A 57259-nucleotide genomic window follows, 5' to 3' on the forward strand; every position below is an offset into this window, starting at 1 on the left:
ACCGTCCCCAGCACGAAGGTGAAGGAGCACAGCGCAATCAGGATGCCGATCTCCGCGGGCGTCAGCCCCCTGGAGGAATAGGCGCGGTAGCGCACCACGCCGCCCGAGACGACGGACGCGCCGACATTGTGGGAAAGGGCATAGGTGGTGAAGGAGCAGATGGTGATGAAAAGCCAGTTCACCTTCCGGCCGAGATGCATGAGCGCGATGCGGTCATATCCGGCCAGCGCCGCATAGGCGAGCAGGGTCGAAACGCCGCACAATATCCAGTTTCGCGTCGAAATCGCCGCCAGGCTTTCACCGAGTTCCTCAAGGGAAAGCCCACGCAATTCCTTGTAGAGAAGCCATGCCGAAACCGCTATGGTCACCGCGCCGACGACGGGCCAGAAATATTTCTTCAAGGTCATCCGATTTTGCCGTTCCCCTTCCTGTCCCCCTGGAGCCGAACCGATCGCAGTAAAGCCGCGGCTCGCCTCCTCACTCTAGGGGCCAAGCCCTTGGCCGATCAACCTTTGCGGACCACATTTGCCGTTTTCCTTGCCGGTTTTCTCACCCTTGCCCCTGCCTTTTCCCCTGGGGCAAAAGCGCAGGACCGCGCAGGCGTCTTCGATTTCTACGTGCTTTCCCTTTCCTGGTCGCCGACCTTCTGCAGCATCGACGGCAGCGGCCGCAACGAGCAGCAATGCGGCGGTGCGGCGGATCACGGTTTCATCGTGCACGGGCTCTGGCCGCAATTCGAAAGGGGCTATCCGGAGTTCTGCCAAAACGGCGAGCCTGGCCGCGTGCCGCGATCGGTGGGCGAGCGGATGTTCGACATCATGCCCTCGATGGGATTGATCGGCCATCAATGGCGCAAGCACGGGCGCTGCACGGGGCTTACCCAGCGCGATTATTTCGCCAGGGTTCGCGAAGCCTTCGAAAGAATCACGCTGCCCTCCGATCTCGCGCGGGGAGAAACGGCAAGGACGCTCTCTTCCGAGGAGATCGAGCGGAAATTCATGGAAGCCAATCCCGGCCTGACGCGCCGGGGCATCGCGGCAAGCTGCGAAAGGCGACAGCTCAAGGAAATCCGCATCTGCCTCACCAAGGACCTCCGCTTCCGCGATTGCGCCGAAGTCGATCGCAACGGCTGCAATGCGAGCCGCATCACCTTGCCAACCATTCGCTGAATGCCTGAATCAGAAGGAAGGATCATGAGACTTCTCTATTCGCCCGCCTCCCCCTATTCCGCCAAGGTTCGCATGGCAGCCCGCCATCTCGGGCTCAAGATTACCGAGGTGAAGACCGATACCAATGCCAACCCGCCGGAACTCGTCCACAACAATCCGCTCGGCAAGATCCCGGTGCTGATCCGTGACGGCGAACCGCCGGTCTATGACAGCGTCGCCATCATGCACCATCTCGACCGGCTTTCGGGCGGAAAGCTCTACCCGAGGAAGGACGAGAAGAGGACCGACGTGGAAGTGCTGGAAGCGCTCTGCGACGGCATCATGGATTGTCTGCTGGCGATCGTCTACGAGCGGCGCTACCGCCCGGAGGACAGGATCCACCAGCCCTGGATCGACAAGCAGTGGGAAAAGGTGATGCGGGGCCTCGACTACCTGGAGAACAACCTGCCGAAGACGGGCAAGAAGCTGAACGGCGGGCACTTCGCGCTGGCTGCGCTGATCGGCTACCTGGACCTGCGCTTCGCCGGACAATGGGCGGAAGGGCGCCCGGCGCTCGCCGCATGGCCGGATGTCTTCACGAAGCGCTTCGCCGAGTATCCGGCCATGCGCGCGGCAGCCTGAACTCACCAAACGGGCACAAAAAAAGCCGGGATCGAGATCCCGGCTTCTTAGTTTGGTCTTGGGAGGCTTAGAACTTGACGCCGATACCGACCTTGACGCTGTGGTCGTCGAAGCCGCGGGAAACGCGGCCGCTGTCAAGATTGTAATCCTTGGAGCCGAAATCCGTGTAGCGGTATTCGACGCGGGCAGTGATGTTGCTGGTGACGAAGGCTTCGACACCGGCACCGACCGTGTAACCGACCGAGGTCTTGTCGTCGGACGAGGTAGCGTCCTTCAGCTCGTTGTTCTGGAAGGCCACACCGGCCGTACCATAGAGCAGGAACGGGTTCATGTCGTAACCGACGCGACCGCGAACAGAGCCGCCCCACGTGGATTCGGCGTCAACCGCGCCACCGAGGATCGTCTGGTCCTGCTTGGAATAGCCGACATCGCCTTCGATACCGTAGACGATCTGGCCGTTCTGCCAGTTGTAACCACCAAAGGCACCACCGCCGGCACCATCGGCGTCATAGTCGCCGCTGCCGAAACGGCCCCAGTCGTAGTTGCCGTAAGCACCGATATAGGCGCCTGCCCAGTTGGACACGGGTGCCGGCTCTTCAACCGCAACCGGAGCTTCCGGAATCTGGTCTACCGCATCAGCCGCGTTGGCAACGGAAAGAGCCGCGAAGCTGACAGTCGAGGCCATAAGGGTTGCGATGAAAATACGCATTCAATTTCTCCTTTTATGCTTCGCCAGGAAGCATTTCGACAAACACGGTCGAAAGCCATTTGTTCCCGGTCCGCTGAGGAGGAAGATGGTCGTGAAATGAGGAAATGGAAGAGCCGAAATGTGAATTGATTGTGGCGGCCAGACGGCTAAATTTTGATGTTGCTTTGCGGCAACATGTATTTCATTAACCTTGCGCAAAGATTAACTGAAATATACATCCGTTTACATCCCTTAACACACCTTAACTTTCAAGTAAATCTCGCCATCGGCATCACCGGCCCTTTCGAGCAACGCTCTTCATTCGCCGGCTCTTCACTTATATATGGAGAAGAACGGCAGTTGCGCCGGGAAAGAGGAAACGTTTTGAGCTTTGAACGATTGAAGACGGCCCTTGTGACCGGAGCGGCGAGGCGGATCGGCGCGTCGATCTGCCAGGATCTCGCCCGGAATGGATTTGCGGTGGCCATCCACGCCAACGGCTCCATCGAGGACGCGGAAAAGCTGGCGGCGGATCTCAGGCAAGAAGGCCATGCGGCGGCGGCCATCCGCGCCGACCTCGCTGAAACTGCGGAAGCCTCCACGCTCGTGAAAAAGGCGGCCGAAGCGCTCGGCCGGCCGGTCGGCCTTCTGGTGAACAACGCCTCAGTCTTCCGCAACGACAGCGGCCAGCAATTCGACCCGGAGACCTTCGATACGCATTTCGCGATCCATGTGCGCGCGCCCTCCATATTGTCGGCCGCCTTCTTCCGGCAATTGCCGGCGGAAGCGGAGGGCCTGATCGTCAACATCATCGACCAGCGGGTCTGGGCGCTCAATCCGCGCTTCCATTCCTACACCCTTTCGAAAGCGGCGCTCTGGACGGCGACGCAGACGCTCGCCCAGAGCTTCGCCCCGAGGGTGCGCGTCAACGCGATCGGTCCCGGCCCGACATTCAAGAGCGAAAGACAGGATGGCGACGCTTTCAAAAGGCAGACGGAAGGCCTACTTCTGAAGCGTGGACCCGAGCCGCAGGAGTTCGGCCGGACGATCCGCTTTCTCTTTGACACGCCCTCGATCACGGGCCAAATGATTGCCCTCGACGGTGGCCAACATCTGGCGTGGGAGACGCCGGACGTGGCGGAGATCATGGAATGAACGGTACGAAGCTGCCTGACGGCGGCGTTATCTACGACGAATCGGAAGAGGACGACGACGAGATCCTGGCGCCGGAATCGGTGAGCGAGGGATCCGCCGCGATCGACTGGAACGAGGCCCTCAAGAACGAGAGCGGCCTCAACGGCGCCGAGCTCATCGCCGAATTCGTCAAGCACCTGCCGAACGCGCCGGGCGTCTACCGCATGTTCAACGAGGCGGGCGACGTGCTCTATGTCGGCAAGGCCCGCAGCCTCAAGAAGCGTGTCGGCAACTACGCGCAGGGCCGCGTGCATTCCAACCGCATCGCGCGGATGGTGCGCGAAACGACGCATATGGAATTCGTCACGACCCGGACGGAGACCGAAGCGCTGCTGCTCGAGGCGAACCTCATCAAGCGCCTGCGCCCGCGCTTCAACGTGCTGCTGCGCGACGACAAGTCCTTTCCCTATATCCTCATCACCGGCGACCACCGTGCGCCTGCGATCTTCAAGCATCGCGGCGCGCGTGCGCGAAAGGGCGATTATTTCGGCCCCTTCGCATCCGCAGCCGCCGTCGGCCGCACCATCAATTCGCTGCAGCGGGCCTTTCTGCTGCGCACCTGCACCGACAGCGTCTTCGAGACGCGCACCCGCCCCTGTCTGCTCTACCAGATCAAGCGCTGTTCCGGCCCCTGCACGCATGAGGTCAGCGACGAGGGCTATGCGGAGCTGGTGCGCGAGGCCAAGGATTTCCTTTCAGGCAAGAGCCAGAACGTGAAATCGGCGATCGCCATGCAGATGGCGGAGGCTTCCGAGGACCTGGATTTCGAGCGCGCCGCCGTCTATCGCGACCGGCTCGCGGCATTGAGCCATGTGCAGAGCCACCAGGGCATCAACCCGGCAAGCGTGGAGGAAGCGGACGTCTTCGCGATCCATCACGAGGGCGGGCTCTCCTGCATCCAGGTCTTCTTCTTCCGCACCGGCCAGAACTGGGGCAACCGCGCCTATTTCCCGAAGGCCGATCCGCAGCTTTCGGGTGCGGAAGTGCTCAACGCCTTCCTTGCCCAGTTCTACGACGACAAGCCGGTGCCTCGGCAGATCCTGCTTTCCGAAACCGTGGAGGAACAGGAGCTGCTCGCCACGGCGCTTTCCGAAAAGGCCGGCCACAGGGTGTCGATCTCCGTGCCCCAGCGGGGCGAGAAGAAGGACCTCACCGGCCATGTGCTGGCGAACGCCCGCGAGGCGCATGGCCGCAAGCTTGCGGAGACCGCCTCGCAGGCGCGGCTGCTGCAGGGCTTTGCCGAGACCTTCGGCCTGCCCTACATGCCGCGCCGGATCGAGATCTACGACAACTCGCATATCATGGGCACCAATGCCGTCGGCGGCATGGTGGTGGCGGGGCCGGAAGGCTTCGTGAAGAACCAGTACCGGAAGTTCAACATCAAATCGACCGACATCACCCCTGGAGACGACTTCGGCATGATGCGCGAGGTGATGACCCGCCGGTTCAGCCGCCTCATCAAGGAAGAAGGCCTGCCCGACCGGAGCACGGCCGCCGCCGAGAGCGAAGAGGCGGCTGACGTCGCCTTCCCCGCCTGGCCGGACGTGATCCTGATCGACGGCGGCCAGGGGCAGATGACGGCGGTTCGCGCCATTCTCGACGAACTCGGCATCCGCGACGTGGTGACCGCGATCGGCGTGGCGAAGGGCGTCGACCGCGATGCCGGCCGCGAGCGCTTCTTCATGGAGAGCCGCAGCGATTTCTCCCTGCCGCCGCGCGATCCGGTGCTCTATTTCGTGCAGCGCCTGCGAGACGAGGCGCACCGATTCGCCATCGGCTCGCACCGGGCTCGACGCAAGAAGGAAATGATTAAGAACCCGCTGGACGAGATTTCCGGCATCGGGCCGGGCCGCAAGCGCAAGCTCCTGCAGCACTTCGGCACGGCGAAGGCCGTCTCGCGTGCCGGGCTTTCGGACCTGATGGCGGTGGAAGGCATTTCAGAGGCGGTCGCGAAACAGATTTACAATCACTTTCATGAGAACCGTGCCGGCTGATTGGGGCCTTGGTCCGGGATATCAGGCGCGGCTGTTCGTCCTCCTCCGGAAAAGACGGTTGACGCTAGGCCCGCAAGGCATCAACTAGGCAGTGCAAGAACGAATAAGGTCTTCCATGGCTTCCCGCGCATACAACATCCCGAATCTCCTCACCTATGCGCGGATTGTGGCCGTGCCCATCATCGTGCTCTGCTTCTTTGTCGAAGGACGGCTGCAGAGTTCCGATTTCGCCCGCTGGGCAGGGTTCTGGATCTTCGTCGTCGCTTCGATCACAGATTATCTCGATGGCTATCTCGCCCGCATCTGGAACCAGACCTCCAATATCGGCCGCATGCTCGACCCGATCGCCGACAAGCTGCTGGTCGCTGCCGTGCTCCTGCTGCTTGCCGCCGATCAGACGATCGCCGGGTGGTCGCTTTGGGCGGCGATCACCATTCTCTGCCGCGAAATCCTGGTTTCGGGCCTGCGTGAATATCTGGCCGCCCTCAAGGTTTCGGTGCCGGTGACCCGCATCGCCAAGTGGAAGACCGCCATCCAGATGATAGCCATCGCCTTCCTGCTCGCCGGTCCTGCGGGCGACAAGATCATGCCCTATATTACCGAGCTCGGCATCGTGCTCCTGTGGGTCGCAGCACTTCTGACCTTCTACACCGGGTACGATTATTTCCGGGCCGGGCTGAAGCATCTGGTGGAAGAGGAATGAACACCAAACTCGTCTATTTCGCCTGGGTACGCGAACGGATCGGCAAGGGAGAAGAGGATATCGAGCTTCCTGCCGATGTCGTCACCGTGCGCGATTTGCTGAATCATTTGAAGACGCTGGGCGATGAATATGAGAACGCGCTTCAATTTCCCGAGGTGATCCGGGTGGCGATCGATCAGGAGCATGTGGAACACTCGGAAAAGATCGCCGGAGCGCGGGAAATCGGCATTTTCCCGCCGATGACGGGTGGATGATGAGGATGGTGGAGCAAGCCTCATGCTCCGTCATTCCTGTGCTTGTCACAGGAATCCAGCGCGCCCAAGTCCTTGGGCGCAAGAGACTCGTTGAGAAGAGATTCATTCACGGCACGGACGCGCCGTGGCTGGATTCCTGTGACAAGCACAGGAATGACGGACTATCCTGGGATGCCGCCGCGGGGAAAAGCGAGGTACGCTCATGAGCCCCGCCATCCGCGTTCAATCGCAAGATTTCGACCTGCAGGCCGAGATCGATGCGCTGACAGCGGGGCGCAGGGATATAGGCGCCGTCGTCACCTTTACCGGGCTTTGCCGCGACGAACAGGGCGCGCTTTCGGCGCTCGAACTCGAGCATTATCCCGGCATGGCGGAGGCGGAAATGCTTCGCATCGGCAAGCTCGCCATCGAACGCTTTTCGCTTCTCGGCCTCACGGCTGTCCACCGCTACGGCAAGATACGGCCGGGCGAGAACATCGTGCTCGTCATCGCTGCCGCGCCGCACCGGCAGGCAGCCTTCGATGGCGCGAACTTCATGATGGATTTCCTGAAAACCTCCGCGCCCTTTTGGAAGAAGGAGCATGGAGCCGATGGCTCGCAAGGCGATTGGGTCTCGGCCAAGGATGCCGACGACGCGGCGCGCGAGAAGTGGAAATAATCAAGGCATCGCCCTCTCCCGCCGGCTCGTCACCAGCACGAGGACGAGCATGGACACGATCACCAGATCGCGCCAGAGGATCGGGCCGTAGCCGCTCCATAGCGTTTCGGCAAAGCCGATGACTGCGGCACCGGCTGCGGATCGCAACGGGTGCGAATGGCCTCCCGCTGCGGCGATCAGCACCACCTTCAGCCCGAAAAGCAGCCCGGCGCCGAAATCCATCGTGCCGTAATAGGAGGTCGCCAATATCCCGCAGGCGGAGGCATAAAGCGCTGCAGCAGCATAGGACATGAGAAAGACGCCGTCCGCATTGGTGCCGGTGAGTTCCGCCGCCAAGGGATCGTCCGCCACGGCGCGCCACTTTCTTCCCCATGCCCCGTGGCTCAGCACCAGATGACCAGCCGCGATCATCGCCAGCATGGCGGCGACGTTGATGACCTGCAGCACGGTCAGGCTGACCGGGAACCCGGTGCCCGACCAGAAGACGATAGGCTTGTTGAGAAGTGGCGGCAGCCAGAGTTCGCGGGTCTCGGCGGCAAGGCGCGCACCTTCCATGAGCACCAGCAGCACGCCGAGCGAGGCCACGATCATGGCGTTCGGGGAAACCCTTGCCAGAGGCCGCATCACCAAACGCCCGACAACCACCCCCGCACCGGCACCGCCGGCAAGCGCCCCCGCGGCCCCGAGAGCAAGAGCGGCAGGCAGCACCAGCCACAGCCTGTTCCAGCCGAAATGGGTGAAGAGCAGGTAGAGGTGACCGGAAAAGGCGAAGATTGCCCCATAGGTGATATCCGCCCGCTTCGTCACCGCAAAGGCGATGGCATAGCCGAAGGCCAGCGCCGCATAGAGAGCCGCCAGCGGAAAACCGTTCGCCACCTGCTGCAGGAAATAGGCCACGCGCATCTCCCGGAACCGCCATGATTATAACTGGCAAAACATCATTTGCCAGTTATAATCATCGCATGAGCTTTTCCTGGACCCCGCATCGTTTTGCCGGCGGCGCGCTGGCGCTCGATGTCGCCAACAGCGTCATCCTCCGCGTCGATCCTGCCCGCAGCGTCGACCGTTTCGCCATGCCGGAACAGCTGGACGCATTCGGGGATGCGGCAAACCGGTTCTCCGCCGAGCGGGCTCTATTCGGGGAACTCGCACCGGTGGAGCCGGACAACAGAACGGGATTTCTGGCGCTGCGCGAAGCGATCGACCGCTATTTCCGAGCTCGCGCCCTGGGCCAGGATCACGACGGCCTGCTTGCGGACTTCCTGGAAAAGGCCGCCGCCATGTTGCGCAAGGCGAGCGGGTCGGCGGCGCTCGAAGCCGCCACGGCCCGTTCCGCGCTTCGGCTTCTCGCGGACGGCGAAATCGAACGCCTGAAGATCTGCGGCAACTGCGGATGGCTGTTCATCGACCGGAGCCGCAACCGCAGCCGCGCCTGGTGCGACATGGCGGTCTGCGGCAATCGCGCCAAGGCGAGCCGCCACTACCATCGACGGAAGAAGGAGGCCGAACCATGATGGGACGGCTTCTTGTGCTCGGTTTCGCGATGATCGCACTCGTCTCCTGCCAGCGCGAGGCCGACGAGAAACTGGCCGAACTTTCCGGCCGGATATTCGTCTTCAACTATCGCGTCGCAACCGCGACCTATCTGATTACGCTGAGAACCACGGCTCCCCTGCCCGAAGGCGGTCATGCGGAAGCGCAATTCGAAAATCCGATGGGCGGCGATCCGCTTGTCGCGCGGGAAAAATTCTTCCCCGCCATGAACAAGATCGTGCTGACCAGCCCGAACCTGCAATGCGTGAAGAAGGACCGTCCCTACAGGGTGACGATCAGGCTGCTTGGGCCGGACGAACAGACAATCCAGACGATCGAGACCAGCGTGACCTCGGATGTGGACCAGAGCGTATTGCCCGCAAAACCGCTCGTCGTCGGGCCGCTCTATACGCCGAACCCGGAGGTCTTCAAGGCAGACGGTAGCGCCGATTATGCGCCGGGCGGGGATTGCGCGGCTCCACCCTCCCCTTGAGGGGGAGGGTCGGCACATCGTGCCGGGGTGGGGTGATCTGTTTCAAGGTGTGGATGTAGGCGGCGGGCTGTTTTCCAACAAAAGCCGGGCTTTCGCCCGGCTTTCTTTGCATTAGCATTCCCTTTCGGAAATTCAGTCAACGCAGCGGGATGTTCGACATAACGTCACCCCACCCCGAACCTGCGGTTCGACCCTCCCCCTCAAAGGGAGGGTGAAATCAGCCGACGATTTCGGTGTCGGAGAACCAGTACTTGATTTCCTGGGCAGCGGTTTCCGGGGCATCCGAGCCGTGAACCGAGTGTTCGCCGATCGAAAGGGCGAAGGTCTTGCGGATGGTGCCTTCGGCGGCCTGGGCCGGGTTGGTGGCGCCCATGATCTCGCGGTTCTTGAGGATGGCGTTTTCGCCTTCCAGGACCTGAACGATGGTCGGGCCGGAGGTCATGCCTTCGACGAGCTCGCCGAAGAAGGGACGATCCTTGTGAACGGCGTAGAAGCCTTCGGCTTCGCGCTTGCTCATCCAGACGCGCTTGGAGGCGATGACCCGCAGGCCGTTGTCCTCGAATACCTTGGTGATGGCGCCGGTCAGGTTGCGCTTGGTGGCATCCGGCTTGATCATCGAAAACGTGCGTTCAATCGCCATGGGTCAATCCTTGTTTTCCAGAGAAAGTGGGCGGTGTTTACCCGCCCCTTTCACTGGAAACAAGGGGGTTTCGGCAATTTCACGCAGCCGTCACACGGCGTCCCATACCTTCGTAGAGGTCGAGGCAGCGCTCGAACCACTGGCCGACAGGATCGCTTTCGGCAAGAATTTCTCCGCCGGTGGTGATGCGCATCCACTGCAGCGCACCGAAGAGAATGTAATCGGCAAAGAGCGGGCCTTCCCCGCCGAGGAAGTTTTGGTATCTCAAGGTTTGCCGCACCGGGTCCAGCTTCGGAGCGAAAGCCGCAATGCTCGCCTCCCGCTCCGCCCTGATCTCTTCCAGCGTCCGCCCGAGCGCCGCCTCGCGGGTCTTGCGGAAATAGGTGCGGTCGTCATCGTTCAGCATGTCGTGGATGTCCGCAACGGCGATATTGACGATGGCCGGATGGATGATGGTCTGGGAAAAGCGCTCCACGAAGCGGGACAGCGCCTTGCCGCCCTCGCCGCCGAACAGCGTCGGACGGTCGGGATAGGTGTCTTCCAGATAAAGCGCGATATCGAAACTGTCGCGGATCAGGAGATTGCCGTCCCTGAGGATCGGCACCGTTTTCGAGAAGCCGTCCTCGAGCTTGGGGATCTCGGTGAAGGGCGTCGGTTTTTCGATGAACTCCAAGCCTTTGTGCGCCAGCGCCAGCACCACCTTCCAGCAATGAGGCGAGAAGGGACGGCTCTCGTCCCGGCCGCAAAGGGTATAAAGGACACGGGTCATGGGCGGGCTCCTTTCGAAATCATCGGGAGATATTGAAAACAAACAAAGACGGAAATCCAATCAGGAAATTTCATGAATGGCATTCCTCCCCGGCCTGATTGAGTCCGCACCATGATATCAGCTATCTTGACCCGCAAACCATATGGAAGGGAGTGAGGAACGATGGCCGAGAGAACATCCGCGAAGTCGGCGAAGACCGAGAAGCCGGTCCTTCTTTCAGGCGGCAACCCCCAGATTCCCAAAGGGTATGGCGACGAACCGATTCAGGCCTATATCGCGGCCATGCCGGGCTGGAAAAGCGATCTCGGACGCCGGATCGACGAGATCATCGTGCGCACCGTTCCCGGTGCGCGCAAGGCGGTCAAATGGAACTCGCCCTTCTATGGCATGGAGGACGATCTCTGGTTCCTCAGTCTTCATTGCTTCACCAAATACGTGAAGGTGACCTTTTTCCGCGGCGCGTCGCTGAACCCCACCCCGGCCGGTACATCCAAATATCCGGACGTGCGCTATCTCGACATCTATGAGGGCAAGTTCGACGAAGACCAGTTCGCCGACTGGGTGAAGCAGGCCAGTCAATTGCCGGGCGAGAAAATGTGAGCGTCCCCACCCATGACCGAGGAGGTGTCATAACCATGACGACGAGCAAGAGCGCCGCCGGGGAGGAAACAGCAGTCTCCCCTTCCGACCTGATCGATGCGAGAATTCGGGACATGGGCGACTGGCGCGGCGAGATGCTTGCGCGGCTCCGAAAGCTCATCAAGCAGGCCGATCCGGGCGTGGTCGAGGAGGTGAAATGGAGGAAGCCGTCGAACATGCTCGGAGTTCCCGTATGGGAGCATGACGGGATCATCTGCACCGGCGAGACCTACAAGGACAAGGTGAAGCTGACCTTCGCCCAGGGCGCTTCGCTGGAAGACCCTTCCGGCCTCTTCAACTCCAGCCTCGATGGCGGCACCCGGCGCGCCATCGATTTCCACGAGGATGACGGGATTGACGAAGAAGCCTTCAAGGCGCTCGTTCGCACCGCCGTGGCGCTGAACATGGAAAAGCGGGCTGCTCGCCCCGCCCGCTCTCAGAAAAGACCGAAGGACATCTAAGGAATGCACCGCCATTTCCAGATGCTCGCCGACTATAACCGCTGGGCCAACCGCAGCGTCTATGAGGCCTGCGCAGGCCTGACGGAGGAGGAATACCGGGCAAACAAGGGCGCCTTCTTCGGTTCGGCGTGTCGCACCCTCAATCATCTGCTGGTGGCCGATCGCATCTGGCTCCGGCGGATGACCGGCGAAGGCCCGGCCCCCACGGCGCTGGATACCATCCTCTTCGAGGATTTTTCCGAGCTTCGAACGGCGCGCGTCGCCGAGGACGAGCGGATGATCGCCTTTATAGACAGCCTGACGGACGAGAAGCTCGCCGGACCCTTCTCCTATACGTCGCTCACCAATCCGGCGCCGTTCACCCAGCCGCTCGGACCCGTGCTTTCCCATGTCTTCAACCATCAGACCCACCACCGCGGGCAGGTGCACATGATCCTGACCGCGCTCGGCCGGCCGTCGCTGGTGCTCGACCTCGTCTATTTCCTGCGTGGAGAGGGAAAGCGCTGGATGTAAAGGCCGAACGCCCATCTTGCCTTGTCGGTAAACTTCCGCCAAAACGCCCGCCATGATTACCATCACCGACCTTTCGGCCCGCATCGCCGGGCGCCTTCTCCTCGACAATGCCAGCGTGACGCTTCCGGCGGGCACGAAGGCCGGGCTCGTGGGGCGCAACGGCGCAGGCAAATCCACGCTCTTCAAGATCATTACCGGCGACCTCGGCGCGGAAACAGGTTCGGTTTCCATTCCGAAGAACGCGCGCATCGGCCAGGTGGCGCAGGAGGCGCCGGGCACGGAAGAGTCGCTGATCGAGATCGTGCTTTCAGCCGACAAGGAACGCGCCGCCCTTCTTGCCGAATCCGAAACCGCGACCGATCCGCACCGGATTGCGGAAATCCAGATGCGCCTGGTGGACATCGACGCACATTCGGCAGAGGCGCGGGCCGCAAGCATCCTCGCCGGCCTCGGCTTCGACCAGGAAGCCCAACAGCGCCCGGCCTCGTCGTTTTCCGGCGGCTGGCGCATGCGCGTCGCGCTGGCATCGGTGCTCTTCGCCGAGCCGGATCTCCTGCTGCTCGACGAGCCGACGAACTATCTCGACCTCGAAGGCACGCTCTGGCTGGAAGACTATGTGCGGCGCTATCCGCATACGGTCATCATCATCAGCCATGACCGCGATCTCCTGAACAATGCCGTCAACTCGATCGTCCATCTCGATCAGAAGAAGCTCACCTTCTATCGCGGCGGCTACGACCAGTTCGAACGGCAGAAGGCAGAGGCCGACGAGTTGCAGACGAAGGCCAAGGCGAAGAACGAAGCCGCGCGAAAACATCTGCAGAGCTTCATCGACCGCTTCAAGGCGAAGGCTTCCAAGGCGCGCCAGGCGCAGAGCCGCGTCAAGGCGCTCGAACGCATGGGCACGGTCGCCGCGGTGATCGAAAATCATGTGCAGCCGATCACCTTCCCGGAACCGGAAAAGCAGCCCGCATCTCCGATCGTGGCGATTCAGGGCGGCGCCGTCGGGTACGAACCCGGCAAGCCGATCCTCAAGAACATCAGCCTTCGTATCGACAATGACGACCGCATCGCGCTGCTCGGCTCCAACGGCAACGGCAAATCGACCTTCGCGAAATTCATCTCCGGCCGGCTTTCGCCCGACGGCGGCGATATCAAACTCGCACCGAGCCTGAAGATCGGATTTTTCGCCCAGCACCAACTCGACGATCTCGTTCCCAACGATTCGCCGGTCGAGCATGTGCGCCGCCTGATGCCGGCCGCACCCGAGGCCAAGGTCCGCGCCCGCGTGGCGCAGATGGGACTTGCGACGGAAAAGATGTCGACGGCCGCCAAGGATCTCTCCGGTGGCGAGAAAGCCCGCCTGCTGATGGGGCTTGCCGCATTCCACGCACCGAACCTCCTCATTCTCGACGAGCCGACCAACCATCTGGATATCGACAGCCGCCGGGCGCTCATCGAAGCGCTCAACGACTATGATGGCGCCGTCATCCTCATTTCGCATGACCGCCATCTCATCGAGGCGACGGTCGATCGCCTCTGGCTGGTCAACAACGGCACGGTTTCGAATTTCGAGGGCGATCTGGAGGAGTATCGCAACCTCGTCGTCGCCTCGGGTAAAAAAAAAGAAGAAAAACCTGAGCTGACCGAAGACGCCTCCTCCAAATCCGACCAGCGCAAGGCGAATGCGGAGCGGCGGGCCTCGCTCGCGCCGCTGAAGAAAAAAATCAACGAAATCGAGTCCCTGACGGCAAAGCTTGAGAAGCAGATTCAAGCGCTCGACAAGGAGCTTGCCGACCCCGCGCTTTACGAGAAGGCGCCCGCGAAGGCTGCGGCGAAGGCCAAGGAACGCGGCGAAGCGGCGGCAAAGCTCTCCGCCGCTGAAGAGGAATGGCTGACGCTTTCCGCGGAGTACGAAGAGGCGATGGCGGGGTGAGCGATTTCGCTTCAGTGCTCACCATCGTCATCCTCGGCCTCGTGCCGAGGATCTGACCATTCGGACAAGGCCGCTGCGGTTGCAGATGTTCGGGACATCCTCGGGTTAAACCCGAGGATGGGCAGGACGGCGAGAGCATTTGCACTCAAAGCCAGTTGTCAGTTCATTCTCTCGTGCATAGGTAAGGGCTTCCCGCAAAAGGAGGCTCGGCCCATGGATCTTTTCCTCGAAACCGACGACGACCCGAAGACGATCGCCTTCGTTGCCGAGCGCAACGAACATTCCGACCGCCGGTTCAGGACGCCGGAATTCGAGAAGGATCGCGATGCCTTGAAGGCGATGATCGAGCGCGAGGACCGCCTGATCGTGCCGACGCGGCGCGGCCGGTGGCTGTTCGATTTCCATCGCTCGAAGAACAACCCGCTCGGCATCTGGCGCCGCCTGCCGGCCGATCAGGAGCCGCGCCCGGAAGCTCCTTGGGAAACCGTCTTCGATGTCGACGACTTCTGCAAACAGGAAGGCAAGCGCTGGATCTATTCCGGCGCGATCACCTCCCCCTATGAGCCGACGCGCGTGCTGCTCATCCTCTCGGAGGGTGGCTCCGACCAGTTGCGGCTCGTGGAATTCGATACGGAAACGAAGACGATCGTCGACGGCGGCTTCGACACGCCGCCCGCCCGGGCGCATGCCGCCTGGATCGGTCCCGATGAAATCGCCTATTTCGGCTCGGTAGACGAATTTTCCGCAACCCGTTCCGGCTGGCCGCGCGTCGGCCGCGCCCTCAAGCGCGGCGTCAAGCCACAGGATGCGCCGATCCTGTTCGAAGCCGGCAAGGACGACGTCTATGGCGAGGCCGGCATCATCGACCCGCTGTTCTGGGGCGGCAAGCCGGACGAACGCAAGATCGAGGTCTTCACGGTCGGCCACGAGATCGGCAAGACCAGCCTCCATGTGAGGGATGCCGGCGGCAATATCCACCGCCTCGACCTGCCGACCGAGGCGGATACCGACCTCAACCACACGCATGTGCTCTGGCGGGCGAAGACCGACGAGCGCTATCCGATCGGCAGCCTGATCCTGCAGGATTTCACGCCTTTCGGCTCCGAACCGCTCGGCAAGGCACGCGTGCTCTTCACGCCGAAGGACGGCCAATCGGTCTCGCAATTTTCCCTGCTCAAGACCTGGGCCGTGTTCGTCGTCAGCGACCGCATGGTTCCGAAACTCTTCCTTCTCGACCTGACGAAACCGGATGCGGCGCCGGAAGAGCTGCCGCTGCCGGTCGGACTGCAAACCGTGAGCTTCCGCCTGCTCGATGCGGACCTGACGCTCGGCGAGGAGATCCTGACCGTCGTCGGCCAGGGCTTCCTTCTCCCCTCCACCGCCTATCGCCTCGACCTGACCGACCACGACGCCCGGCCCGAACTCGTTCCGACCGGCTCGTCGCCTGCCTATTTCGATGCTGAAGGCATGCGGTCCGAGCTTCTCGAAGCGGTCTCGGAAGACGGCACAAGAGTGCCCTATCACATCGTTTTCCCGAAAAGCTGGACCAAGGGCGAGCTGCCGGTGCTGATGTACGGCTATGGCGGCTTCGCGGTACCATTGTCACCCGTCTATTCCGGTGCATATGGCCTATGGCTCGGGCAAGGCGGCGCCTTCGTGCAGGCCTATATCCGCGGCGGCGGCGAGCTTGGTCCCGACTGGCACAAGACCGCCAAGGGCAAGGGCCGCCACAAGGCATTCGAGGATTTCGTCGCGGTTGCCCGCGATCTCGTCGAACGTGGCTATACCAAGCCATCCCGCATCGCCTGCAACGGCGGCAGCAATGGCGGCCTGCTCACCTCGGTGATGCTGACGCGCTACCCGAAGGATTTCGGCGCGGTATGGACCGGCGTGCCGGTGATCGACATGTCACGCTTCCACGTCTTCCCCGCCGGCAAGGCGTGGATGGACGAGTATGGCAATCCCGAAGTGGCCGACGAGCTCGACTACATGCTCACCTATTCGCCGCTTCATCAGGTAAAGCCGGCAAGCGAGGTCACCTATCCGCCTGTCTATATCGAAAGCTCGACCAATGACGACCGCGTGCATCCCTCGCATGCCCGCCGCTTCGCCAAGCGGCTGATCGATGCGGGTCATCAACCGTTCTTCCGTGAATACGGCTCCGGCGGCCATGGCGGCGCCGGCGATACGACCGAAATGGCGGAGCGATGGGCCATGGGCGCCAGCTTCCTGCGCCGGACGATCATGGCCGGCTGACGTCTTGTTGCACTCGTGAATATACACTATCTTCAAATGTATATTCACGAGGTGCGCCATGCCCCTTTATGTCCGCGATGAACGCGTCAATCAGCTTGCCGAACAGGCGCGCAAGATCCTCAACGCGCCGACCAAGACGGATGCCATAAGACAGGCCCTGGAGAAGGTGGTGGAAGCGCCTTCCGAGGCAGCGATCAACGAGAAAAAATTCTCGCTGAAAGAACGCCTCGAGAGATTGCGGGACAAGTACAACATGCCGCCCTACGAGTCCCTAGAACATTTCGACCAGAAGGCGTTCCTGGACAAGATGTGGGGCGATGACGATGTTCATCGATAGTTCGGCTCTCGTCGAAATATTGTCTTTCGCTCCCCGACGGCAGGAAGTGCTCGATCGTCTTGGGACGGCATCTACAGCTTTCTGCACAGGACCGACGGTAATCTACGAGACGGTCGTCGTACTAACCCGAGAAACCGGAAAAGACGTCGCTACCATCAGGGATTTCGTGCTGGAGTTCCTTGACGAACTCGGCGTTGAAATCATGCCGGCAAGCCGCTCGACTGCAGTCGCAGCCCTCGACGCCTTTGACCGCTACGGCAAAGGCCGGCATCCGGCCAAGCTGAATTTCGGCGATTGCTTCAGCTACGCCGGCGCAAAGGCAGCCGGCACTGGAATACTCTATGTCGGCGAGGATTTTGCCCGAACGGACCTGGCGTAGAAGTCAGGCCTTCTTCACCCAGCGCCCGTCTTCCGATTGCTGCCAATAGGTGAGCGCATGCCCCTCGCCTTTCAGCCTCTTCCATTGGGCGCGGGCATTTTCGAGCTGCAGGGGATCGTATCCGTCGAACATGAAAACGATGCGCTCATAATCCGAGACCGGCGGCGGCTCCGCGCCGTCAACGAGAAAGCGAACCTTGGCATCATTGGGGTTGTCCGAGCCGGCGGTCAGAAGCACAGGCTGGGCTTCGGCCATCACCCCGGCATCGGAACCATGCGGCAGGAAACTGTCTTCCCGATAGGTCCAAAGATGGGCATCGAGGAAATCCCGCCTGGCCGGTTCATTCGTCTGGACGACGACGCGCCAGCCCCGCTCGACACTTTTCTCGAGCAGCGCCGGCAGCGCGTCTTCCAGTTTCGATTCCGTCAGGTGGTAGAAAAGGACATCGGTCATCAGTTCTCGTAGTTCGCGCGCACGAGTTCGTCCAGCAGGCGCACGCCGAATCCGGAAGCCCAGGATTGGTTGATCTCGCTCGCCGGAGAGTTCATCGCGGTGCCGGCGATATCGAGATGCGCCCAGGGCGTCTCGCCGACGAAGCGCTTGAGGAACTGCGCGGCGGTGATCGAGCCGCCGTTGCGTCCGCCGGTATTCTTCATATCGGCGAATTTCGAATCGATGAGCTTGTCGTAATCCTTGCCGAGCGGCATGCGCCACAGACGCTCTCCGCTCGCCTCGCCTGCCGCGGCCAGCCAGCCAGCCAGCTCGTCATTATTGGAGAAAAGGCCGGCATGCAGATTGCCGAGCGCCACCATGATGGCGCCGGTCAGGGTCGCCAGGTCGATCATGATGCGGGGCTTGAAACGGGTGTTGCAGTACCAGAGCGCATCGGCAAGGACGAGCCGCCCTTCCGCATCGGTGTTGATGATCTCGATCGTCTGCCCAGACATGGAGGTGACGATATCGCCGGGACGCTGCGCATTGCCGTCCGGCATGTTTTCCACCAGACCGAGAATGCCGACGGCATTGACCTTCGCCTTGCGGGCGGCGAGCGTGTGAATGAGGCCGATCACGGCGGCGGCACCGCCCATATCGCCCTTCATCTCTTCCATGCTGGCGGCCGGCTTGATGGAGATGCCGCCCGTATCGAAGACCACGCCCTTTCCTATAAAGGCGATCGGCGCGTCCTTCTCCTTGCCGCCCTTCCATTGCATGACGGCGAGCCTCGGCGGGCGGGCCGAACCCTGAGCCACGCCGAGCAGCGCGCCCATGCCGAGCTTTTTCATTTCCTTCTCGGTGAGGATCTCCACCTCGACACCGAGCTTTTCCAGATCCTTCGCCTTATCGGCGAATTCGACGGGACCGAGCGCATTCGGCGGAAGGTTCACGAGGTCGCGCGCAAGCACCACCCCGCCGGCAACGGCATCGGCAGCCGCAAACGCCTTTTTCGCGGCGGCATGGCTGGCGGTGACGATCGTGACCTTGACCGATTTCGGGTCCTTCTCCCCATCATCACCCTTTTTGGTCTTGTAGCGATCGAAGCTATAGCCCCGAAGCAGTATCCCGAGCGCGAAATTCGCAGCCTGCTCACCCCCGACATCGGTTCCCGGCGCATCCAGAAAGACCGTTACCTTCGATACCGATCTGATCGCAGCGGCGGCCGTGCCGCCCGCCCTCAGCCAATCATGCTCGGTCAGTGATTCCGCCTTGCCGAGCCCGATCACCACGATCCTGTCGGCGGGCGACCCCTGCGGCGTGAGGATATCGAGCGTGGTCATCGCCTTGGACGAGAATTTCGCGATCTCGGCGGCTTTCGCGATCACGCCGGCGGGGTCGGCTTCCGCGGCTCCGGCGGCTGGATTCTGGCCGGAAAACTTGAGCAGGATGGCAAGGCCGGCATCGATACGGGCCGAATTCGCGAAGGATATGTCGTATTTCACAGGCATGCGTCTCCAGGAGGACTTGCAAGATGGAACTTGCGATCATGGCGGTTTCCGGCCGGAAGGCAAGCGCTGACGCATCCTTGCCCATCGCTGGGAAATGACACAGACATGCAAAAAAGAATTCCAAAAACAATTTTGTGAGGTGGGGAGTGTCGCCAACCCGCAGCTTATCGCTTAGATAAGCGCGACCTGCCGCTACGGGCAGATTGGACGATGTCACTTTGGCCGTAATGAAGCTGCTCGAACTCTACATATTGCGTCGAATCTTCCAGATGTTCCTGGTAGCGCTGCTTCCGGTGCTCACCATCATTTGGACGATCCAGGTGCTCGGGCGTATCAACCTGGTGACCGATACCGGTCAGTCCATCGGTTCGTTCATAAAACTCGCCACCTTCATTCTGCCGACGATCATTCCCGTCGTGCTGCCGTTTGCGCTGGTGATCGGCATCACCCAGACGCTCACGGCGATGAACAATGATTCGGAGCTGCCGGTCATCGATGCGGCAGGCGCCTCGCGCGGCATCATCTATCGCCCGGTCCTTGTGCTCGCCTTCGTGCTGAGCATCTTCTCCTTCCTGGTCGCCAATTTCGTGGAGCCGCCCTCCCGGGTCGCCGCTCGCCAGATGGTGGCGGCCGCCTATGCCGACCTTTTCTCCTCCGTCATCGAGGAAAAGACCTTCCGCAGCATCGAGGACGGCCTTTATGTCGAGATATCGGAACGTCATTCCGGTCGGGTCCTGAAGGGGCTTTTCGTCGTCGATTACCGCGACCCGAACTTCGACCTCATCTATTATGCGCGTGAGGGCCTGATCGATGAAGGCGGTGCGTCGCTGACGATGCGCGACGGAGAGGTGCACCGCAAGACGCCCGACGGCCGCGTCTCCATCATCAAGTTCGCCTCCTACGCATTCGATCTGTCGGCCATGTCGCAGTCGAGCGGCGAGATGACGTTCAATGCCGGAGACCGCTCGCTCGCCTTCCTCTGGAACCCGGACCAGTCGGATCCCAACGTCCAGAGATCGCCCGGCAATTACCGCTCGGAACTGCATGCCCGCCTGACGGAGTGGACCTTCCCCTTCGTCTTCGCGCTGATCGCATTGGCGGTGGCAGGCGATTCCCGTTCCCACAGAGAGCGACGGCTTCATCCGATGGTGACCGCCCTCATCCTGGCCTTCGCACTTCGCTGGATCGGCTTCTCCGCGAAGAACGCCGTGCGCCAGGATGAAATCTACATTCCGCTGATGTATGTCATTCCGATCGTGAGCGGGCTTGGCTTTACCTATCTTCTGGCGACCCATCGCCGGATCATGCTGCCGAAGCCGGTTTCACGCGTGGTGAACAATCTGATCCGCAAGGCGCAGAGCCGCTTCGAATCTTCCGGTCCGGCAAGCGGAGGGGCGGCATGACCTTTCCGTTCAACACGCTCGGCCGCTATTTCTTCCGCCGTTACATCATCACCGCAATCTGGTTCTTCCTTGGGGTGGCGGCCATCATCTTCCTCGCGGATTTCAGCGAGACCAGCAGGCGCATGGGAAGCCTTCCGGGCTATACCGTTCCCGGCGCGCTCGGCCTGACAGCCATGCGGCTGCCGCTGATTCTCCAGCAGACGATCCCGACGCTCACTCTGTTCATCGGCATGACGGTTCTGATCGCGCTCAACCGGCGCTACGAACTCGTCGTCACGCGCGCCGCCGGAATATCCGTCTGGCAGTTCATCACGCCCTTTGTGGCCGGCGCCTTCCTGATCGGCCTGTTCTCTATATTCGTCCTCAGCCCTCTATCGGCCTGGGGCGAGCGCGAATCGCTGTCGCTGGAAGCCAATTGGCGGGAAAGCGGAGGAAAATCGCGCACATCGAACTTCCTTCCGTGGATTCGCCAGATCGACGGGGACCAGGACACGATCATCGGCGCGAAGAGCTATCTCGGCAACGGGACCGAGCTCATCGACGTCGTCCTCTTCCAGTTCGACAGGGACGGCCGCGTGACCCTGCGGCAGGACGCCAGATCCGCAAAGTTGGAAAATGGTTACTGGCAGCTTAACGACGTGCTGGAAAACAGGCCGGGCGAAATCCCGACACGTCGCGAGAGCGCACAGGTCCGCACCAACTTGAAACAGGAGTTCCTGCAGGAAACCCTCTCGCGTCCCGAAGCCGTTGCATTTTTTGATCTTTCGCGAAAAATCGAGGCCGGCCGCTCCTTCGGCATTTCAACCAAGCCGCTAGAGACGCAGTTCCATTCTCTGCTTTCTATGCCGCTTCTGCTCGTGGCCATGACTTTCATCGCGGCCACAGTATCGTTAAAATTCAGCCGGTTCGCCCAATCGCGCTCAGTGATTCTGGGTGGAATCCTTTCCGGCTTCGTGCTTTATGTCGTAACCGTGCTCGTAAGAGCATTCGGAAGCAGCGGGGCAATTCCTCCTTTCGTGGCGGTCTGGATTCCAGTCATCGTCGCGACAGCGCTGGGAGCTACGATTCTGCTTCATCAGGAGGATGGCTAGTGGCGGTAAGCGACCGCGGGAATATCAGACGGCTTACCGCTGCGCTGCTCACAGGCGTGGCTGCGTTCGCGTTCACCCTCACGACAACCGTCGAAGCTCAGGAACAGGCGCTGGCACCTCAGGTTTCCAGCGATGCCAAGCTGCTGCTGCGGGCGAACGAACTCGTCTACAATCAGGACGCCCAGCGCGTAACCGCAGCGGGCGGCGTGCAGATCCATTACGGCGGCTATCGGATGGTCGCCCAGCAGGTGGAATACAATCAGCAGACGGGCCGTGTCATGGCTCGCGGCAATATCGAACTCGTCGCGCCCGACGGGAATCGCATCTATGCCGACGAGTTGGATGTCACGGACGACTTCGGCCAAGGCTTCCTGAACGCATTGCGCGTGGAAACCACCGATAATACACGGCTTATCGCCGAAAGCGCCGAGCGCCTGGAGGGCGATCTCATGGTGCTGAACAACGGCGTCTATACCGCCTGCCTCCCCTGCGCGCAGAAGCCGGGCAAGGCTCCGCTATGGCAGGTGAAGGCGCAGCGCGTCGTGCAGAACGGCCAGACCCATACCGTACGGCTCGAAAAAGCACAGTTCGAGCTGTTCGGGATGCCGATCGGCTACCTGCCCTTTATCGAGGTTCCCGACCACACGGTCGAGCGGAAGTCCGGCTTTCTATTCCCGCGCATGAGCATGGGCGACAATCTGGGCTTCGGCCTGACCGTGCCCTATTACCATGTGTTTTCTCCGCACATGGACGCCACCATCAGCCCCACGTTCTACACCGGGCAAGGGCTGCTGATGGAAGGCGAGGTCCGCAACCGCTTCGAAACCGGCGAGCACACCTTCCGTTTCGCGGGCATCAACCAGCGTGATCCCGGTGCATTCAACGCCGGAACCGCCGATGCCAACGCCGATACGCGGCTGATGGCTGCATCCAAGGCGCATTTCCAGATCAACCCGCGCTGGACCTTCGGCTGGAACGTGATGATCCAGAACGACAACAACTTCTCGCGGACCTACGACCTGCAGGGCTATGACGACAGCACCTTCAGGAACGAGATTTACCTGACAGGGCTTGGCGAACGGAACTACTTCGACCTGCGCGGCTATTATTTCGACGTGCAGGACGCTGCTGATGACGAGCGCCTCGAAAGACAGCAGGCGATCGTCTACCCATCGCTCGATTACCACTATATCGCTCCGGAACCGGTGGCCGGCGGAGAACTCTCGTTCACCACGAACTTCACCAATCTCTCCCGGCGCGAGGATGACTTCTACAGCGAGGGTCTGTCCGATCGCTTCCGCGGGCTGGAAGGCAGCTATACGCGCCTGACGGCGGAAGCGGAATGGAAACGCACCTTCACCACGCCGCAGGGCCTGCTTCTTACCCCCCTGCTCGCCGCACGCGGCGACCTGGCACGCAGCACGTCATCCTCGGCAAGCTATCTCGGCAGCTCTTATGCCGGCGATCTCGAAGACGGCGCATCCAGCCGCTACATGGTGACCGCGGGTCTGGAAGCACGTTACCCCGTGCTGCTGACCGCCGAAGGCAGCAGCCATGTCATCGAGCCGATCGCCCAGGTCTTCGTGCGTCCCGACGAGCCGCTCGCCGGCGGCCTGCCGAATGAGGACGCCCAGAGCTTCGTGTTCGATGCGACCAACCTTTTCGACCGCGACAAGTTCTCGGGCTTCGACCGGATCGAAGGCGGCACGCGCGCCAATGTGGGTCTGCGCTACAATGGTTCGTTCGACAACGGCGTCGGCCTTCGCAGCATCGTCGGCCAGAGCTTCCATCTTGCCGGCCAGAATTCCTTCGCGACGGACGACCTTGTCAATGCCGGCGCGAATTCGGGCCTCGAGTCGGACAGCTCGGATTACGTGGCCTATGCCGCGATCGATCTGCCGCAAGGCTTCACGATCTCCGCAAGCGGCCGCTTCGACCGGCAGAATTTCGACCTGGAGCGCGCCGACACCTCGGTCTCCTACTCGACGCCGCGCTTCAGCGGGGAGCTGATCTACACCCAGATCGACGCGCAGCCCGAATACGGCTCGGCCGAAGACACCGAACTCCTGAGATCCAGGACCTCCTTCCGGATCAACGAGAACTGGTCGGTGATGGGCGCGGCTACCTGGGATCTGGTGGAAGAGAAGGTGGTGCGTCGCGGTATCGGCTTCAGCTATCTCGACGAGTGCACGATCTTCTCGATCGCCTATGAAGACAAGCCGGCCAGCACCCAGGCCAACGACTGGTCGATCAGCGCCCGCCTGAGCTTCCGCACGCTCGGGGATGTCAATATCGGCTCCAGCGACCTCAACTAATGGTCGCGGGGCTGGCGTCCCGTCATTGTTTCGCCGCAAGAATTGTGCAAGCGGACCAAGAATAGTAAGAGGTTTCGAGCCCTGTCCGGGTAAAGGCAGATCGGGGCGGGAAAAGGGAACTGTATCATGTTTGCAATGACCGCGACGCGCAAATTGGCCTTCGCACTGGCGATACTTGCCGCTTCGGTGGCAATCGAGCCGGTCTCCTCTTCGGCCCAGGCGGCAAGCGAGATCGTCGCCGTCGTCAACAAGACGCCGATCACCAGCAGCGACGTCGCCAAGCGCGCCGCCTTCCTGCGCCTGCAGCGCCAAAAGGCCGATACCAAGACGGCTCGCGAGCAGCTCATCGAGGAGACCTTGAAGCGGCAGGAGATTGCACGCGTCAGGATGTCGGTCAGCACCGAAGACGTCGAGAAGGCCTTCGCCCGCTTTGGCGCCAGCAACAAGATGACACCGCAGCAGCTCACCCAGGTTCTCGGGCAGGCCGGTGTCGGCGCCGATCACTTCAAGGCCTATATCGCCGTGCAGATGAGCTGGCCGCGCCTCGTGAACGCCCGCTACGGCGGCAGCCGCGGCCGCATGTCTTCGCAGGAACTCGTCACGCGGATGATGGAAAACAAGCAGAAGCCGGTGACGACGGAATACTTCCTGCAGCAGATCATCTTTGTCGTGCCGGAATCCAAGCGGAACGCCATCATCAACAAGCGCAAGGCGGAAGCCGAAGCGTCGCGCTCGAAATTCCCGGGCTGCGAGCAGTCCAAGCAGTTCGCCGCCACCATGCGTGACGTGTCGGTCCGCAATCTCGGCCGGGTGATGGCGCCGGAGCTTCCGGAAGACTGGAAGCCGCTGATCGAAAAGGCATCGGGCAACACGACCGGCACTCGCATCACCGAGCGTGGCGTCGAGTTCCTTGCCATCTGCAACCAGCGCCAGGTCTCCGACGACCTTGCCGCCGAAATGGTCTTCCGCGCCGAGGATATCGGCAAGCAGGAACGCGGTGAAGGCAACGCCAACGAGAAGAAGTATCTCGACGACCTGCGCAGCAAGGCGCAGATCGATATCCGCTGACCATTCGGGACCGACATGCCATCCACAGATCGTCCGCTTGCGCTGACCCAGGGCGATCCCGCCGGCATCGGCCCCGACATCACGCTCGCAGCCTGGGCATCGAGGAAACGTAGCGGTCTGCCGCCCTTCCTCTATATCGGCGATCCGGCCGTGCTTGCCGCCCGCGCCAAACTGCTCGGGCTAGACACCCCCATCCGCGAGGCCGATCCGCAATCGGCCCTTTCCGCTTTCTCCGATGCGCTTCCGGTGCTTCCCATTTCCGCCGGTGCGGACGTGACGCCGGGCGAGCCGCATGTCGCGACCGCCAAGGGCACGATCAGCGCGATCGAAACCGCCGTCGCCTTCAGCATCGAAGGCAAGGTGGGAGGCACGGTAACCAATCCGATCGCCAAGTCCGTCCTCTATCAGGCCGGCTTCGGCTTTCCTGGGCATACCGAATTCCTGGCAGATCTCGCCGAACGCGCGACGGGCAACAAGGTGCGGCCGGTCATGATGCTGGCCGGACCGAAGCTGCGCGCCATTCCCGTGACGATCCACATCCCCCTGAAGGACGTGCCGCGCGCCCTGACGGAAGACCTTATCCTTGAGACCTGCCGGATCACCCATCGCGATCTCCAGAGCCGTTTCGGCCTGGATCAGCCGCGCCTTGCGGTCGCCGGCCTCAACCCCCATGCGGGGGAAGACGGAGCGCTCGGCCGCGAGGACCGGGAGATCATTCATCCGGCGATTTCAAAACTGCGCGCAGAGGGCATCGACGCCTTCGGTCCACTTCCGGCCGATACGATGTTCCATGACGAGGCCCGCGCGCGCTACGACGTGGCGATCTGCATGTATCACGATCAGGCGCTGATCCCGGCCAAGGCGCTCGGCTTCGACACGTCCGTCAACGTGACGCTCGGCTTGCCCTTCATCCGCACCTCCCCTGATCATGGAACCGCCTTCGGCATAGCTGGCCAGGGCATTGCCCGCGAAACGAGCCTGGTCGAGGCGATCAGGCTCGCCGGCGCGCTGGCTTCGAAAGCACCCGCGTGATGGCGACGCTGGACGGACTGCCGCCGCTGCGCGACGTGATTCAGCGTCATGGGCTCGACGCCCGCAAGGCGCTCGGCCAAAACTTTCTCCTGGACCTCAACCTCACCCAGAAGATCGCCCGCAGCGCCGGTCCCCTGGAAGGCGTCACCGTCTTCGAGGTCGGCCCCGGACCGGGCGGGCTTACACGCGCCATCCTGTCGCTCGGTGCGAAGAAGGTGATCGCAATCGAGCGGGACAGCCGCTGCCTTCCCGCGCTCGCCGAGATCGCCGACCACTATCCGGGAAGGCTGGAGGTGATCGAAGGCGACGCGCTCAAGACGGACTTCGCGGCGCTTGCGCCGGAGGGACCGGTCAAGATCATCGCCAACCTACCCTATAACGTCGGCACCCAGCTTCTGGTCAACTGGCTGCTTCCAGGCCACTGGCCGCCCTTCTGGGAAAGCCTCACGCTGATGTTCCAGAAAGAGGTCGGCCTGCGCATCGTCGCATCCGAGGATGACGACCATTACGGCCGCCTCGGCGTGCTGGCTGGCTGGCGCACCGACGCGCGGATGGTGTTCGACGTTCCCCCGCAGGCCTTCACGCCGCCGCCGAAGGTGGTGTCGACGGTCGTCCATCTCGTGCCGCGGCCGACGCCCCTGCCCTGCGACGCCGCAAAGCTGGAGCGGGTCACACATGCGGCCTTCGGGCAGCGCCGCAAGATGCTGCGCCAGAGCCTGAAACCGGTCGGCGGCGAGGCGCTGCTGAAGAGGGCGGATATCGATCCACAGCGGCGGGCCGAGACGCTATCGGTCGAGGAATTCGTGCGGCTCGCCAACCTGCTCACGAATTAGCCGCAATGCGGAATGATCCATAGCGCTTGCTCAGCGTCCACGGATCGTTTCATGTCCATTTCAGCTCCCACGTCAGCTCCCGTTTCAGCTCCTCGGCCCTTCAATCAGAAGAAGCGCATCCTCCTGCTCTGGCTCCTCGCCATCGGCTTCGGAGCGCTCATCATGCTGACCCAGCCACGCATTCCGGAGGGCAGCTATTGGCACGAGATCATCGAGTCCTGCGGTCTGGCCCTGGTGCTCGCCGCCGTGCTCGGCCGGCTGTGGAGCATCCTCTATATCGGCTCGAAGAAGAACAGCGAACTGGTGACGCTCGGCCCCTATTCGATGACGCGCAATCCGCTCTACTTCTTTTCGATCACCGGTCTTGCCGGCATCGGCCTGATCTTCGGGTCGCTGGTTGCGACCCTGGGCCTGCTGCTCACCGCCTCGCTGGTCTTCCGCTACACGGCCCGGCGCGAAGCGGCTTTCCTGCATGCAAAATTCGGCAATTCCTATGAGGATTACGCGCGGCAGACGCCTCTCATCTTTCCCCGCAGGGTACTCTATGCGAGTTCGGATGAGGTCACCTTCTCGGTGAAAGCTCTCGTCACGACGTTCCGCGACTGCCTGCCGTTTCTGGCGCTCTATCCGCTGATCGAACTGGTGGAATACCTGCACGGCAGCGGCGCGCTGCACGCGCTCGTACAGCTACCCTGAAGCCAGACGTCGGCTAAGATCATCAGGTCGGCGTGGCCTGGATTCGATTTGCATTCGGCCTGCGCAGGTTGAAGAGATTGCCTGCGAGGATCAGCACCGCGCCGACCGCCGTGAGGCTGTCGATGGCCTCGGCATAGAGCAGATAGCCCAGCAGCGCCGACAACGGCACGCGCAGATAATCCATCGGCATCACCACCGATGCTTCCGCATGCGATAGCGCCTTGGCCATGCAGTAATGCGCAAACGTGCCCGAAAACGCGATCACGAATATCCACGGCCAAATCGCCGCCGACGGCCAGACCCACACTTTCAGCGCCGGGACAAGCCCGATGACCGACTGAATGATAAGCATCCAGAATATGATCTTGGTCGCGCTGTCGGAGCGTGTGAGGACTTTCGTGGTGATGAAGGATATGGCGAAGACGAAAGCGGCCCCGAGCACGATGAGGTGGCCGGGGTTGAGGGGCGCAGCCCCCGGCCGAACGATCAATACGACGCCGACGAGGCCGAAAAAGATCGAAACGCCCTTGCGCCATGTCAGCCGCTCGCCGAGAAACATGGCCGCCATGATCGCCGCCCAGATGGGCGCGGTGAATTCGATCGCGATAACCTGCGCCATGGGAATGAGCGTCAACCCCATCAACCAGGCGAACTGCCCGACATAGTGGGCGACGTTGCGGCCTATATGCGCCGGCAGAATGCCCGTTCGCATCGCCCTGAACCCGCCCTCGCGGTAAACGAGCGGCAGCAGCATGAAGAAGGCGATGACGGAGCGCATTTCCATGACCTGGAAGACGTCAACCTCGCGCGTTATGGCGCGCCCCGAGACGGCCATGAGCAGCAGAAGCGCGATGGACGCGCACATCCATGCCGCCGCTTTCCAGGTTGACGGGCTATTTTCCACGCATGCTTCCTTCAAGATTTATGTCGCGGCGCCGAGCGCCCGTCGCCATGCGCTGATCGGGCGGATGCGGATCAGAGATTCGGCTCTTCCGTCAGCAAACCTTCGATGAAGTTGAACAGGCCGTGGCGGCGGTCGCGCCGGATGCGTTCGGCCTTGAGGATCGAATAGACCGCATCGAAGGCCGAGTTGAGATCATCATTGACGATCACGTAATCGTAGTCGCGCCAGTGCCCGATTTCCGCGCGGGAATTGAGAAGTCGCGTGCGGATGACCTCCTCTGAATCCTCGGCGCGGCGATGCAGGCGGGATTGCAGCTCTGTCATGGTCGGCGGCAGCACGAAGATCGAGACGACATCCGCCTTCATTTTCTCCTGGAGCTGTTCGGCCCCCTGCCAATCGATGTCGAAGAGCATGTCCCGGCCTTCCGCCATGGCCTGTTCCACAGGCTCACGGGGCGTTCCGTAGAAGTTGCCGTGCACCTCCGCCCATTCGAGCAGTTGCTCCGAGGCTCTGAGCGCATCGAACTGGCTCACCGACTTGAAATGATAATGCGTGCCTTCGATCTCGCTCATGCGTCGCTGCCGGGTGGTCACGCTGACGGAAAGGCTGATGTCCTTGTCACGCTCCAGCAGGGTACGCGCGATCGTCGACTTGCCCGCGCCGGAGGGCGAGGAAAGCACCAGCATCAGCCCGCGCCGGGCAATCTTCACGGGCGAGGACGGCTTGCCCTGAGGCGATTGGGCCGGGCTCATATATCACTCCAAATTCTGGACCTGTTCGCGGAACTGGTCGATGACGACTTTCAATTCTATGCCGGCGGCGCTCACCGCAGCCGAACTGGACTTCGAACAGATCGTATTCGTTTCCCGGTTAAATTCCTGTGCAAGGAAATCGAGACGGCGGCCGATCGGCCCGCCCTTCTCCAGAAGTTCTCCGGCGGCCGCGACATGGGCCTTCAAACGATCGATCTCCTCGCGCACATCCGCCTTGGTGGCGAGCAATGCGGCCTCGGCATGCAGCCGGTCACGCTCGAGTGTCGGCGAATCCTGAAGCAGCGCCGCCATCTGGAGCGAAAGACGCCGGGCGATCTCCTCGGGCGAGCGCATGGGATCGGCCTCCACCACCGCCGTAAGCTCACCGATGCGGGAGATATGACCGGTCAGCACTTCCGCAAGGGATGCCCCTTCCCGCTCGCGCATCTGCTGCAGCGATACGAGCGCCTCCTCCAAACAGGTAAGTATGGCGGCATCGCGTGCGGTTGCTGCTTCCTCGTCATCTTCCGGTTCGCGGATATCCACGAGCCCCTTGATCGCGAGCAAGGTATCGAGCCGCAACGGCGATTGATCGACCAGCTCGCCAAGTTGTTCGCGCAGGGCCAGCACCGCGGCCAGGGCATCGCGGTTGAGAACGGCCTCCACCCTGGTCTCCGCCGTCGCGACGTTCAGCGAGGCCTGAACATTGCCGCGGGAAAACCGCTCCGAAATCAGACGGCGGATATCCGGTTCCAGCCGCTCCAGGCCTGACGGCAGGCGGAGGCGCAGGTCCAACCCCTTGCCGTTCACGGAGCGCAGTTCCCAGGCGAGGCGATAGCGCCCGCTCGTTCCCTCGCTGCGGGCGAAACCCGTCATGGACTGCAATGTCATCTACGTCTCCGGATAGTAATCGGCAGCGCCGTGGTCAGTTGCCGGCAGCCGGCTTCTCGGCCTCGGCGCCATCGGGCTGGCCATCCACGACCTCGGTATCTGCCGGGCTCGTGGCACGTTCCGCCTCGATCCGGCGCCAGCGCCGAACATTGGCGTTATGCTCGTCGAGCGTGGCGGCGAAGACATGGCCGCCGGTGCCGTCAGCCACGAAATAGAGGTCATTGGTCTTCCAGGGATTGGCGACCGCCTCGAGGGCCGCGCGGCCGGGGTTGGCGATGGCGGTCGGCGGCAGCCCCTTGATGAGATAGGTGTTGTAAGGCGTTTCCTTACGCAGGTCCGAGCGGTAGATCGGCCGGTCCGACGGCTTTCCGTCGCCGCCGAAGATGCCGTAGACGATGGTCGGGTCGGATTGCAGGCGCATGCCCTTCTTAAGGCGATTGATGAAGACTGAGGCGACGCGAGCGCGCTCATCGTCCTTACCGGTTTCCTTCTCGACGATCGAAGCGAGCGTTACGAACTCCTCCTTCGTCTTGATCGGAAGATCCGGATCGCGGCGCTCCCAGATTTCATCGATCAGCTTCTGCTGGGAAACACGCATCTGCTGAATGATGTCCGCCCGCTTGGTTCCGCGCGAGAATTTGTAAGTATCGGGGCGCAGGAAGCCTTCGTCCGGCAGTTCTGTCGGCAGATCACCCTCCAGAACCGTATCCTCGTTGAGGCGAAGCATCATCTGACGCACCGTGAGGCCTTCCGGCAACACTACGGAGTAGAGAATGGACTTGCCGGATTCCAGCAATTCCATGATGTCCTTCATGGAGGCCCCGGCCTTGACCTCGTATTCGCCCGCCTTCAGCGTCTGTCCGTCGCGGAGATAGGTAGCCGAGACATAGCGGAAGATGCGGGCATCGGAGACGACGCCGTTGCGCTCGAGATTGTTGGCGATCTCCGCGAGGCCGGCACCGGAGCGAACGGTGAAATGCGTGTTCGCCTCAAGCGGACCCGGCTCCTGGAAGGACGAGATCACATAATAGAATCCGGCGACGGCGGCGACACAGACCAGCACCACCATCGTCATGACGAAATTCAGGAAGATGACGAACTGGCTGCGTGCCTTGCGCGAGCGTTTCGGCGGCGCGGGCACGCGCTCGGGCTTCAGCGCCTCGCTCGGCGATTTCGGTATGATCGGGCCTCTGTCGCCACCGGAAGACGCTTCGCTCATCTGGTTCGTGTCGCTCACCCGCACCCCCACCAATTATCGGAACAGCAAGACTCAGTCATTTAGTCCCGCTGTTTGACCAAGCAATACGGCAAAAAACAGGTACAAAGGATGACGCGGCGAGGCCTCTAGCCTCAATCGGCATCAAGCTTCGTAACGACGCAGCACGAGGGACGCGTTGGTGCCCCCGAAACCGAAAGAGTTTGAAAGCGCCACATTGATCTCGCGCTTGCGCGCCTTGTGCGGCACGAGGTCGATGGCGGTCTCCACATCCGGATTGTCGAGGTTCAACGTCGGCGGCGCAATGTTGTCGCGGATCGCCAGCACGGAGAATATCGCCTCGACGGCACCGGCGGCACCCAGCAGATGACCGATGGCCGACTTGGTGGAAGACATCGAAACCTTGGAAGCGGCATTGCCCACGAGACGCTCGACCGCGCCGAGCTCGATCGTGTCGGCCATGGTGGAAGTGCCATGGGCGTTGATATAGTCGATATCGGTGGGCGAAAGGCCGGCACGCTTCAGCGCCATCGACATGCAGCGATAGGCGCCCTCACCGTCTTCCGACGGCGCGGTGATATGGAAGGCGTCTCCGGAGAGACCGTAGCCCACCACTTCCGCATAAATCTTGGCGCCGCGCGCCTTGGCGTGTTCGAGCTCTTCCAGCACGACGATGCCGGCGCCCTCGCCCATGACGAAACCATCGCGGTCGCGGTCATAGGGGCGCGAGGCCTTCTGCGGATCGTCGTTATGCTGCGTCGAAAGCGCCTTACAGGCGGCAAAGCCGGCAAGCGCGATACGGGAGATCGGCGATTCCGCGCCACCGGCAACCATAACGTCGGCATCGCCGAGCGCGATGAGACGGGCTGCGTCGCCGATCGCGTGTGCGCCGGTCGAACAGGCGGTGACGACGGCATGATTCGGGCCGCGCAGCTTGTGCTTGATGGATACCTGGCCGGAAACCAGATTGATGAGACGGCCTGGGATGAAGAAGGGCGAAATGCGGCGCGGGCCCTTGTCGCGCAGGGTATAACCCGCCTCCACAATGCCTTCGAGGCCGCCGATGCCGGAACCGATCAGAACGCCGGTCGCGATCTGGTCTTCATCCGTTTGCGGATGCCAGCCGGCATCCTCGAGCGCCATGTCGGCGGCGGCCATGCCGTAAACGATGAAAGGATCAACCTTGCGCTGCTCCTTCGGCTCCATCCAGTCGTCCACATTGAACGTACCATCGGAGCCATCGCCGACAGGAATGCGACAGGCGATCTTGGCAGGCAGGTCATCGACTTCGAATTCTGTCACCAGGCGAGCGCCGTTTTCCCCTGCCAGCAGACGTGACCACGTCACTTCGGTTCCGCATCCAAGGGGAGATACCATGCCGGTACCGGTGATAACGACTCGTCTCATCGTCAGCGCTACCCAGTCTTCTTCATAGTTCAGTTGCTGAAACGGCCCGAGCGAGCGGGCCGTCGTTAGGATCAGCCTTCCGGCGTCTCCCGTCAGATTGTCGGTCGGTCAGGCCTGGGCCTTCTCGATGAACTTCACGGCATCGCCGACGGTCAGAATGGAATCGGCCGCATCGTCCGGAATTTCCACGCCGAACTCTTCCTCGAAAGCCATGACCAGTTCGACCGTGTCGAGCGAGTCCGCACCGAGATCGTCGATGAAGCTGGCGCCCTCGACGACTTTGTCGGCATCGACGCCGAGGTGGTCAATTACAATTTTCTTCACGCGTTCTGCGATATCGCTCATGTCGGTTTTCCTCGACCTTTATCTTTCCCGAATGCCTTCGGCATCCGCACCCTGTTAAAACCCGCACCCGCCACCGCAAAGGATGGCTGTGCCGGCAAACCCGTTCAACCCGCCGCAGTATCGATCACGCCCCGAGGGTCTCATGATCCCCTGTCCTTGCGGGGTGACTGTCCACAGTCATGGCCCGCTTAACATGCTTTCGATGTTCCGCAAAGCCAGAATTTGTTCCATCGCGCCGCCGCCAACAGGGGATTTAACACCTTGGCAGAAACGGATGAACCCGTCAGATCATCGCCATGCCGCCGTTGACGTGCAGCGTCTGTCCGGTGACGTAGCCGGCTTCCGACGAGGCAAGATAGAGTACCGCCGAGGCTATATCAGCTCCCGCGCCCATGCGCTTCATCGGGATCGCGCCGAGGATCGCCTCTTTCTGCTTATCATTGAGCTTGCCCGTCATGGCCGACTCGATGAAGCCCGGCGCCACGCAGTTGACGGTGACGTTGCGGGTGGCGATCTCCTGCGCCAGCGACTTGGAAAAGCCGATCATGCCGGCCTTTGAGGCGCAATAGTTCGCCTGGCCCGGATTGCCGGTGACGCCGACGACGGAGGTGATGTTGATGATGCGGCCGTAGCGGCGGCGCATCATCGGATGGGTAAGCTCTCGCGTCAGGCGGAAGACGGCCGTCAGATTCACTTCGAGAACGGAATCCCAATCCTCATCGCTCATGCGAACGAAGAGCCCATCCTTGGTGATGCCGGCATTGTTCACGAGAATGTCGACGCCCCCGAGCTCTGCTTCCGCCTTCTCGCCGAGCGCCTTCACCTCGTCGCGGTCGGAGAGGTTGGCGGGGAAGATCTTGACGCGATCGCCACCGAGTTCGGCGGCCAGCGCCTCCAGCTTCTCGACGCGAGTGCCGTGCAGGCCGACGACAGCGCCCTGGGCGTGAAGCAGGCGGGCGATTTCCTCGCCGAGCCCGCCGGTTGCGCCCGTTACCAGAGCCTTGCGGCCGGTCAAATCAAACATGACAATGTTCCTTTTCTTCAGCCGAGAATGGCCTTGAGCGCCGCGTCGATGTCGGCAGGCGTATTGACGGCAGTGCCGGAGATATTCTTGTCGATGCGGCGGGCAAGCCCCGTCAGCACCTTGCCGGCGCCGACCTCATAGAGTGTCGTGACGCCGTTCTGGCCGAACCACTCCACGGTCTCGCGCCAGCGCACCTGGCCCGTCACCTGCATCACCAGAAGCTTGGCGATTTCATCCGCGTCGTAGACGGGGGCCGCGCGCACATTGGCGACGACCGGCACGACCGGGTTCTTCTTCTCCACCTTTTCAAGCGCATGCTGCATGGCGTCCGCGGCGGGAGCCATGAGCGCGCTGTGGAAGGGAGCGGAAACGGGAAGCATGATGGCGCGTTTGGCGCCCTTTTCGGTCGCGAGCGCCGCAGCCTTTTCGACGGCGGCCTTGGAGCCGGAGATAACGAGCTGGCCGCCGCCGTTGTCGTTGGCGATCTGGCAGATGCCATCTGCCCCGGCTTCCTCGCAGATGGCAGAGACGTCGTCATGCTCGAGGCCGATGATGGCGGCCATCGCGCCATGGCCGACGGGCACGGCGCTCTGCATGGCATCCCCGCGGATGCGCAGGAGGCGCGCGGTATCGGCAAGGGAGAACGTGCCTGCCGCGCAGAGCGCGGAATATTCGCCGAGCGAATGGCCGGCGACGAAGGCCACCCTGTCCGCCAGTTTGAGGCCATTCGCTTCCAGAACCCGCATGGCCGCGACCGAGACGGCCATCAAGGCCGGCTGGGCATTGGCCGTCAGCGTCAGCGTTTCCTCGGGACCGCTCCAGATGATGTCGGAGAGCTTTTGCCCGAGCGCATCGTCGATCTCCTCGAAGACGGCGCGCGCCTCGGGAAAAGCGTCGGCAAGGTCCTTGCCCATGCCGACAGATTGGCTGCCCTGTCCGGGAAACGTGAATGCGATGCTGGTTGGAGTGCCCATGGGATTGTTTCCTTCCCTTTTCTTTCGCTTCTCCAAGTCACGTTCCAGGCCGGGAGTCAAGGCACGGAACCCGGCAGGACCCCGTCATCCCCTGGCAAACAGGCCCACGATCTCGTTCACGCTGAGTACGATGAACAGGAGAGCCGAAACGCCGAGCAGGCCGTTCGAAATCCAGCCGCTGCGCCATTCCTTCGGCACCCGCGAGGAATTCAGGAGCCAGATCAGCGTGAGCGCCAGGAACGGCATGAAGAAGGCGCCGAGCGCACCATAGATGATGACGAGCGTGAACGGGCGGCCGAACCAGAGCAGCGCCATCGGCGGGATCGTCAGCCAGAACAGGTAGAACTTGAAGGCGAAGGTCTTTTCCAGTCCTTCGCGGGAGCCGCCCTCACCCTTCAGGTTGCGGACGAAATCCGCAAACAGCAGCGACACGCCGTGCCAGACGCCGAGAATGGAGGATACCGCGGTGGCGAAGAAGCCGACCAGGAAGATCACGGAAACCACCCGGCCGAAACGCTGTTCCAGCACCTCGTCGAGATCGAGAAGGCCACGGTCGCCGGTCGAAAGGGCGATCTGCGCAGTATAGAGCATCTCGGCGCCGATGATGAGCATGGCGATCACGAAGATGCCGGTGATGATGTAGGAGACGCGGTTGTCGAGCCGCATGACGCCCATCCAGGCGGGCGTGCGCCAGCCCTTGGCGTTCACCCAATAGCCGTAGGAAGCCATGGTGATGGTGCCGCCGACGCCGCCGATCAGTCCGAGCGTATAGATGGCCGAACCTTCCGGAATGCTCGGGATGAGACCGGTGAGCGCTTCGCCGATATTCGGCACGACGAGGAGAGCGATGCCCACCACGACGACGAACATCACGCCGATGAAGAGTTTCATGACGTTCTCGAACATCTCGTATTTGTTGAGAGCCACGAAGATCGCGCAGAGCGAGCCGGAAAGCATCGCCCAGAGCCAGAGCGGTACGGCGGGGAAGAGGGCTGCAAGCGGCAGGGCCGTGGCGCTCATGGCGGTCGCGCCGTACACGAAACCCCAGATCATGATGTAGATGCCGAAATACCAACTCGTCCAGCGGCCGAGCGATTTCCAGCCTTCCAGCATGGTCGAGCCGGTGGCGAGGTGATAGCGCGCCGAACCTTCCGCCAGAGCGATCTTGACGATGCAGCCGATGACCGCCGCCCACAGCAGCGCGTAGCCGAAGCGCGAGCCGGCAATCAGGGTCGCCACGAGATCGCCGGCCCCCACGCCCGTCGCCGCCGCGACGATGCCCGGACCGATCAGCTTCCAGCGCCCGGTTGTCGGCGGCGTGCCCGCGTCAAGAACAGCCCGGTCGCCAGCACCGCTTGTATTCTCAGCCATTCAAAAGCCTCCGCTCGGATAATCGTTTCATTTTCAGCGCGTTTTGGACGTAAAAATACCAAAATGCAAATTTCGGCGGAATGTTTCTCTCGTTTCCGGTCTTTCGAGGATGATTTTTGCCAGCGCCCACAAGGTGATGCAGGCTGTTCCTCTTGCGCCGCAGCAAATCGGGACTAAAGTCCCCTCACCTTCCAAGCGACGGCACGCTTCAACCCATCGGGCACTCATCGGGACTTTCAGCGCATGAAATACAAGACACTCGGCCGCACGGATATCACCGTGTCGGAAATCTGCCTCGGCACCATGACCTGGGGAACGCAGAACAGCGAAGCGGAAGCTCATGAGCAGATGGACTATGCGCTCGCGCATGGGGTGAACTTCTTCGACACCGCCGAGCTTTACCCGACGACGCCGGTGAGCGCGGAAACCTATGCGGACACAGAAAAGATCATCGGCAACTGGTTCCAGAAGACCGGGAGGCGGAAAGACGTGGTGCTGGCCACCAAGGTGGCGGGCGCGGGCCGCCCCTATATCCGCGGCGGCGCGCCCATCGACGGCGAGACGATCCGCCAGGCCGTGGATGCCAGCCTTCAGCGGCTGAAGACCGACCATATCGATCTCTACCAGATCCACTGGCCGAACCGCGGGCACTACCACTTCCGCGGCGCCTGGCAGTACGATCCGTCCACGCAGGACAAGGCCCGCACCGTCGCTGAAATCATCGAAAAACTGGAGGTGCTCGGCGACATCGTCAAGGCGGGCAAGGTGCGCGCCATCGGCCTTTCCAACGAGACGGTCTGGGGCACACAGAAGTTTCTGTCGATAGCCGAGAAGAAGGGCCTGCCGCGTATCGCGAGCGTCCAGAACGAGTACAGCCTTCTATACCGCACGCATGACCTCGATTTCGCGGAACTCTCCCACTACGAAGATGTCGGGCTGCTTGCATATTCTCCGCTGGCGGCGGGCATACTGACCGGCAAGTACCTGAATGGGAAAATCCCGGCAGGGTCCCGCGTCTCCATCAACGGCGATCTCGGCGGCCGGCTGCAACCGCATCAGGAAGCGCCCGCCGCCGCTTATGTGGAGATCGCAGGCAAGCACGGGCTCGACCCGGCGCAAATGGCGCTTGCCTTCTGCCTCGCGCGCCCCTTCTTGACCTCAGCCATCATCGGCGCCACCTCGATGGAGCAGTTGAGGACGAATATCGGCGCGGCAGACATTACTCTTTCGGATGAGGTGCTGCGGGACATCGCCGCCGTTCACCGCCGGTATCCCATGCCTCTGTGAAACGACAGGCGGTCTCGCCCGCCGCGGACTTCGGGCTGCACCATCGAACCGGGTGCAGCCCCCGTATACTTTGACAATTGACTTCCGAATGAATAGGAACTTGCGCAATCAGGCCGCAATCGTTGCGGCCACGGCGCCGTGCGCGAAGAATCCGAAAGATACAGAAAATGACCGATCACGATGGCGCCGTCCCGGCGATCGCCAAGGCGTTGGCGAAACGGGGCTACACGACGCTTACCCCCGTCCAGAAATCCATGCTCGACCCGGCTCTCGCCGGTTCGGACGCACTCGTCTCCGCCCAGACCGGCTCCGGCAAGACCGTAGCCTTCGGGATCGCCATGGCGCCGAGCCTGCTCGGCGACCAGGAGAAGTTCGGCCGCGCCGGCGCGCCGCTTGCCCTCGTCATAGCCCCCACCCGCGAACTCGCCATGCAGGTGAAACGCGAACTGGAATGGCTCTACGAGATGGCGGACGCCGTCATCGCAAGCTGCGTCGGCGGCATGGACATCCGCAACGAACGGCGGGCGCTGGAACGCGGCGCACATATCGTCGTCGGCACGCCGGGCCGTATCTGCGACCATATCCGCCGCAACGCGCTCGACATGTCGGAACTGAAGGTCGCCGTTCTCGACGAAGCCGACGAGATGCTCGATCTCGGCTTCCGCGAGGACCTGGAGTTCATTCTGGAATCCGCGCCGGACGACCGGCGCACGCTGATGTTCTCCGCGACCGTGCCTGCCGCCATCGCCAAGCTCGCCAAGAGCTATCAGCGCGATGCGGTGCGCATCGCCACGACGGCGGAAGAAAAGCAGCATGTCGACATCGAGCAGCGCGCCCTGCTGGTGACGCCACATGACAGAGAGAACGCCATCGTCAACGTGCTGCGCTACTACGAAGCGCCCAACGCCATCGTTTTCTGCTCGACGCGTGCGGCCGTCAACCATCTGACGGCACGGCTTTCCAACCGCAATTTCTCGGTCGTGGCGCTTTCCGGCGAACTGACCCAGAACGAACGCACCCATGCGCTGCAGGCCATGCGCGACGGCCGCGCCCGCGTCTGCATCGCCACCGACGTCGCCGCCCGCGGCATCGACCTTCCCGGGCTCGACCTCGTCATCCACGCGGACCTGCCGACCAATTCGGAAACCCTGCTTCACCGCAGCGGCCGGACGGGACGCGCCGGCCGCAAGGGCATCAGCGCGCTGATCGTGCCGGTCAACCAGCGCCGCAAGGCCGAGCGCCTGCTGTTCGGCGCGAGTATCGAACCCACCTGGGGCCGTCCGCCCTCGGCCGAAGAGGTCATCCGCCGGGACGAGGAGCGCCTGCTCGCCGATCCGATCTTCGAAGAGGCAGCCCGCGACGAGGACGAAGAGGCGCTGATCGCGAAGCTTGTCGCCCAATATGGCGCCGAAAAGCTCGCCACCGCCTTTGTCAGCCTCTACCGCGGCAGGAATTCCGCCCCCGAAGATATCGTCGAAGTGTCGCTCGACGGCAGCCGCAAACCGCGCGATGGCGGACGCGACAATGCCGGTGATCCGGCCTCCCGGCCGTTGACCCCGCGCGGCGATTTCGGCCCGGCAGTCTGGTTCTCGCTATCCGTCGGGCGAAAGCAGCGGGCCGAACCGCGCTGGCTCATCCCGACGATCTGCCGCAACGGCGACCTGACGAAGAACGAGATCGGCGCGATCAAGATGCAGGCCGACGAGACCTTCGTGGAAATCGCCGCCGATCATGCCGACCGGTTCCTGCAGAAGCTCGGTAAGGACCGGATGATGGAGCGCGGCATCCGCGTGACGCGCCTCGACGGCGCACCGGACTTCAGCAAGTTCTCCCGTGGGAAGGACGAGGACGACTTTGCCCGCCGAGAAGGTCCGCGCATGGACAAGCCCTGGAAAGAGAAGTCTTTCAGGGATGGATCGGCCAAGGATGCCCCTCGCAAGGAATGGCAGGGGAAGGGCAAGTTCACGGGCGAAAAGGTCCGCGACAAGGCTGATGAGGGGCGGCGTCTCGACGACGAGGTCTGGGGCGACAGCAAGCCGAAGGGTAAAGCCAAGCCCGCCGAGGCCGGAAACCGCGAGGCACGCAGCTTCGACAAACCGTTCCGCGAGAAGCCTTTCGGCAAGAGCGGCGCCGACAAGCCCTTCAAGAAGAAGGACAAGCCCAAGGGCAATGGCCCGAAATCGGGCGGCAAGGGAAATTTCGAACGGCGGAAGTAACGCCGGCGAACGGCAGGCGGCAGGGCCTCGGACCGCCGCCCCTGCCATTGCCAAAACCAGAAATGAACCGCGCGCCGGCTTTCCCCTTGCCTTCTGCGGAAAAACCCGTATAAGGCGCGCTGTTCGAAACACCCGGTCTTTCTGGCTGGTGGCTGAACGGAGGGCAGGTTTCCATGTGGAAGCCGCAGGGACCAAAAGGTCCGAGCCTCCCGTGTCTCCGCTCTCGACCGTCTCGATACAACAACTTTTCTTGCCGGGGCCTAGCCCCTCAGGAGCAGTCGTTGAGGCTTAGCCGCCGAATTCCGGGTAAAGACAACCGCAAGAAAAGGCAAAGCTTACATGGCTCTCTACGAACACGTATTCCTTGCCCGGCAGGATATGTCCGCTCAGCAGGTTGATGCCCTCGTCGAACAGTACAAGGGTGTCCTCGAAGCTAACGGCGGCAAGGTCGGGCGCGTTGAAAACTGGGGCCTCAAGTCCCTGACGTACCGCATCAAGAAGAACCGCAAGGCTCACTACGCCCTGATGGACATCGACGCGCCGGCAGCCGCCGTGCACGAGATGGAACGTCAGATGCGCATCAACGAAGACGTTCTTCGCTACATGACGATCGCCGTCGAGAAGCATGAAGAAGGCCCGTCCGCAATGATGCAGAAGCGCGACCGCGACGACCGTCCGCGTGACGACCGTGGCCCGCGCCGCGACTTCGGCGACCGTGGCCCGCGCCGCGAATTCGGCGACCGTCCCCCGCGTGAAGGCGGCTTCGAGCGCGCACCGCGCCCGTCCGCTCCGCGCGAATCCTAATCGGCTAGAAGGAGAAGAGACCAATGGCTGACGTATCCTCCTCCCCGGCACGCCGCCCGTTCCACCGCCGTCGCAAGACCTGCCCGTTCTCGGGCGCGAACGCACCGCGGATCGACTACAAGGACGTACGCCTCCTGCAGCGCTACATTTCCGAGCGCGGCAAGATCGTCCCGTCCCGCATCACGGCCGTTTCTCAGAAGAAGCAGCGCGAACTCGCCAAGGCGATCAAGCGCGCCCGCTTCCTCGGCCTGCTGCCCTACGTCGTAGCATAAGTTGAATTTAGACCCGCTGATGAAGAGTCAGCGGGTCTAATCCCTTCCGCGATGGGCGCGGATCGGAAATTCTTAAATCCCATGTTGGGGATGAAGTGCCTGAGAGATTGATTCAGGTGTGATCCCCTAACTGCTTGAAACGGCAGGACAGCGAGACCGTGACGAACAAGTATCAGACAGTGCTGCCGACCGGCATCCTCGCCGGTATTGCCGCCACCCTGCTCGTGCTGGGTGCGAGCGCGCAGCCGTCCTTTGCCGCCCTGCTCTACGCCGCCTCGGCGCTGCCCATCCTCGTTGCAGGCCTCGGCTGGGGCAACCGCGCCGCAATCATCGGCATTCTGACCGCCGCCGCGCTCGGCGCGATCCTGATCGCGCCGCTCTTTGCGCTGACCATGGCGATCTTCACGCTGATCCCCGCCGGCTGGCTTTCGCATCTCGCCAATCTCGCCCGCCCGGCCTCCGAACTCGGCGGCCCCGAGAACCTGGTAGCCTGGTATCCCATCTCGGACATCCTCCTGCATCTCTGCGGCCTCGTTACCGTCGCCGTCATCGCGCTCGGCGTCGTCATCGGCTACGGCCCGGAACTGACGAACCAGCTCGTGGATGCCATGTCGGCCGCGGTGCAGGAGCCGGGATTTACGCCGGACGCCGCCGGGCTTGCCCAGACAAAGGCGCTGATGGTGCTGATGCTGCCGATGATCCAGGGCGGGCTCTGGGTCATCCTGCTCTTCGCGGCCTTCTATTTCGCGACACGGATCACCACCGGCATGGGCCGGTCGCTCAGGCCGCGCGAGGAAATGCCGTCCGCGCTGCGCATGAACCGCTACGCGATCTTCATCTTCCTGGCCGGCATCCTCGCCACCTTTGCCGGGGGCGTCCCGGCTATGATCGGCGCGACGATCTGCGGTACGTTCGGCGCCGGCTTCCTGATGGCCGGTTTCGCCTCGCTGCATTTCCGCAGCAAGGGCAAGGACTGGCGGCTGCCCGTGCTGGTGCTGGCCTATCTCTCGTCCATGCTGCTCTTCCCGGCCTTCGCAATCCTCGTGCTCGGACTTGTCGACACGCGGCGCACCATTGCGCTGACGCCGGCAAATCCCGCATCCGATACATCCGAAAACAAGAACTGAAGCACACTGAAAGGAAACCAACATGCAAGTCATTCTGCTTGAACGCATCGCCAAGCTCGGCCAGATGGGCGAGACGGTAAAGGTCCGCGACGGCTACGCCCGCAACTTCCTGCTGCCGCAGGGCAAGGCGCTGCGCTCCAACGAAGCCAACAAGAAGCGCTTCGAAAACGAGCGCGCCACGCTCGAAGCCCGCAACCTCGAGCGCAAGGGCGAAGCCCAGAAGGTCGCAGACGCGCTTTCCGGCAAGTCCTTCGTCGTCGTCCGCTCGGCCGGCGAAACCGGTCAGCTCTACGGCTCCGTCGCTGCCCGCGACATCATCGAGACGCTGGCTGCGGAAGGCTTCAACATCGGCCGCAACCAGGTTGACCTGAACACTCCGATCAAGGCGATCGGCCTGCACCAGGTTACCCTGCACCTGCATTCCGAAGTCGAAATCGAGATCGCACTCAACGTCGCCCGTTCGGCCGAAGAAGCCGAGCGTCAGGCCAAGGGCGAAAGCCTCACCTCCGCCGACGCGATCTATGGCGTGGACGAAGACGCCCTGCGTGCGGAAGATTTCTTCGATCCGGAAGCCGATAACGAAGCGGAAGAAGAATAATCGAACTTTCCCGTTCGGGATATCAGCCCCCGGCTTCGCGCCGGGGGCTTTTTTTATGCTTCGCAACGACCACCGCCGGCCGCCTCCCATTAACAATGATGGCGAAACCTGTACGGAACTGCGGCAGACAGTTGACAGACGAGCCCTCCTCTTCTCATGTTGCGCAGAACAGAAGAAAGGGAGCACCCCATGAGCATCAGACAGAAAATCCTGGCGATCGGCGCCGTGGTCGGCATCGTGGCCGCAGGCGCAAGCTTCGCGATCGCCCAAACGCCGGCCTTTTTCCGCATCGGCACCGGCGGGACGGCCGGCACCTACTACCCGATCGGCGGCCTGATCGCGAACGCGATCTCCGGAGCCGGAGACAAGGGAGTTCAGGGCCTCGTCGCCACCGCAGTTGCCTCCAACGGCTCGGTCGCCAATATCAATGCGATCCAGAGCGGCGCCATGGAATCCGGCTTCACGCAATCGGATGTCGCCTACTGGGCCCATAGCGGCACCGGCCTCTACGAAGGCAAGGGCAAGGTCGAGGATCTGCGCCTTATCGGAACGCTCTATCCCGAGACCATCCATCTCGTCGCAGCCAAGAACTCCGGCATCAAGTCCGTCGCCGATCTCAAGGGCAAGCGGGTTTCCATCGACGAGCCGGGCTCCGGCACCATCGTGGATGCGCGAATCGTTCTCGCAGCCTACGGGTTGAGCGAGGACGACATCCGGGCCGAACATCTGAAGCCGGGCCCCGCGGGCGAACTGCTGCGCGACGGCGGGCTCGACGCCTATTTCTTCGTCGGCGGATATCCGACTGGCGCGATCTCGGAATTGGCGACCTCGGCCGGCATCACCCTTGTTCCGATTTCCGGTCCCGAGGCGGACAAGCTGCTTTCGGAGTACAGCTTCTTCTCCAAGGACACCGTGCCGGAAGGCGCGTATCAGGGCGTCGGCGCAACGCCGACCATCGCGGTCGCGGCCCAGTGGGTCACCAGCGCCAAGCAGCCTGAGGAACTCGTCTACAACATCACCAAGGTGATGTGGAACGACGCTACGCGCGCGGCACTCGATGCCGGCCATGCCAAGGGCAAGCTGATCACCCTGCAGAACGCCGTCACCAGCCTCGGCATTCCGCTGCATCCGGGCGCAGAGCGCTTCTACAAGGAAGCCGGCGTCCTGAAGTAAGGAAAATACCTTCTTTCGAAAGCGGCGGCCCGCAACAGGCAGGCCGCCGTTTTCCGTCTGGAACGAAAATTCGAGGATACCGACATGGCGGCAGACAACGAGGGCAAGATCGCCCCAATGGAACTGGACGAGGCGAAGGCGCGCGAACTCGAGGAGAAATTCGATTCGGAGATCCGCTTCCGGCCGCTTTCGCCGATGACGGCACGCCTTGTGGGAACGGCGCTCGTCGCGCTTTCCATCTTCCACTACTACACGGCCGGATTCGGCCTGCTTTCGGAAGTCGTTCACCGCGGCATCCATCTGTCCTTCGTCCTCGGACTGATCTTTCTCGTGTTCCCGTTCACCCGCCGGGGTTACGACCAGCCGGCGGAATCGAGCCTTTACCGTCCGCTCGGCATTTCGCTGATCGACTGGGCGCTGGCGATCGGCGCCGTTGTGGCTGTGCTGCACGTTCCGCTCATCCCGCTGGATGACCTTGCCTTCCGCGTCGGCAATCCGACGACGACCGATGTCGTCCTGGGCGCCACGCTCATTCTCGTCCTATTGGAAGCGACGCGCCGCTCGGTCGGCTGGCCACTGCCGATCATTGCTGTCCTCTTCATGGCCTATTCCATATGGGGACCTTCGATGCCGGGCATTCTGGTGCATCCGGGCGCGACCTTCTCGCAGCTCGTGAACCACCTTTACCTGACGTCACAGGGCATCTACGGCATCGCGCTCGGCGTGGTGGCGACCTACGTCTTCCATTTCGTGCTGTTCGGCGTCTTCGCTACCCGCATCGGGCTCGGGCAACTGTTCCTCGATTGCGCCGCCTGGGTGGCGGGCCGCTATGCCGGCGGCCCGGCGAAGGTCTCGATCTTCGGCTCGGCGCTGTTCGGCATGATCTCCGGCTCCTCGGTCGCCAACACGGTGACCGTCGGTTCGCTGACGATCCCGGCGATGATCCGGCTCGGCTACAAACGGACCTTTGCGGCGGCCGTCGAATCCGCTTCCTCGACCGGCGGACAGATCACGCCGCCGATCATGGGCGCGGCAGCCTTCCTGATGATCGAGTTTCTGGACCTGCCCTATACGACGATCATTCTCGCCGCCATCGTGCCGGCCTTCATGCACTTCTTCGGCGTGCTCGTTCAGGTGCATTTCGAAGCCAAGCGGAATGGGTTGCGCGGCATGACGGCCGACGAGATGCCGGACCTCAAGGAAGCCTTCAAGCGCGACTGGCCGGCCGTCATTCCGCTCATCGTGCTGATCGCCGTCCTGCTTTCCGGCTACACGCCCTATCTCGCGGCCTTCTGGGGCATCACGCTCTGCATCGCGGTCGGCCTTCTCAACCCACGCCGCCGGATGTCTTTCCTGGAGGTTTTCGAGGGTCTTCGCGACGGCGCGAAATACGCGCTCGCCGTCGGCGCGGCCGCGGCCACAGTCGGCATCATCGTAGGCGTGGTCACGCTGACCGGCGTCGGTTTCAAGATTTCCTATATCGTGACCTCGACGGCCGCGCAGATGGCTACTTTCTTCGGTACGATCCTGCCGGCCGCCTGGTTCGGGCCGCAGACGCTCACCCTGCTCTTCACGCTCATCATGACGGGCGTGGTCTGCATCCTGATGGGCTGCGGGATACCGACAACGGCCAATTACATCATCATGGCGACGATCGCGGCACCGGCGCTCGGGCTGCTCGGCGTCGAGCCGATCGTGGCGCATTTCTTCGTGTTCTACTACGGGGTGCTGGCCGACATTACCCCGCCCGTGGCGCTCGCGGCCTATGCGGCGGCGGGCATGGCGGGCGCCGATCCGTTCAAGACCGGCAATACCGCCTTCCGGCTGGGGCTCGGCAAGGTGCTGGTGCCGTTCGTGTTCGTCTTCTCCCCTTCCCTGTTGCTTGTCACCGCCGACTTCAACTGGGGCGACTTCCTGACCGCCTTCATCGGCTGCGCGCTCGGGATCACCTTCCTCGGTGCTGCGCTCTCCGGCTTCATGCTGGTGCGGACCGTGGCCTGGGAAAGATTGCTGCTGACGGTCTCGGCCATCCTCCTGGTGGTGCCGGAACTGATTTCTTCGCTCATCGGCCTGGCGCTCGTCGTGCCGGTACTGCTGCGGCAGTTCGCGGGCCACCGGGCCGCGCCCGCCTTGTAGCGAATCTCGCAAGGGCTTATGCTCGGCGACCGTGGCGGACGCGCAGTTTTGCCACGGTCAAATCATCTCGTTCCATTGAGTGCGTTTTATCCACAAGCTCGTTTGTGACTGTGGAGATCGTCGGATTCCGGAGATTCTCCCAAGAGCGGCCGTTCATCCGCGGCAAACTGCTGTAGGATTGCGCTGATTCACAGATACCGATGGATGACATGCAGGACCTAGCACGCAAGCTGACGGCACTCAGCAACAAGGACGCGGAACCGCATTATCGCGAGGCTCCGAACAATATCGAGGCCGAACAGGCCCTTCTCGGGGCGATCCTGGTCAACAACGATGCCTATTATCGCGTTTCGGACTTCCTGAAGCCCCCCCATCTCTACGAGCCGCTTCACCGCAAGATCTTCGAAGTCGCGGGCGATATCATCCGCATGGGCAAGACGGCCAACCCGGTTACCATCAAGACCTTCCTGCCGGCCGACGACAAGGTCGGCGACCTGACGGTGGCGCAATATCTCGCGCGCCTCGCGGCCGAGGCGGTCTCGATCATCAATGCGGAGGACTACGGCCGGGCGATCTACGACCTGGCGCTGCGCCGCGCGCTGATCACCATCGGCGAGGACATGGTCAATATCGCCTATGACGCGCCGCTCGACATGCCCCCCCAGTCACAGATCGAAGACACCGAGCGGCGGCTCTTCGAACTGGCTGAAACCGGCAGATATGACGGCGGCTTCCAGTCGTTCAACGACGCGGTCGCACAGGCGATCGACATGGCGGGTGCCGCCTTCGAACGCGACGGCTCGCTCTCGGGCATTTCCACCGGCATCCATTCGCTGGACGCCCGGATGGGCGGCCTGCAGCGCTCCGACCTTATCGTGCTTGCCGGACGTCCCGGCATGGGCAAGACCTCGCTCGCCACGAACATCGCCTATAACATCGCAGCGTCCTATGAGCCCGAGGTTCAGCCGGACGGCTCGTTCAAGGCCAGGAATGGCGGCGTCGTCGGGTTCTACTCGCTCGAAATGTCGTCCGAACAGCTCGCCACCCGTATCATCTCCGAGCAGACCGAAGTGTCGTCATCGAAGATCCGCCGCGGCGATATCACCGAGGCCGATTTCGAAAAGCTCGTCGCATGCTCGCAGATGATGCAGAAGGTGCCGCTGTTCATCGACCAGACCGGCGGCATCTCGATCGCCCAATTGTCCGCCCGCGCCCGCCGGCTGAAGCGCCAGCGCGGCCTCGATTGCCTGGTGGTCGACTATATTCAGCTCATGACCGGCTCGGGAAAATCCGGGGAGAACCGCGTCCAGGAAATCACCCAGATCACCACTGGCCTGAAGGCGCTCGGCAAGGAGCTGAACGTGCCGATCATCGCGCTGTCGCAGCTCTCGCGTCAGGTGGAAAGCCGCGAAGACAAGCGCCCTCAGCTCTCCGACCTTCGTGAATCCGGCTCGATCGAGCAGGACGCGGACGTGGTGCTCTTCGTGTTCCGCGAAGAATATTACGTGAAGAACATGGAGCCCCGCGACATTTCCGATCCGAAATATCCGGAATGGGAAGCGCATATGGACAAGGTCAAGGGAACCGCAGACGTCATCATCGCCAAGCAGCGCCATGGACCGACCGGTACGGTGAAGCTCGCCTTCCAGTCGGAATACACCCGCTTTGCCGATCTCGCCGATCCCTCCTTCTCGCAATACGAAGAGCATTGAGCGAAGGGGCGTACGCGCCCTTTTCCTTCAGTGACCTGCGGGCGCCGCGCGATAGGCTTCCCGTCCGGAGATCCAGGTGCGCCGCACCGCCGGTGCGGCGTCTTCCGGCCACTCGATCAACACGAGATCGGCCCGCTTGCCGACTTCGACGACACCGCGGTCATCGAGCCCGGAAGCGCGTGCCGGATTGCCCGATACGAGAGGCCACAACATGTGGAGCGGACCGACGCCATCGGCCTTGAGCCTCGCCACGCCAAGCAACATCGCCGGATAATAATAATCCGAAGCGAGAATGTCGCAGAGCCCCTCGCGGATCATGTCGGCTGCGCCAATCGAAGCCAGGTGGCTGCCGCCGCGCGTCGCGTTGGGCGCGCCGAGGACGATGAAATCGCCGGCGTCGCGGGCAGCCCTCGCCACTCTTCTATTCACCGGAAACTCGCTGATCCGGGCGCCGCGCGCGCGGAAGAAATCGCGCGTTTCGATCTGACTGTCGTCGTGCGAGAGCATCGGTGCGCCGGCTGCCCGGCCCAAAGCCGCCACCTCTTCGATCGCCCCGAGCACCTGCGGCCGACGCTCCCATATGCCGCGAACGAGCGAGACCATGTCCGATACGGGGATTTTTGCCCGCTTGGCGCGTTCCTCCATCTTCGCGGCGAAAGCGGGTGCCTCCGGATCGACCATCGGGAAGGCCGGATCCAGATCGAAGGGCCGCTCCTGCAACGGCACCGAAGGATGCAGCATGGCCATGGACGTATGATCGTTGAACGCGACCGAGGGCAGGTGCGGACCGGAAAGCGCATCACGGATCAGTTCCACGGCTTCGAAGCAGAAGGTCTCCCAGCGCAGTTGCACGCGATTGTCCACCGTCAGCCGCGGGGCGAGCGCATCGAGGGCAGAGACGACGGCGCGGCCGCTTTCCACCGATCTGAGCCCCGGTTCCCAACTCAGCGTCAGGGCATGATAGGCAGTCGCGATGCCGTTGGCCGCAAGCTGGCGGTCCGTATCGAGCAGGGCTGCGGCGACAGGGAGCATGGTGCCGGGCCGCGGCATGAGCTGCCGCTCGAAGGCGTCGCCATGGATATCCACGAAAGCCGGTGCGAGAACATGGCCACGGCCATCGATGACTTTCGCTCCGTCGCGGGAACCGTTGATCGATGTGATCCGGCCATCTTCTATCCGCACGGATGCCTGCGCCAGACGGTCGCTGAAAACCACCGTCGCACCTTCAATGACAATTGCCGGATTGTTCCGCATCATCCCACCCATAAAAAGAAGAGGCACAGCAGCCGTATTACCACCATCGCGCGCAATCCGCCGCTTCTATCTAGCCGATGTGACAGATTTGAGAAACCTTCTGTGCATCGGCACGGAAGAGGCAGCGGACCATTAGCGCAAGACAGCCTCAACCGGCGCATCATGGTAAAAGATTGTGCAGTGCGATCGAATTTTGCCGGAATGTCTTTTTCCCGCCTCCGAAACCGGTAGGATCGCCGGAACATTCCTCATGCGCGACGAGCAGAAATGACCGACTTCGATAGCGACCTCTCCTCCTCCGCCGATTTCGACTGCGCACCCGTGCGCCTGACGGTCGATCTCGGAGCCCTTGCCGACAACTGGCGGGAAATGGCGTACAGGTCCGGCAAGGCGCGCGCCGCGGCGGTGGTCAAGGCCGACGCCTACGGCCTCGGGATCGAGGACTGCGGCACGGCGCTTTACGAGGCCGGAGCGCGGGACTTCTTCGTGGCCGTGCCGCAGGAGGGCGCGACGTTGCGGGCCTATGTCCCTGATGCCCGCATCTATGTGCTTTCCGGCATCTGGCCGGGACAGGAGCGAATGTTCTTCGAAGATGATCTCGTGCCGGTTCTGGCTTCGGAGGAGCAGCTCGCCTTCTGGATGTCGGCAATATCGGAACGGGGCGACCACCCCTGCGCGCTGCAGGTGGATACCGGCTTCAACCGGCTCGGCCTGTCCTTCCAGGATGCGCTGGCGCTGGCCGGGGACGTTTCGCGGCCGGCGAGCTTCTCGCCCGTCCTCGTACTCTCCCATCTCCATAGCGGTGACACGCCCTCCTCGCCCCTCAACCGCAAGCAACTCGAATCCTTCCGGCAGGTTGCGGATGCTTTCGAAGGAATCGAATCAAGCCTCTCGGCCTCTGCCGGAATTTTTCTGGGGCCGGACTATCATTTCGATCTCACGCGGCCGGGCATCGCGCTTTATGGCGGCGAAGCCGTGAACGGCATGAAGCCATTGAAGCCCGTGGCGAAGGCAGAGGCGCGAATCGTGCAGATTCGTGAAGCAGAAACCGGCAGTACCGTCAGCTATGGCGCCACCCACCAGCTTTCCCGGCAGAGCCGGCTGGCGGTGGTTTCGGCCGGCTATGCGGACGGTTACCTGCGCTCGCTTTCCGGCGCTGGAGTGCCGATCCGGGCGGGCGGCACGCAAGGCGCCTTCGGCTTCATCGCCGGTCATCGCGTCCCCGCGATCGGCCGCATCACCATGGACCTGACGATCTTCGACATCACCGACGTCCCGGCAGCCGAAATCCGCATCGGCGACTATATCGAGCTCTTCGGCCCCGGCATGCCGCTCGACGAGGTCGCCCGCGCCGCCGGCACGATCGGCTACGAAATGCTCACCGGCCTCGGGTTGCGGCACGAGCGGCGATATATCTATCCGGAATAAGCTCTTGGCCACCTTGCCAGCGACAGCATTTCGAGATTAAAAGAGCAAAAGTTCCGCTTTTGTTCTCGGCGGACTTTGAGTATCAAAGGCGGCGGCTGATCCCATGGCGAAGACCAAGACCCAATTCGTGTGCCAAAACTGCGGCACGGTGCATAGCCGCTGGGCCGGCAAATGCGAAGGCTGCGGCGAGTGGAACACCATCGTCGAGGAAGACCCGATGGGCGGCATCGGCGGCGGGCCTGGAAAGGCTCCGAAGAAAGGCCGCGCGGTCGCGCTCACCACTCTTTCCGGCGAGACGGAAGAGGCACCCCGCATCCATACCGGCATATCCGAACTCGACCGGGCGACCGGCGGCGGCTTCGTGCGCGGCTCGGCGGTGCTGGTCGGCGGCGATCCCGGCATAGGAAAGTCGACGCTGCTGATGCAGGCGGCGGCCGCCCTTTCCCGCCGCGGACACCGGATCATCTATGTCTCCGGCGAAGAAGCCGTGGCGCAGGTGAGACTGCGCGCCCAGCGGCTCGGCGCCGCCGACTCGGACGTGCTGCTCGCCGCCGAAACCAATGTCGAGGATATCCTCGCCACGATTTCGGACGGCAAGCGGCCCGATCTCGTCATCATCGATTCGATCCAGACGCTCTGGAGCGACACGGCCGATTCCGCTCCCGGCACGGTCACGCAGGTGCGCACCGGCGTACAGGCGATGATCCGTTTCGCCAAGCAGACGGGAGCCGCCATGGTGCTCGTCGGCCACGTCACCAAGGAGGGGCAGATCGCCGGCCCTCGCGTCGTCGAGCACATGGTCGACGCCGTGCTTTATTTCGAGGGCGACCGGGGACATCATTACCGCATCCTTCGCACCGTGAAGAACCGTTTCGGGCCGACCGACGAGATCGGCGTGTTCGAGATGTCCGACATGGGACTGCGCGAGGTCACCAATCCTTCCGAACTCTTTCTCGGGGAGCGCAATGCCAAGGCGCCGGGGGCGGCGGTCTTCGCCGGCATGGAAGGTACGCGGCCGGTGCTCGTGGAAGTGCAGGCCCTGGTGGCGGCCACCTCGCTCGGCACGCCGCGCCGCGCGGTCGTCGGCTGGGATTCGGCGCGTCTTTCCATGATCCTTGCCGTGCTGGAGGCCCATTGCGGCGTGCGGCTCGGCCAGCACGACGTCTACCTCAATGTGGCTGGCGGCTACCGCATTTCCGAACCGGCCGCCGACATCGCGGTCGCTTCCGCCCTCGTCTCGTCGCTTGCCGGTCTTGCCCTGCCGGCAGATTGCGTCTATTTCGGCGAAATCAGCCTCTCGGGGGCGGTTCGGCCGGTTTCGCAGACAGCCCAACGCCTGAAAGAGGCCGAGAAGCTCGGCTTTGCCGGAGCGATGCTGCCGGCCAGTTCCGCCGAGCTTCCGAAGACATCCGGCGCCCGCTGGACGGAAATCGAGGACCTGCCCGATCTCGTATCGCGCATAGCCGGTTCCGCCAGGAAACTGGGGAAAGCGGCGGAAGAGGATTGATCTTTCGTCAACTGTTCCCCTGATGTAAGAGGGTCCGCCGGCAAGCGGCGCCGAAAACCGACAGGTCCTTGGAGTAGAGCCTATATGCCCATCACGATTTTTGACGGTATCGTCATCGGCGTAACGCTGTTTTCCGCCGTTCTCGCCATGGTGCGCGGTTTCTCGCGGGAGGTGCTTTCGATCGCGAGCTGGATCGGCTCGATCGCCGCGGCCTACTATCTCTACCCGCTGCTGGTTCCCTACGCCCAGAATTACACGGCGGACAACCGCATCGCGATCGCCGGCTCTGCCGGCGTCATCTTCCTCATCGCCCTGATCATCATCACCTTCATCACGTCGCGGATCGCCGATTTCATCATCGACAGCCGCATCGGCGCTCTGGACCGCACGCTGGGCTTCCTGTTCGGCGCGGCTCGCGGCATCCTGCTGCTGGTGGTGGCCGTCGCCTTCTGGAACTGGCTGGTGGACGTCCGCTCGCAGCCGGCCTGGGTGACCCAGGCCAAGTCGAAGCCATTCCTCGACGCGCTGGTGGCGCGGCTCGAGGCGGTATTGCCGGAAGATCTCGAGCCTCAGATCCGCGCCCGCATTCTCGGCCGGGAAGAAGCTCCGGTCGAGGGCGCGCCCGAGCAGGAGCAAGCACCGGCCGACGACGCGCCGGCAACAAACCCGACAAATAATTGACGCTTTGTTGCGCTTGATGCAGCGCGAAACGTCACCATTTGTGGTATCATTCGCAGTAAAGTGAAACGGGCTGGTTTCGGGAACATCTTCCCGGCCGGCTTTTCCATTTTTCCGAAAGGGCACGGCCAAGATGAATCAGCCGGTTTCTGAGACGTTCGCAGACAACAACCTCCACGAATGGGATGGTGATACGCTGCGCGAAGAATGCGGCGTTTTCGGCATTCTCGGCCATCCGGAGGCCGCCACGCTGACGGCGCTCGGCCTTCACGCCCTCCAGCATCGCGGTCAGGAAGCAGCCGGCATCGTCTCCTTCGACGGTCTGCGCTTTCACTCCGAACGGCGGATGGGTCTCGTCGGAGATCACTATACCGATCCGGCCACGCTTGCCCGCCTTCCCGGCAATATAGCGATGGGCCACAACCGCTACTCCACGACCGGCGAAGTGGCGCTGCGCAACGTGCAGCCGCTGTTCGCCGAACTGGAGGTGGGCGGCATCGCGATCGCCCATAACGGCAATTTCACCAATGGCCTGACGCTGCGCCGGCAGTTGATCGCCGGAGGCGCCATCTGTCAGTCCACCTCCGACACGGAAGTGGTGCTGCATCTGATCGCCCGCTCGCGCTATGCCTCGACGGCCGACCGTTTCATCGACGCCATCCGGCAGATGGAAGGCGGTTATTCCATGCTCGCGATCACTCGCACGAAACTGATTGCCGCCCGCGATCCCACCGGCATCCGGCCTCTCGTCATGGGTGAGCTCGACGGCAAGCCGATCTTCGCTTCCGAAACCTGCGCGCTCGATATCATCGGTGCGAAGTACATCCGGGATGTGGAGAACGGCGAAGTCATCATCTGCGAGATCCAGGCCGACGGCTCCATCAGCATCGATGCCCGCAAGGCCGGCAATTCACAGCCCGAGCGGCTGTGCCTTTTCGAATACGTCTATTTCGCCCGTCCCGATTCTGTCGTCGGCGGCCGCAGCGTCTATGTCGCCCGCAAGAACATGGGCATCAATCTCGCCAAGGAATCGCCGGTCGAAGCCGATGTCGTGGTGCCGGTCCCGGATGGCGGCACGCCGGCAGCCCTCGGCTATGCGCAGGAAAGCGGCATCCCGTTCGAGTACGGCATCATCCGCAACCATTATGTCGGCCGCACCTTCATCGAGCCGACGCAGCAGATCCGTGCCTTTGGCGTGAAGCTCAAGCACTCCGCCAACCGCGCGATGATCGAGGGCAAGCGCGTTATCCTGGTCGATGATTCGATCGTGCGCGGCACGACCTCGCTCAAGATCGTGCAGATGATCCGCGACGCGGGCGCCAAGGAAGTGCATTTCCGCGTCGCCAGCCCGATGATCTACTATCCCGACTTCTACGGGATCGACACGCCGGACCGCGAAAAGCTCATCGCCAACCAGTACGATAGCCTCGAAGCCATGTGCAAATATATCGGCGCGGATTCGCTGGCCTTCCTGTCGATCAACGGGCTCTACCGCGCAGTCGGCGGCGAAGACCGCAATGACGCTCGGCCGCAGTTCACCGACCATTATTTCACCGGCGACTATCCGACCCGTCTACTCGACAAGGACGGGGAGACCATGGGCCGCAAGGTTTCGGTTCTGGCCAGCAACGGCTGAGGCTGACGATCACCCTCCCCTTGAGGGGGAGGGTCGGACCGAAGGTCCGGGGCGGGGTGATCGGTCCAGCCAGCAATTGCTCACCCCCACCCGCAGCTTCGCTGCGACCTCCCCCCTCAAGGGGGAGGTGAGGTGCACGCCGCACCGGCTCATCACACTATTTCACGGCGCATCACCTAGTATCGCGTCTCGGGGGATTAAATATCATGACGATCAATCTGAAGGACAGGATCGCGCTTGTTACCGGCGCATCGCGCGGCATCGGCTATTTCACGGCGCTGGCGCTCGCCAAGGCCGGCGCGCATGTGATCGCCTGCGCCCGCACCGTAGGCGGGCTGGAGGAACTCGACGACGCGATCAAGGCTGAAGGCGGTTCCGCCACTCTCGTCCCATTCGATCTCACCGACATGACCGCGATCGACCGGCTGGGCGCCTCCATCTTCGAGCGCTGGGGCAAGCTCGACATCCTGGTCGCCAATGCCGGCATTCTCGGCGTCATCTCCCCGATCGGCCATGTGGAAGCCAAGGTTTTCGAGAAGGTGATGCTCACCAACGTCACCGCCACGTGGCGGCTGATCCGCTCGGTCGAGCCGCTGCTCCTGAAATCCGACGCCGGACGCGCGCTCATCCTTTCCTCGGGCGCCGCGCACAAGTGCCGGCCGTTCTGGGGGCCTTACTCCGCCTCCAAGGCCGCCGTCGAGGCGCTTGCCCGCACCTGGGCGGCCGAACAGCAACGCACAGCGCTGCGGGTGAACAGCATCGACCCTGGCGCGACGCGCACGGCCATGCGCGCTCAGGCGATACCCGGCGAAGACCCGACCACGCTGCCGCACCCTTCCGAGGTGGCGGCCGCCATCCTGCCGCTCGCCTCTCCCGAGCTCACCGAAACCGGCAAGCTCTTCATCGCGCGAGAGAAAAAGTTCGTCGATTATCGGATGCCGGAGTAATTTTTCGCCGGGGAACGGCCTGCGGCGGAACGGATCGCGCAACTGCATCTTGACCAAACCCCTGGCCCGCGCCATAACCTCGCTCATGAAAACGGCGATTTCCATTTGTGGGATCATTATTCGCTAGCGCATTCGCTGGCCCGGCCGTTTTCGTCTCTCGAAAAGCCTTGAAGACAAACGCCCCGGCCAGAGCCGGACGCTTTCGTGTTCGTGGACGCGAAAGCATTCAGCTCCTAGTTGATGATGAGAGCGGGATGTCGTCCGAAAACCGCATACACTTTTCGGCATCCCGCTCAACGGCGGCTTGCTTTGGGAGATTTCTCGATGAGCGCAGCGCTCAAGCTCTACAATACGCTGACCCGCAAGGAGGCCGAGTTCCGGCCGATCGACCCGCAGAACGTGCGCATGTATGTCTGCGGCCCGACGGTCTACGACTATGCCCATATCGGCAACGCCCGACCGGCCATCGTCTTCGACGTGCTCTACCGGCTGCTCCGCCATGTCTATGGCGAGGCCCACGTCACCTATGCCCGCAACATCACCGACGTCGACGACAAGATCAACGCGCGGGCGCTGCGCGACCATCCCGGCCTGCCGCTCAACGAAGCAATCCGCCTCGTCACGGAAAAGACCGAGACGCAGTACCACGAGGACGTGAGGGCGCTCGGCTGCCTTGAGCCGAATATCGAGCCGCGCGCGACCGACAACATCCCGCAGATGATCGAGATCATCGAGAAACTGATCGCCCGCGGCCATGCCTATGTGGCCGGCGGCGAGGTGCTGTTCGACACGAAATCCATGACCGATTACGGCCAGCTCTCCAAGCGCCCGCTGGACGAACAACAGGCCGGCGCCCGCGTCGCGGTCGACGTACACAAGAAAACCCCCGGCGATTTCGTGCTGTGGAAGCTTTCGAGCCACAACGAACCCGGCTGGGAAAGCCCCTGGGGCCGCGGGCGACCCGGCTGGCACATAGAATGCTCGGCCATGAGCGGGCGCTATCTGGGCGAGGTCTTCGATATCCACGGCGGCGGGCTGGACCTCATCTTCCCGCATCATGAGAACGAGAACGCCCAATCACGCTGCGCCCACGGCACCGATGTGATGGCGAATGTGTGGATGCACAACGGCTTCGTGCAGGTCGAAGGCCGCAAGATGTCGAAGTCGGAAGGCAATTTCGTCACCATCTATGACCTGCTGCACACCGAGAAATTCGCCGGGCGCCAATGGCCGGGCGAAGTGCTGAGGCTCGCCATGCTGATGACGCATTACCGCGAGCCGATCGACTTCTCGGTGAAACGGCTGGAGGAAGCCGAGCGCCTGCTCTCCAAATGGCCTACCGCCGAGGCCGGCGATGCCGCGCCATGCGATACGGTTCTCGCTGCGCTTTCGGACGACCTCAACACGGTCGCCGCCGTGCAGGCGTTGCATGCGCTGGCCCAGGAAGCGCAAAGTGACCGAACACTTCTGCCCGTCTTCGCTGCGAGCGCCGACCTGCTCGGCGTGCTGCCGAAGCCGACGGAAATCGACGAGGCGGTCGCCGTCGAGATCGATGCCCGGGTGAAGGCGCGGCTCGAACTCCTGAAGGCGAAGAATTTCGCGGAAGCCGACAAGATCCGCGATACGCTCAGCGCCGAGGGCATCCAGCTCAAGGACGGCAAGGACCCGGCGAGCGGCGAGCGCGTCACGACCTGGGAGGTGAAGCGGTAGGATGGATCGAGTTGCGACACGCGTAATTACCCCCCTCTGCCCTGCCGGGCATCTCCCCCTCAAGGGGGGAGATTGGCAAGACGCACTCGCCTTCCAAAAAATCGATCCCTCTCTGCCTAATGACGGCAAACCAGAACGCGGCTTGAAGGCGGGACGTCGCCCCTATTCGATCTCCCCCCTTGAGGGGGAGATGCCCGGCAGGGCAGAGGGGGGTGCTGACCAGCGCTACCAGCATAATGAGGCTCGGCCATGACGCTCATCCATACCGGCGG

General features: G+C 62.5%; 56 protein-coding genes (2 of these 56 running past the window's edge). 39 read left to right on the forward strand and 17 right to left on the reverse strand.

What is annotated here, in order from left to right; genetic code table 11:
• A protein-coding gene (locus YH62_RS04250; protein ID WP_046792852.1) for a lysylphosphatidylglycerol synthase domain-containing protein crosses the window boundary here: on the reverse strand, positions 1-407 show its 5' portion. Its footprint begins 559 nt before the window's first position; the window shows 407 of its 966 coding nt (coding positions 1-407); its start codon is at positions 405-407; its stop codon lies beyond the left edge, outside the window.
• Between the two features lie 90 nt (positions 408-497).
• Here YH62_RS04250 and YH62_RS04255 point away from each other — a divergent pair, with 90 nt between their 5' ends.
• Positions 498-1169, forward strand: coding sequence for a ribonuclease (locus tag YH62_RS04255; protein ID WP_046792853.1), 672 nt, complete (start codon positions 498-500; stop codon positions 1167-1169).
• Between the two features lie 24 nt (positions 1170-1193).
• Positions 1194-1790: a glutathione S-transferase gene (locus YH62_RS04260; RefSeq protein WP_046792854.1), complete on the forward strand. Its 597-nt coding sequence runs from the start codon at positions 1194-1196 to the stop codon at positions 1788-1790.
• A 67-nt stretch (positions 1791-1857) separates the two neighbouring features.
• Here the strand turns inward: YH62_RS04260 and YH62_RS04265 are convergent, their stop codons facing one another.
• Positions 1858-2499, reverse strand: a complete 642-nt coding sequence (locus tag YH62_RS04265; protein WP_046792855.1) for an outer membrane protein — start codon at positions 2497-2499, stop codon at positions 1858-1860.
• 363 nt (positions 2500-2862) lie between these two features.
• Between YH62_RS04265 and YH62_RS04270 the strand changes: the two genes are divergently transcribed.
• The 5 genes from YH62_RS04270 (at position 2863) to YH62_RS04290 (ending at position 7281) form a co-directional block, all read left to right on the forward strand.
• A complete protein-coding gene (locus YH62_RS04270) occupies positions 2863-3633 on the forward strand; it encodes an SDR family oxidoreductase (protein ID WP_046792856.1) in 771 nt (256 codons plus the stop codon).
• Positions 3630-5666, forward strand: a complete 2037-nt coding sequence (gene uvrC, locus YH62_RS04275; RefSeq protein WP_046792857.1) for an excinuclease ABC subunit UvrC — start codon at positions 3630-3632, stop codon at positions 5664-5666. Before YH62_RS04270 ends, uvrC begins: the two co-directional genes overlap by 4 nt.
• Positions 5667-5781: 115 nt before the next feature.
• Entirely contained in the window at positions 5782-6369 is a 588-nt protein-coding gene (gene pgsA, locus YH62_RS04280; RefSeq protein WP_046792858.1) for a CDP-diacylglycerol--glycerol-3-phosphate 3-phosphatidyltransferase, read from the forward strand.
• Complete coding sequence (gene moaD, locus YH62_RS04285; RefSeq protein WP_046792859.1) at positions 6366-6623, forward strand: molybdopterin converting factor subunit 1; 258 nt, start codon at positions 6366-6368, stop codon at positions 6621-6623. The genes pgsA and moaD overlap by 4 nt, the downstream gene beginning before the upstream one ends.
• Before the next feature lie 202 nt (positions 6624-6825).
• Positions 6826-7281 (forward strand): molybdenum cofactor biosynthesis protein MoaE, encoded by a 456-nt coding sequence (locus YH62_RS04290; protein WP_046792860.1) that lies wholly within the window; start codon positions 6826-6828, stop codon positions 7279-7281.
• Here YH62_RS04290 and YH62_RS04295 read toward each other — a convergent pair whose 3' ends face one another.
• Complete coding sequence (locus YH62_RS04295) at positions 7282-8178, reverse strand: branched-chain amino acid ABC transporter permease (protein WP_046793044.1); 897 nt, start codon at positions 8176-8178, stop codon at positions 7282-7284.
• 65 nt (positions 8179-8243) lie between these two features.
• On the opposite strand from YH62_RS04295, the gene YH62_RS04300 reads away from it, so the two are divergent.
• Positions 8244-8795, forward strand: coding sequence for a CGNR zinc finger domain-containing protein (locus YH62_RS04300; RefSeq protein WP_046792861.1), 552 nt, complete (start codon positions 8244-8246; stop codon positions 8793-8795).
• Positions 8792-9307 carry a hypothetical protein gene (locus YH62_RS04305; RefSeq protein ID WP_046792862.1) on the forward strand — a complete coding sequence of 172 codons (516 nt, stop codon included), beginning with the start codon at positions 8792-8794 and terminating at the stop codon, positions 9305-9307. Before YH62_RS04300 ends, YH62_RS04305 begins: the two co-directional genes overlap by 4 nt.
• A 217-nt stretch (positions 9308-9524) precedes the next feature.
• Here YH62_RS04305 and ndk read toward each other — a convergent pair whose 3' ends face one another.
• Both ndk and YH62_RS04315 read right to left on the reverse strand, forming a co-directional pair.
• Positions 9525-9947, reverse strand: coding sequence for a nucleoside-diphosphate kinase (gene ndk, locus YH62_RS04310; protein WP_046792863.1), 423 nt, complete (start codon positions 9945-9947; stop codon positions 9525-9527).
• Between the two features lie 79 nt (positions 9948-10026).
• Positions 10027-10716: a glutathione S-transferase family protein gene (locus tag YH62_RS04315; protein WP_046792864.1), complete on the reverse strand. Its 690-nt coding sequence runs from the start codon at positions 10714-10716 to the stop codon at positions 10027-10029.
• Between the two features lie 162 nt (positions 10717-10878).
• Between YH62_RS04315 and YH62_RS04320 the strand changes: the two genes are divergently transcribed.
• From YH62_RS04320 to YH62_RS04350, 7 genes are all read left to right on the forward strand, one after another.
• On the forward strand, positions 10879-11316 hold the full coding sequence (locus tag YH62_RS04320; RefSeq protein WP_046792865.1) for a DUF1801 domain-containing protein: 438 nt from the start codon (positions 10879-10881) through the stop codon (positions 11314-11316).
• 35 nt (positions 11317-11351) lie between these two features.
• Positions 11352-11816, forward strand: a complete 465-nt coding sequence (locus YH62_RS04325; protein ID WP_046792866.1) for a DUF1801 domain-containing protein — start codon at positions 11352-11354, stop codon at positions 11814-11816.
• Between the two features lie 3 nt (positions 11817-11819).
• Positions 11820-12329 (forward strand): DinB family protein, encoded by a 510-nt coding sequence (locus YH62_RS04330; RefSeq protein ID WP_046792867.1) that lies wholly within the window; start codon positions 11820-11822, stop codon positions 12327-12329.
• 52 nt (positions 12330-12381) lie between these two features.
• Positions 12382-14265, forward strand: coding sequence for an ABC-F family ATP-binding cassette domain-containing protein (locus YH62_RS04335; RefSeq protein ID WP_046792868.1), 1884 nt, complete (start codon positions 12382-12384; stop codon positions 14263-14265).
• A 213-nt stretch (positions 14266-14478) separates the two neighbouring features.
• Entirely contained in the window at positions 14479-16521 is a 2043-nt protein-coding gene (locus YH62_RS04340; RefSeq protein WP_046792869.1) for a prolyl oligopeptidase family serine peptidase, read from the forward strand.
• Between the two features lie 58 nt (positions 16522-16579).
• Entirely contained in the window at positions 16580-16858 is a 279-nt protein-coding gene (locus YH62_RS04345; RefSeq protein ID WP_046792870.1) for a type II toxin-antitoxin system VapB family antitoxin, read from the forward strand.
• The gene (locus YH62_RS04350) at positions 16845-17237 is read left to right on the forward strand and encodes a type II toxin-antitoxin system VapC family toxin (protein ID WP_046792871.1); all 393 of its coding nucleotides are present in this window, start codon (positions 16845-16847) and stop codon (positions 17235-17237) included. The genes YH62_RS04345 and YH62_RS04350 overlap by 14 nt, the downstream gene beginning before the upstream one ends.
• Before the next feature lie 3 nt (positions 17238-17240).
• Here YH62_RS04350 and YH62_RS04355 read toward each other — a convergent pair whose 3' ends face one another.
• Complete coding sequence (locus tag YH62_RS04355; protein ID WP_046792872.1) at positions 17241-17690, reverse strand: DNA polymerase III subunit chi; 450 nt, start codon at positions 17688-17690, stop codon at positions 17241-17243.
• Positions 17690-19180 (reverse strand): leucyl aminopeptidase, encoded by a 1491-nt coding sequence (locus YH62_RS04360; protein WP_046792873.1) that lies wholly within the window; start codon positions 19178-19180, stop codon positions 17690-17692. The genes YH62_RS04355 and YH62_RS04360 overlap by 1 nt, the downstream gene beginning before the upstream one ends.
• A gap of 227 nt (positions 19181-19407) precedes the next feature.
• Here YH62_RS04360 and lptF point away from each other — a divergent pair, with 227 nt between their 5' ends.
• The 7 genes from lptF to YH62_RS04395 all read left to right on the forward strand — a co-directional run bounded on the left by lptF (position 19408) and on the right by YH62_RS04395 (position 27618).
• A complete protein-coding gene (gene lptF / locus YH62_RS04365; RefSeq protein ID WP_046792874.1) occupies positions 19408-20583 on the forward strand; it encodes an LPS export ABC transporter permease LptF in 1176 nt (391 codons plus the stop codon).
• The gene (gene lptG / locus YH62_RS04370; protein WP_046792875.1) at positions 20580-21674 is read left to right on the forward strand and encodes an LPS export ABC transporter permease LptG; all 1095 of its coding nucleotides are present in this window, start codon (positions 20580-20582) and stop codon (positions 21672-21674) included. The genes lptF and lptG overlap by 4 nt, the downstream gene beginning before the upstream one ends.
• Entirely contained in the window at positions 21674-23989 is a 2316-nt protein-coding gene (locus YH62_RS04375) for an LPS-assembly protein LptD (protein WP_046792876.1), read from the forward strand. Before lptG ends, YH62_RS04375 begins: the two co-directional genes overlap by 1 nt.
• A gap of 126 nt (positions 23990-24115) precedes the next feature.
• Positions 24116-25057, forward strand: coding sequence for a peptidylprolyl isomerase (locus YH62_RS04380; RefSeq protein WP_046792877.1), 942 nt, complete (start codon positions 24116-24118; stop codon positions 25055-25057).
• Between the two features lie 15 nt (positions 25058-25072).
• Positions 25073-26089: a 4-hydroxythreonine-4-phosphate dehydrogenase PdxA gene (gene pdxA, locus YH62_RS04385; protein WP_046792878.1), complete on the forward strand. Its 1017-nt coding sequence runs from the start codon at positions 25073-25075 to the stop codon at positions 26087-26089.
• Positions 26089-26922, forward strand: a complete 834-nt coding sequence (rsmA, locus tag YH62_RS04390; RefSeq protein WP_046792879.1) for a 16S rRNA (adenine(1518)-N(6)/adenine(1519)-N(6))-dimethyltransferase RsmA — start codon at positions 26089-26091, stop codon at positions 26920-26922. Before pdxA ends, rsmA begins: the two co-directional genes overlap by 1 nt.
• Before the next feature lie 51 nt (positions 26923-26973).
• Entirely contained in the window at positions 26974-27618 is a 645-nt protein-coding gene (locus YH62_RS04395) for an isoprenylcysteine carboxylmethyltransferase family protein (protein WP_046792880.1), read from the forward strand.
• Between the two features lie 22 nt (positions 27619-27640).
• On the opposite strand, the gene YH62_RS04400 is transcribed toward YH62_RS04395, so the two are convergent.
• From YH62_RS04400 to YH62_RS04440, 9 genes are all read right to left on the reverse strand, one after another.
• Positions 27641-28483, reverse strand: a complete 843-nt coding sequence (locus tag YH62_RS04400) for a DMT family transporter (RefSeq protein WP_046792881.1) — start codon at positions 28481-28483, stop codon at positions 27641-27643.
• Positions 28484-28593: 110 nt separating this feature from the next.
• On the reverse strand, positions 28594-29274 hold the full coding sequence (gmk, locus tag YH62_RS04405; protein WP_046792882.1) for a guanylate kinase: 681 nt from the start codon (positions 29272-29274) through the stop codon (positions 28594-28596).
• 3 nt (positions 29275-29277) lie between these two features.
• Positions 29278-30165, reverse strand: coding sequence for a YicC/YloC family endoribonuclease (locus tag YH62_RS04410; RefSeq protein ID WP_046792883.1), 888 nt, complete (start codon positions 30163-30165; stop codon positions 29278-29280).
• A gap of 34 nt (positions 30166-30199) precedes the next feature.
• Positions 30200-31384 carry an endolytic transglycosylase MltG gene (gene mltG, locus YH62_RS04415; protein ID WP_170986292.1) on the reverse strand — a complete coding sequence of 395 codons (1185 nt, stop codon included), beginning with the start codon at positions 31382-31384 and terminating at the stop codon, positions 30200-30202.
• A gap of 141 nt (positions 31385-31525) precedes the next feature.
• Entirely contained in the window at positions 31526-32788 is a 1263-nt protein-coding gene (fabF, locus tag YH62_RS04420; protein WP_046792884.1) for a beta-ketoacyl-ACP synthase II, read from the reverse strand.
• A 108-nt stretch (positions 32789-32896) separates the two neighbouring features.
• Entirely contained in the window at positions 32897-33133 is a 237-nt protein-coding gene (locus YH62_RS04425; protein ID WP_003502080.1) for an acyl carrier protein, read from the reverse strand.
• 283 nt (positions 33134-33416) lie between these two features.
• Positions 33417-34157 carry a 3-oxoacyl-[acyl-carrier-protein] reductase gene (fabG, locus tag YH62_RS04430; protein WP_046792885.1) on the reverse strand — a complete coding sequence of 247 codons (741 nt, stop codon included), beginning with the start codon at positions 34155-34157 and terminating at the stop codon, positions 33417-33419.
• 17 nt (positions 34158-34174) lie between these two features.
• Complete coding sequence (gene fabD / locus YH62_RS04435) at positions 34175-35131, reverse strand: ACP S-malonyltransferase (RefSeq protein WP_046792886.1); 957 nt, start codon at positions 35129-35131, stop codon at positions 34175-34177.
• An 84-nt stretch (positions 35132-35215) separates the two neighbouring features.
• Positions 35216-36502 carry an Nramp family divalent metal transporter gene (locus YH62_RS04440; RefSeq protein WP_046792887.1) on the reverse strand — a complete coding sequence of 429 codons (1287 nt, stop codon included), beginning with the start codon at positions 36500-36502 and terminating at the stop codon, positions 35216-35218.
• A 243-nt stretch (positions 36503-36745) separates the two neighbouring features.
• Here YH62_RS04440 and YH62_RS04445 point away from each other — a divergent pair, with 243 nt between their 5' ends.
• From YH62_RS04445 to YH62_RS04485, 9 genes are all read left to right on the forward strand, one after another.
• Positions 36746-37789, forward strand: a complete 1044-nt coding sequence (locus tag YH62_RS04445; RefSeq protein ID WP_046792888.1) for an aldo/keto reductase — start codon at positions 36746-36748, stop codon at positions 37787-37789.
• Between the two features lie 167 nt (positions 37790-37956).
• Positions 37957-40005, forward strand: coding sequence for a DEAD/DEAH box helicase (locus tag YH62_RS04450; RefSeq protein WP_046792889.1), 2049 nt, complete (start codon positions 37957-37959; stop codon positions 40003-40005).
• 339 nt (positions 40006-40344) lie between these two features.
• On the forward strand, positions 40345-40809 hold the full coding sequence (gene rpsF / locus YH62_RS04455; RefSeq protein WP_046792890.1) for a 30S ribosomal protein S6: 465 nt from the start codon (positions 40345-40347) through the stop codon (positions 40807-40809).
• Between the two features lie 23 nt (positions 40810-40832).
• Positions 40833-41081 (forward strand): 30S ribosomal protein S18, encoded by a 249-nt coding sequence (gene rpsR / locus YH62_RS04460; RefSeq protein ID WP_046792891.1) that lies wholly within the window; start codon positions 40833-40835, stop codon positions 41079-41081.
• A 158-nt stretch (positions 41082-41239) separates the two neighbouring features.
• The gene (locus YH62_RS04465) at positions 41240-42208 is read left to right on the forward strand and encodes a DUF2232 domain-containing protein (protein WP_046793046.1); all 969 of its coding nucleotides are present in this window, start codon (positions 41240-41242) and stop codon (positions 42206-42208) included.
• A 22-nt stretch (positions 42209-42230) separates the two neighbouring features.
• Positions 42231-42806 (forward strand): 50S ribosomal protein L9, encoded by a 576-nt coding sequence (rplI, locus tag YH62_RS04470; protein ID WP_046792892.1) that lies wholly within the window; start codon positions 42231-42233, stop codon positions 42804-42806.
• 189 nt (positions 42807-42995) lie between these two features.
• Positions 42996-43979 carry a TAXI family TRAP transporter solute-binding subunit gene (locus YH62_RS04475; protein ID WP_046792893.1) on the forward strand — a complete coding sequence of 328 codons (984 nt, stop codon included), beginning with the start codon at positions 42996-42998 and terminating at the stop codon, positions 43977-43979.
• 84 nt (positions 43980-44063) lie between these two features.
• On the forward strand, positions 44064-46115 hold the full coding sequence (locus YH62_RS04480; RefSeq protein ID WP_046792894.1) for a TRAP transporter permease: 2052 nt from the start codon (positions 44064-44066) through the stop codon (positions 46113-46115).
• Between the two features lie 209 nt (positions 46116-46324).
• The gene (locus YH62_RS04485; RefSeq protein ID WP_046793047.1) at positions 46325-47827 is read left to right on the forward strand and encodes a replicative DNA helicase; all 1503 of its coding nucleotides are present in this window, start codon (positions 46325-46327) and stop codon (positions 47825-47827) included.
• Between the two features lie 27 nt (positions 47828-47854).
• Here the strand turns inward: YH62_RS04485 and YH62_RS04490 are convergent, their stop codons facing one another.
• A complete protein-coding gene (locus YH62_RS04490) occupies positions 47855-49093 on the reverse strand; it encodes an alpha-D-ribose 1-methylphosphonate 5-triphosphate diphosphatase (RefSeq protein WP_348625749.1) in 1239 nt (412 codons plus the stop codon).
• Between the two features lie 255 nt (positions 49094-49348).
• Here YH62_RS04490 and alr point away from each other — a divergent pair, with 255 nt between their 5' ends.
• From alr to YH62_RS04530, 7 genes are all read left to right on the forward strand, one after another.
• Complete coding sequence (gene alr, locus YH62_RS04495) at positions 49349-50509, forward strand: alanine racemase (RefSeq protein ID WP_046792895.1); 1161 nt, start codon at positions 49349-49351, stop codon at positions 50507-50509.
• Between the two features lie 103 nt (positions 50510-50612).
• Positions 50613-52016 (forward strand): DNA repair protein RadA, encoded by a 1404-nt coding sequence (gene radA / locus YH62_RS04500; RefSeq protein ID WP_046792896.1) that lies wholly within the window; start codon positions 50613-50615, stop codon positions 52014-52016.
• A gap of 84 nt (positions 52017-52100) precedes the next feature.
• Positions 52101-52697, forward strand: a complete 597-nt coding sequence (locus tag YH62_RS04505; RefSeq protein ID WP_046792897.1) for a CvpA family protein — start codon at positions 52101-52103, stop codon at positions 52695-52697.
• Positions 52698-52827: 130 nt separating this feature from the next.
• Positions 52828-54330, forward strand: coding sequence for an amidophosphoribosyltransferase (purF, locus tag YH62_RS04510; RefSeq protein WP_046792898.1), 1503 nt, complete (start codon positions 52828-52830; stop codon positions 54328-54330).
• Between the two features lie 206 nt (positions 54331-54536).
• A complete protein-coding gene (locus YH62_RS04515; protein WP_046792899.1) occupies positions 54537-55277 on the forward strand; it encodes an SDR family NAD(P)-dependent oxidoreductase in 741 nt (246 codons plus the stop codon).
• A gap of 324 nt (positions 55278-55601) precedes the next feature.
• Entirely contained in the window at positions 55602-56987 is a 1386-nt protein-coding gene (gene cysS / locus YH62_RS04520) for a cysteine--tRNA ligase (protein ID WP_046792900.1), read from the forward strand.
• A 249-nt stretch (positions 56988-57236) separates the two neighbouring features.
• A protein-coding gene (locus YH62_RS04530; protein WP_046792902.1) for a GFA family protein crosses the window boundary here: on the forward strand, positions 57237-57259 show its 5' portion. The gene runs 460 nt beyond the window's last position; only the first 23 of its 483 coding nucleotides appear in the window; the start codon lies at positions 57237-57239; the stop codon falls past the right edge of the window.

Origin of the sequence: Rhizobium sp. LC145, assembly GCF_001005825.1 — a bacterium.
Classification (GTDB): Bacteria; Pseudomonadota; Alphaproteobacteria; order Rhizobiales; family Rhizobiaceae; genus Neorhizobium.

Coding starts and splice junctions, on each gene's coding strand:
- YH62_RS04260 (WP_046792854.1), top strand. CDS start 1,194: ATGAGACTTCTCTATTCGCCCGCCTCCCCCTATTCCGCCAAGGTTCGC.
- YH62_RS04265 (WP_046792855.1), bottom strand. CDS start 2,499: ATGCGTATTTTCATCGCAACCCTTATGGCCTCGACTGTCAGCTTCGCG.
- uvrC (WP_046792857.1), top strand. CDS start 3,630: ATGAACGGTACGAAGCTGCCTGACGGCGGCGTTATCTACGACGAATCG.
- pgsA (WP_046792858.1), top strand. CDS start 5,782: ATGGCTTCCCGCGCATACAACATCCCGAATCTCCTCACCTATGCGCGG.
- moaD (WP_046792859.1), top strand. CDS start 6,366: ATGAACACCAAACTCGTCTATTTCGCCTGGGTACGCGAACGGATCGGC.
- YH62_RS04290 (WP_046792860.1), top strand. CDS start 6,826: ATGAGCCCCGCCATCCGCGTTCAATCGCAAGATTTCGACCTGCAGGCC.
- YH62_RS04300 (WP_046792861.1), top strand. CDS start 8,244: ATGAGCTTTTCCTGGACCCCGCATCGTTTTGCCGGCGGCGCGCTGGCG.
- YH62_RS04305 (WP_046792862.1), top strand. CDS start 8,792: ATGATGGGACGGCTTCTTGTGCTCGGTTTCGCGATGATCGCACTCGTC.
- ndk (WP_046792863.1), bottom strand. CDS start 9,947: ATGGCGATTGAACGCACGTTTTCGATGATCAAGCCGGATGCCACCAAG.
- YH62_RS04315 (WP_046792864.1), bottom strand. CDS start 10,716: ATGACCCGTGTCCTTTATACCCTTTGCGGCCGGGACGAGAGCCGTCCC.
- YH62_RS04320 (WP_046792865.1), top strand. CDS start 10,879: ATGGCCGAGAGAACATCCGCGAAGTCGGCGAAGACCGAGAAGCCGGTC.
- YH62_RS04325 (WP_046792866.1), top strand. CDS start 11,352: ATGACGACGAGCAAGAGCGCCGCCGGGGAGGAAACAGCAGTCTCCCCT.
- YH62_RS04330 (WP_046792867.1), top strand. CDS start 11,820: ATGCACCGCCATTTCCAGATGCTCGCCGACTATAACCGCTGGGCCAAC.
- YH62_RS04335 (WP_046792868.1), top strand. CDS start 12,382: ATGATTACCATCACCGACCTTTCGGCCCGCATCGCCGGGCGCCTTCTC.
- YH62_RS04340 (WP_046792869.1), top strand. CDS start 14,479: ATGGATCTTTTCCTCGAAACCGACGACGACCCGAAGACGATCGCCTTC.
- YH62_RS04345 (WP_046792870.1), top strand. CDS start 16,580: ATGCCCCTTTATGTCCGCGATGAACGCGTCAATCAGCTTGCCGAACAG.
- YH62_RS04350 (WP_046792871.1), top strand. CDS start 16,845: ATGTTCATCGATAGTTCGGCTCTCGTCGAAATATTGTCTTTCGCTCCC.
- YH62_RS04355 (WP_046792872.1), bottom strand. CDS start 17,690: ATGACCGATGTCCTTTTCTACCACCTGACGGAATCGAAACTGGAAGAC.
- YH62_RS04360 (WP_046792873.1), bottom strand. CDS start 19,180: ATGCCTGTGAAATACGACATATCCTTCGCGAATTCGGCCCGTATCGAT.
- lptF (WP_046792874.1), top strand. CDS start 19,408: ATGAAGCTGCTCGAACTCTACATATTGCGTCGAATCTTCCAGATGTTC.
- lptG (WP_046792875.1), top strand. CDS start 20,580: ATGACCTTTCCGTTCAACACGCTCGGCCGCTATTTCTTCCGCCGTTAC.
- YH62_RS04380 (WP_046792877.1), top strand. CDS start 24,116: ATGTTTGCAATGACCGCGACGCGCAAATTGGCCTTCGCACTGGCGATA.
- pdxA (WP_046792878.1), top strand. CDS start 25,073: ATGCCATCCACAGATCGTCCGCTTGCGCTGACCCAGGGCGATCCCGCC.
- rsmA (WP_046792879.1), top strand. CDS start 26,089: ATGGCGACGCTGGACGGACTGCCGCCGCTGCGCGACGTGATTCAGCGT.
- YH62_RS04395 (WP_046792880.1), top strand. CDS start 26,974: ATGTCCATTTCAGCTCCCACGTCAGCTCCCGTTTCAGCTCCTCGGCCC.
- YH62_RS04400 (WP_046792881.1), bottom strand. CDS start 28,483: ATGTGCGCGTCCATCGCGCTTCTGCTGCTCATGGCCGTCTCGGGGCGC.
- gmk (WP_046792882.1), bottom strand. CDS start 29,274: ATGAGCCCGGCCCAATCGCCTCAGGGCAAGCCGTCCTCGCCCGTGAAG.
- YH62_RS04410 (WP_046792883.1), bottom strand. CDS start 30,165: ATGACATTGCAGTCCATGACGGGTTTCGCCCGCAGCGAGGGAACGAGC.
- mltG (WP_170986292.1), bottom strand. CDS start 31,384: ATGAGCGAAGCGTCTTCCGGTGGCGACAGAGGCCCGATCATACCGAAA.
- fabF (WP_046792884.1), bottom strand. CDS start 32,788: ATGAGACGAGTCGTTATCACCGGTACCGGCATGGTATCTCCCCTTGGA.
- YH62_RS04425 (WP_003502080.1), bottom strand. CDS start 33,133: ATGAGCGATATCGCAGAACGCGTGAAGAAAATTGTAATTGACCACCTC.
- fabG (WP_046792885.1), bottom strand. CDS start 34,157: ATGTTTGATTTGACCGGCCGCAAGGCTCTGGTAACGGGCGCAACCGGC.
- fabD (WP_046792886.1), bottom strand. CDS start 35,131: ATGGGCACTCCAACCAGCATCGCATTCACGTTTCCCGGACAGGGCAGC.
- YH62_RS04440 (WP_046792887.1), bottom strand. CDS start 36,502: ATGGCTGAGAATACAAGCGGTGCTGGCGACCGGGCTGTTCTTGACGCG.
- YH62_RS04445 (WP_046792888.1), top strand. CDS start 36,746: ATGAAATACAAGACACTCGGCCGCACGGATATCACCGTGTCGGAAATC.
- YH62_RS04450 (WP_046792889.1), top strand. CDS start 37,957: ATGACCGATCACGATGGCGCCGTCCCGGCGATCGCCAAGGCGTTGGCG.
- rpsF (WP_046792890.1), top strand. CDS start 40,345: ATGGCTCTCTACGAACACGTATTCCTTGCCCGGCAGGATATGTCCGCT.
- rpsR (WP_046792891.1), top strand. CDS start 40,833: ATGGCTGACGTATCCTCCTCCCCGGCACGCCGCCCGTTCCACCGCCGT.
- rplI (WP_046792892.1), top strand. CDS start 42,231: ATGCAAGTCATTCTGCTTGAACGCATCGCCAAGCTCGGCCAGATGGGC.
- YH62_RS04475 (WP_046792893.1), top strand. CDS start 42,996: ATGAGCATCAGACAGAAAATCCTGGCGATCGGCGCCGTGGTCGGCATC.
- YH62_RS04480 (WP_046792894.1), top strand. CDS start 44,064: ATGGCGGCAGACAACGAGGGCAAGATCGCCCCAATGGAACTGGACGAG.
- YH62_RS04485 (WP_046793047.1), top strand. CDS start 46,325: ATGCAGGACCTAGCACGCAAGCTGACGGCACTCAGCAACAAGGACGCG.
- YH62_RS04490 (WP_348625749.1), bottom strand. CDS start 49,093: ATGGGTGGGATGATGCGGAACAATCCGGCAATTGTCATTGAAGGTGCG.
- alr (WP_046792895.1), top strand. CDS start 49,349: ATGACCGACTTCGATAGCGACCTCTCCTCCTCCGCCGATTTCGACTGC.
- radA (WP_046792896.1), top strand. CDS start 50,613: ATGGCGAAGACCAAGACCCAATTCGTGTGCCAAAACTGCGGCACGGTG.
- YH62_RS04505 (WP_046792897.1), top strand. CDS start 52,101: ATGCCCATCACGATTTTTGACGGTATCGTCATCGGCGTAACGCTGTTT.
- purF (WP_046792898.1), top strand. CDS start 52,828: ATGAATCAGCCGGTTTCTGAGACGTTCGCAGACAACAACCTCCACGAA.
- YH62_RS04515 (WP_046792899.1), top strand. CDS start 54,537: ATGACGATCAATCTGAAGGACAGGATCGCGCTTGTTACCGGCGCATCG.
- cysS (WP_046792900.1), top strand. CDS start 55,602: ATGAGCGCAGCGCTCAAGCTCTACAATACGCTGACCCGCAAGGAGGCC.